The sequence below is a fragment of the Microbacterium trichothecenolyticum genome (genome assembly GCF_030818955.1).
GTDB classification, from domain to species: domain Bacteria; phylum Actinomycetota; class Actinomycetes; order Actinomycetales; family Microbacteriaceae; genus Microbacterium; species Microbacterium trichothecenolyticum_B.
On the sequence record NZ_JAUTBF010000001.1, the window covers coordinates 3,423,084 to 3,480,754 of the forward strand.

The 57,671-nt window shown below is 70.7% G+C and carries 44 protein-coding genes and 1 pseudogene (2 of these 45 cut by a window edge); 31 read left to right on the forward strand and 14 right to left on the reverse strand.

What is annotated here, in order from left to right; translation table 11 throughout:
- The 3 genes from QE412_RS16185 to QE412_RS16195 all read right to left on the reverse strand — a co-directional run.
- Positions 1-433 carry the 5' portion of a MarR family winged helix-turn-helix transcriptional regulator gene (locus QE412_RS16185; RefSeq protein ID WP_373426556.1) on the reverse strand. It extends 32 nt beyond the left edge of the window, so only the first 433 of its 465 coding nucleotides appear in the window; the start codon lies at positions 431-433; its stop codon lies beyond the left edge, outside the window.
- Between the two features lies 1 nt (position 434).
- Positions 435-2,120, reverse strand: a complete 1,686-nt coding sequence (locus tag QE412_RS16190; RefSeq protein ID WP_307486272.1) for an MDR family MFS transporter — start codon at positions 2,118-2,120, stop codon at positions 435-437.
- 98 nt (positions 2,121-2,218) lie between these two features.
- Positions 2,219-2,893, reverse strand: coding sequence for a YqaJ viral recombinase family protein (locus tag QE412_RS16195; protein WP_307486274.1), 675 nt, complete (start codon positions 2,891-2,893; stop codon positions 2,219-2,221).
- A gap of 102 nt (positions 2,894-2,995) precedes the next feature.
- On the opposite strand from QE412_RS16195, the gene QE412_RS16200 reads away from it, so the two are divergent.
- From QE412_RS16200 to QE412_RS16215, 4 genes are all read left to right on the forward strand, one after another.
- Entirely contained in the window at positions 2,996-3,400 is a 405-nt protein-coding gene (locus QE412_RS16200; protein WP_307486278.1) for an SIP domain-containing protein, read from the forward strand.
- 388 nt (positions 3,401-3,788) lie between these two features.
- Complete coding sequence (gene rplJ, locus QE412_RS16205) at positions 3,789-4,304, forward strand: 50S ribosomal protein L10 (protein WP_307486281.1); 516 nt, start codon at positions 3,789-3,791, stop codon at positions 4,302-4,304.
- Positions 4,305-4,367: 63 nt separating this feature from the next.
- Complete coding sequence (rplL, locus tag QE412_RS16210) at positions 4,368-4,730, forward strand: 50S ribosomal protein L7/L12 (protein ID WP_307487272.1); 363 nt, start codon at positions 4,368-4,370, stop codon at positions 4,728-4,730.
- A gap of 242 nt (positions 4,731-4,972) precedes the next feature.
- Entirely contained in the window at positions 4,973-9,145 is a 4,173-nt protein-coding gene (locus QE412_RS16215; protein WP_307486284.1) for an ExeM/NucH family extracellular endonuclease, read from the forward strand.
- A 50-nt stretch (positions 9,146-9,195) separates the two neighbouring features.
- On the opposite strand, the gene QE412_RS16220 is transcribed toward QE412_RS16215, so the two are convergent.
- Entirely contained in the window at positions 9,196-10,206 is a 1,011-nt protein-coding gene (locus QE412_RS16220; RefSeq protein ID WP_307486287.1) for a LacI family DNA-binding transcriptional regulator, read from the reverse strand.
- 236 nt (positions 10,207-10,442) lie between these two features.
- Here QE412_RS16220 and QE412_RS16225 point away from each other — a divergent pair, with 236 nt between their 5' ends.
- The 3 genes from QE412_RS16225 to QE412_RS16235 all read left to right on the forward strand — a co-directional run bounded on the left by QE412_RS16225 (position 10,443) and on the right by QE412_RS16235 (position 14,217).
- Positions 10,443-11,768, forward strand: coding sequence for an ABC transporter substrate-binding protein (locus QE412_RS16225; RefSeq protein WP_307486290.1), 1,326 nt, complete (start codon positions 10,443-10,445; stop codon positions 11,766-11,768).
- Positions 11,769-11,893: 125 nt separating this feature from the next.
- On the forward strand, positions 11,894-13,243 hold the full coding sequence (locus QE412_RS16230) for a carbohydrate ABC transporter permease (RefSeq protein WP_373426557.1): 1,350 nt from the start codon (positions 11,894-11,896) through the stop codon (positions 13,241-13,243).
- Positions 13,240-14,217 (forward strand): carbohydrate ABC transporter permease, encoded by a 978-nt coding sequence (locus tag QE412_RS16235; protein WP_307486292.1) that lies wholly within the window; start codon positions 13,240-13,242, stop codon positions 14,215-14,217. The genes QE412_RS16230 and QE412_RS16235 overlap by 4 nt, the downstream gene beginning before the upstream one ends.
- A gap of 250 nt (positions 14,218-14,467) precedes the next feature.
- On the opposite strand, the gene QE412_RS16240 is transcribed toward QE412_RS16235, so the two are convergent.
- Together QE412_RS16240 and QE412_RS16245 are read right to left on the reverse strand one after the other, a co-directional pair.
- On the reverse strand, positions 14,468-15,139 hold the full coding sequence (locus tag QE412_RS16240) for a DUF305 domain-containing protein (RefSeq protein WP_307486298.1): 672 nt from the start codon (positions 15,137-15,139) through the stop codon (positions 14,468-14,470).
- Between the two features lies 1 nt (position 15,140).
- Positions 15,141-15,848 carry a DUF3105 domain-containing protein gene (locus QE412_RS16245; RefSeq protein ID WP_307486300.1) on the reverse strand — a complete coding sequence of 236 codons (708 nt, stop codon included), beginning with the start codon at positions 15,846-15,848 and terminating at the stop codon, positions 15,141-15,143.
- Between the two features lie 233 nt (positions 15,849-16,081).
- Here QE412_RS16245 and QE412_RS16250 point away from each other — a divergent pair, with 233 nt between their 5' ends.
- From QE412_RS16250 to QE412_RS16260, 3 genes are all read left to right on the forward strand, one after another.
- Positions 16,082-17,419, forward strand: a complete 1,338-nt coding sequence (locus QE412_RS16250) for a multidrug effflux MFS transporter (protein WP_307486303.1) — start codon at positions 16,082-16,084, stop codon at positions 17,417-17,419.
- Between the two features lie 110 nt (positions 17,420-17,529).
- Positions 17,530-18,231: a phosphatase PAP2 family protein gene (locus QE412_RS16255; protein ID WP_307486305.1), complete on the forward strand. Its 702-nt coding sequence runs from the start codon at positions 17,530-17,532 to the stop codon at positions 18,229-18,231.
- 184 nt (positions 18,232-18,415) lie between these two features.
- Positions 18,416-20,467 carry a helicase HerA-like domain-containing protein gene (locus QE412_RS16260; protein ID WP_307486309.1) on the forward strand — a complete coding sequence of 684 codons (2,052 nt, stop codon included), beginning with the start codon at positions 18,416-18,418 and terminating at the stop codon, positions 20,465-20,467.
- A 199-nt stretch (positions 20,468-20,666) separates the two neighbouring features.
- On the opposite strand, the gene QE412_RS16265 is transcribed toward QE412_RS16260, so the two are convergent.
- The gene (locus QE412_RS16265) at positions 20,667-22,148 is read right to left on the reverse strand and encodes an MFS transporter (protein WP_307486316.1); all 1,482 of its coding nucleotides are present in this window, start codon (positions 22,146-22,148) and stop codon (positions 20,667-20,669) included.
- A 61-nt stretch (positions 22,149-22,209) separates the two neighbouring features.
- Positions 22,210-23,772 carry a carboxylesterase/lipase family protein gene (locus QE412_RS16270; RefSeq protein WP_307486319.1) on the reverse strand — a complete coding sequence of 521 codons (1,563 nt, stop codon included), beginning with the start codon at positions 23,770-23,772 and terminating at the stop codon, positions 22,210-22,212.
- A gap of 65 nt (positions 23,773-23,837) precedes the next feature.
- Between QE412_RS16270 and QE412_RS16275 the strand changes: the two genes are divergently transcribed.
- The 3 genes from QE412_RS16275 to QE412_RS16285 all read left to right on the forward strand — a co-directional run bounded on the left by QE412_RS16275 (position 23,838) and on the right by QE412_RS16285 (position 26,577).
- Positions 23,838-25,442 (forward strand): SDR family oxidoreductase, encoded by a 1,605-nt coding sequence (locus QE412_RS16275; RefSeq protein ID WP_307486324.1) that lies wholly within the window; start codon positions 23,838-23,840, stop codon positions 25,440-25,442.
- Between the two features lie 227 nt (positions 25,443-25,669).
- Entirely contained in the window at positions 25,670-26,152 is a 483-nt protein-coding gene (locus QE412_RS16280; protein WP_307486328.1) for a MogA/MoaB family molybdenum cofactor biosynthesis protein, read from the forward strand.
- Positions 26,149-26,577, forward strand: coding sequence for a molybdenum cofactor biosynthesis protein MoaE (locus QE412_RS16285; protein ID WP_307486331.1), 429 nt, complete (start codon positions 26,149-26,151; stop codon positions 26,575-26,577). The genes QE412_RS16280 and QE412_RS16285 overlap by 4 nt, the downstream gene beginning before the upstream one ends.
- Positions 26,578-26,607: 30 nt before the next feature.
- Here the strand turns inward: QE412_RS16285 and QE412_RS16290 are convergent, their stop codons facing one another.
- Genes QE412_RS16290 through moaA form a run of 5 tightly spaced genes read right to left on the reverse strand, consistent with a single transcriptional unit; the run spans position 26,608 to position 30,545 of the window.
- Positions 26,608-26,844 (reverse strand): MoaD/ThiS family protein, encoded by a 237-nt coding sequence (locus tag QE412_RS16290; protein ID WP_307486335.1) that lies wholly within the window; start codon positions 26,842-26,844, stop codon positions 26,608-26,610.
- The gene (gene moaC / locus QE412_RS16295; RefSeq protein WP_307486338.1) at positions 26,841-27,341 is read right to left on the reverse strand and encodes a cyclic pyranopterin monophosphate synthase MoaC; all 501 of its coding nucleotides are present in this window, start codon (positions 27,339-27,341) and stop codon (positions 26,841-26,843) included. Before moaC ends, QE412_RS16290 begins: the two co-directional genes overlap by 4 nt.
- Positions 27,338-28,561: a molybdopterin molybdotransferase MoeA gene (locus QE412_RS16300; protein ID WP_307486341.1), complete on the reverse strand. Its 1,224-nt coding sequence runs from the start codon at positions 28,559-28,561 to the stop codon at positions 27,338-27,340. Before QE412_RS16300 ends, moaC begins: the two co-directional genes overlap by 4 nt.
- Positions 28,558-29,328 carry a HesA/MoeB/ThiF family protein gene (locus tag QE412_RS16305; RefSeq protein WP_307486345.1) on the reverse strand — a complete coding sequence of 257 codons (771 nt, stop codon included), beginning with the start codon at positions 29,326-29,328 and terminating at the stop codon, positions 28,558-28,560. Before QE412_RS16305 ends, QE412_RS16300 begins: the two co-directional genes overlap by 4 nt.
- Entirely contained in the window at positions 29,325-30,545 is a 1,221-nt protein-coding gene (gene moaA, locus QE412_RS16310) for a GTP 3',8-cyclase MoaA (RefSeq protein WP_373426558.1), read from the reverse strand. The genes QE412_RS16305 and moaA overlap by 4 nt, the downstream gene beginning before the upstream one ends.
- A gap of 170 nt (positions 30,546-30,715) precedes the next feature.
- Here moaA and QE412_RS16315 point away from each other — a divergent pair, with 170 nt between their 5' ends.
- From QE412_RS16315 to QE412_RS16330, 4 genes are all read left to right on the forward strand, one after another.
- Positions 30,716-31,111: a TOBE domain-containing protein gene (locus QE412_RS16315; RefSeq protein WP_307486348.1), complete on the forward strand. Its 396-nt coding sequence runs from the start codon at positions 30,716-30,718 to the stop codon at positions 31,109-31,111.
- A 273-nt stretch (positions 31,112-31,384) separates the two neighbouring features.
- The gene (modA, locus tag QE412_RS16320; protein WP_307486351.1) at positions 31,385-32,137 is read left to right on the forward strand and encodes a molybdate ABC transporter substrate-binding protein; all 753 of its coding nucleotides are present in this window, start codon (positions 31,385-31,387) and stop codon (positions 32,135-32,137) included.
- Positions 32,134-32,913 carry a molybdate ABC transporter permease subunit gene (gene modB / locus QE412_RS16325; RefSeq protein ID WP_307486357.1) on the forward strand — a complete coding sequence of 260 codons (780 nt, stop codon included), beginning with the start codon at positions 32,134-32,136 and terminating at the stop codon, positions 32,911-32,913. Before modA ends, modB begins: the two co-directional genes overlap by 4 nt.
- Positions 32,910-33,986, forward strand: coding sequence for a sulfate/molybdate ABC transporter ATP-binding protein (locus QE412_RS16330; protein ID WP_307486360.1), 1,077 nt, complete (start codon positions 32,910-32,912; stop codon positions 33,984-33,986). Before modB ends, QE412_RS16330 begins: the two co-directional genes overlap by 4 nt.
- A gap of 2 nt (positions 33,987-33,988) precedes the next feature.
- Here QE412_RS16330 and QE412_RS16335 read toward each other — a convergent pair whose 3' ends face one another.
- Positions 33,989-34,798, reverse strand: a complete 810-nt coding sequence (locus QE412_RS16335) for a helix-turn-helix domain-containing protein (protein WP_307486362.1) — start codon at positions 34,796-34,798, stop codon at positions 33,989-33,991.
- A 1,192-nt stretch (positions 34,799-35,990) separates the two neighbouring features.
- On the opposite strand from QE412_RS16335, the pseudogene QE412_RS17795 reads away from it, so the two are divergent.
- The 14 genes and pseudogenes from QE412_RS17795 to QE412_RS16405 all read left to right on the forward strand — a co-directional run.
- Positions 35,991-37,832, forward strand: a pseudogene (locus QE412_RS17795) (Ig-like domain-containing protein); the annotation flags it as partial.
- Complete coding sequence (locus tag QE412_RS17800; RefSeq protein WP_373426559.1) at positions 37,768-41,070, forward strand: Ig-like domain-containing protein; 3,303 nt, start codon at positions 37,768-37,770, stop codon at positions 41,068-41,070. The pseudogene QE412_RS17795 and the gene QE412_RS17800, both read left to right, overlap by 65 nt.
- Positions 41,071-41,095: 25 nt before the next feature.
- Positions 41,096-42,070 carry an AAA family ATPase gene (locus QE412_RS16350; protein WP_307486369.1) on the forward strand — a complete coding sequence of 325 codons (975 nt, stop codon included), beginning with the start codon at positions 41,096-41,098 and terminating at the stop codon, positions 42,068-42,070.
- Positions 42,067-43,284 (forward strand): DUF58 domain-containing protein, encoded by a 1,218-nt coding sequence (locus tag QE412_RS16355; protein WP_307486372.1) that lies wholly within the window; start codon positions 42,067-42,069, stop codon positions 43,282-43,284. Before QE412_RS16350 ends, QE412_RS16355 begins: the two co-directional genes overlap by 4 nt.
- On the forward strand, positions 43,281-45,626 hold the full coding sequence (locus QE412_RS16360; RefSeq protein ID WP_307486375.1) for a transglutaminase-like domain-containing protein: 2,346 nt from the start codon (positions 43,281-43,283) through the stop codon (positions 45,624-45,626). The genes QE412_RS16355 and QE412_RS16360 overlap by 4 nt, the downstream gene beginning before the upstream one ends.
- Entirely contained in the window at positions 45,623-46,432 is an 810-nt protein-coding gene (locus QE412_RS16365) for a PP2C family protein-serine/threonine phosphatase (RefSeq protein ID WP_307486377.1), read from the forward strand. Before QE412_RS16360 ends, QE412_RS16365 begins: the two co-directional genes overlap by 4 nt.
- Positions 46,419-47,846, forward strand: coding sequence for an FHA domain-containing protein (locus tag QE412_RS16370; protein WP_307486380.1), 1,428 nt, complete (start codon positions 46,419-46,421; stop codon positions 47,844-47,846). The genes QE412_RS16365 and QE412_RS16370 overlap by 14 nt, the downstream gene beginning before the upstream one ends.
- On the forward strand, positions 47,843-49,414 hold the full coding sequence (locus QE412_RS16375) for a serine/threonine-protein kinase (protein ID WP_307486384.1): 1,572 nt from the start codon (positions 47,843-47,845) through the stop codon (positions 49,412-49,414). Before QE412_RS16370 ends, QE412_RS16375 begins: the two co-directional genes overlap by 4 nt.
- Positions 49,411-50,148, forward strand: a complete 738-nt coding sequence (locus tag QE412_RS16380; protein WP_307486389.1) for a hypothetical protein — start codon at positions 49,411-49,413, stop codon at positions 50,146-50,148. Before QE412_RS16375 ends, QE412_RS16380 begins: the two co-directional genes overlap by 4 nt.
- Positions 50,145-54,578 (forward strand): FtsK/SpoIIIE domain-containing protein, encoded by a 4,434-nt coding sequence (locus QE412_RS16385; RefSeq protein WP_307486392.1) that lies wholly within the window; start codon positions 50,145-50,147, stop codon positions 54,576-54,578. Before QE412_RS16380 ends, QE412_RS16385 begins: the two co-directional genes overlap by 4 nt.
- A gap of 127 nt (positions 54,579-54,705) precedes the next feature.
- A complete protein-coding gene (locus QE412_RS16390; RefSeq protein WP_307486395.1) occupies positions 54,706-54,972 on the forward strand; it encodes a WXG100 family type VII secretion target in 267 nt (88 codons plus the stop codon).
- Between the two features lie 61 nt (positions 54,973-55,033).
- A complete protein-coding gene (locus tag QE412_RS16395) occupies positions 55,034-56,020 on the forward strand; it encodes a WXG100 family type VII secretion target (RefSeq protein ID WP_307486398.1) in 987 nt (328 codons plus the stop codon).
- 23 nt (positions 56,021-56,043) lie between these two features.
- Positions 56,044-56,685, forward strand: coding sequence for a hypothetical protein (locus QE412_RS16400; protein WP_307486401.1), 642 nt, complete (start codon positions 56,044-56,046; stop codon positions 56,683-56,685).
- 63 nt (positions 56,686-56,748) lie between these two features.
- Positions 56,749-57,671, forward strand: the 5' portion of a protein-coding gene (locus QE412_RS16405; RefSeq protein WP_307486403.1) for a DUF805 domain-containing protein. Its footprint extends 259 nt past the window's final position; 923 of the gene's 1,182 nt are visible here — the first part of the coding sequence; the start codon lies at positions 56,749-56,751; the stop codon falls past the right edge of the window.

The following is a 57,671-nucleotide window of genomic DNA, read 5'->3' on the forward strand; positions in this document are numbered from 1 at the left end:
GGGCGTGCAGCAGCGTGGAGAGGTGGCGGATGTCGTCGACCGACCAGTCGGCCATCGCTTCGTACAGTCGGCTCTCGTGTGGAGCGCGGGCATCGGCGAGGCGGGCATGCCCCGTCTCGGTCACCGCGATCAGGCGCGAGCGGCGATCGTTCGGGTCGGGTGTGCGCGTGACGAGGCCCAGCTCCTCCAGCTCGCTGATCGCGCGGCTGAGGAAACCCTTGTCAGCGGCGAGACGCTCCGCCAACGCCGACAGTGTCAGAGGACCGAACCGGCTGACCACCGAGAGGGCCTTGAACGTGGCCGGCAGCATCCCGGGGCTCACGCGTTCCGCCGCCTCGGACACGAAGCGGCGGAACACGGTCATGAGCTCCGAGAACGACGACTCCAGGGCCTGCACGGCCTCGCGGCGGTCCTCGCTCAGTTCGCTCGTCACGTCAGCCATCTTCTCCCATGCGGGCGTCGCGATGCGAGGCAGCGGCATCCTGCGTCATGACCGTTCCGGTCGCGGACAGCGATGCCATCCCGGCGGGAACGGACACGGTGGCGAAGTCGGCTTCGCTCGCGGCGACCCGCTCCGTGGTCGTCATCCGGGTCAGCGGACGGTTCGGCAGGAACAGGATGGCGATGAGGCTCACCACGGCGACGGGCACCGCGATCAGGAACGAGTGCGCGATGGACTGTGCGTAGATGTCTTCGACGATGACACGGACGCTCTCGGGCAGGGTCGATACCTGGGGGATCGCGCCCGACTGCAGCGACTGCGCCACGGCCGCGCCGCTCTCACCGAGACCCATGATCGCTGACTTGAGGTCGTCGGCCCGGTCGGTGAACAGGCTCGTCGCCATGCTCGCCAGGGCCGCGCCCATGACCGAGACGCCGATCGTGCCGCCCAGGCTCCGGAAGAACGTCACGCCCGAGCTCGCCGCGCCCATCTGGGTGGGGTTGGCGGTGTTCTGCACGATGAGCACGAGGTTCTGCATCGTCATGCCGACGCCCGCGCCGAGCAAGAACATGTACAGCGAGACGAGCGCGAAGTTCGTGTCGTAGTGGATGGTCGACAGCAGGAACGACCCCGCGATCAGCAGCACGCCACCGGCGATGAGGAACGGCTTCCAGCGTCCGAAGCGTGAGATGAGGGCGCCGACGACGATGGATGCCACGAGCAGGCCGCCGATCATCGGAATGGTCATGACGCCGGCCTCGGTCGGGGTGGCCCCGCGGGCCATCTGCATGTACTGGCTGAGGAACACCGAGGTGCCGAACATCGCCAGGCCCGTTGCGATCGAGGCGATCGTGGCGAGGGTGAAGGTGGCATCTCGGAACAGCGTCAGTGGAACGAGGGGCTCGGCCGAGCGCAGCTCGACGACCACGAAGAGGATCGCGGCGAGCACAGCGCCGCCGACCATCAGCAGCGTCTCGGTGCTGGCCCACTCGAAGGTGCTGCCGGCGTTGGTCACCCAGATGAGCAGCAGCGACACGGCTGCCGACAGCAGGACGATGCCGACGTAGTCGATCTTGACCTTCCGCTTCGCGCGCGCCGGGAGGTGCAGCGTGCGCTGTTGGATCAGCAGGGCCGCGACGGCGAAGGGGAGGGCGACGAAGAAGTTGAAGCGCCAGCCGAACGCGTCGGTGATGACACCGCCGAGGAGCGGCCCGCCCACGGTGGCGACGGCCATGACGGCACCGAACAGGCCCATGTACCGCCCGCGCTCGCGAGGGCTGATGATGTCGGCCATGATCACTTGGCTGAGGGCGGCGAGACCGCCCGCGCCCAGGCCCTGCACCGCGCGGAAGGCGATGAGCATGTCGGTGTTCTGCGAGAAACCGGCGGCCGCGGTGGCGAGGACGAAGATCGCGATCGCGACCTGGATGAGCACCTTGCGGTTGAACAGGTCGGCGAGCTTGCCCCAGATGGGGGTCGAGATCGCGGTGGTGAGCAGGGTCGCGGTGACGACCCATGTGTAGGCGTTCTGGTCGCCCGACAGGTCGTGCACGATGACCGGCAGCGAGGTCGAGACGACGGTCGAGGCGAGCATCGACACGAAGGTGCCGAGCAGGAGGCCGATGAGGGCGGGGAGGACGCGGCGCTGTGCGGGCGCGTCGAGGGAAGCGGTTGCCATGCGGGAACTCCACGGAGGGGGACGGATGCCGCGACGACGATGGCGCGATTAGTTGACTGAAGTCAACGATACGCCTAATGCTTGACTTGCGTCAACTATTAATCGAGGAGCGCGAGGGCGCGGTACCCGTCCGTGGGTTCTTTCTGCACCGGCAGCGGCCGGCGCGCCGCCATGGTGCGGCGGTAGAGCTCGTCGATCAGCGAGGTCGCGAGGCCGACGAGCTTGGCGATCTCGCGGTCGTCGCGGTCGATCCACTGGCAGCGGGGCTCGTCGTGCATCGGCACGAAGCCGTCGTGCTGCTCCCAGGCCACGAGCGTGCGCTCCGCGCCGAGCACGTGCTGCTGCCACCAGATCTGGCGCATGTAGGTGCGGGGGATCGAACGCCATGCCTTGTTGGTGGTCTTGATCTCGGCGAGGACGATGCGGCCCTCGCCGTCGACCACCACGCCGTCGGGGGTGGCGAGGTGCCGCTTCTCGACGACGGCGTGATACAGCGCCGACGACGGGCGGATCCCGTGCGTCGCCGCCACCCAGGCGGCGATCTCGGGTTCGCGGCGGCGGCCGTGCGCCGTGAAGGCGTTGCCCGAGAAGCTCGAGCCCATGAGCTTGGCATCCGCTGCTCGCGAGATCGCGTTGGCGCTGGTCAGCGTCGCGACATCGGTCGCGGTGATGCCGCGCGAGCGCGCACGGATCCACGCGACGCGGTCACGCGAATCGGCGACGATCCGGGCGTCGAGGTCGGCGCTGCGGGAGGCGACGAGCTCGGGGGACATGCGTTCGACCCTAACCCCGCTCGCCCCGGGATCCGATCCGAACCCCGGCGCGTCGGCATCCGGGGTCTTGTGGTGGAAGTAAGGGTGCCCTAAGTTGAGGGCATGACTCCGGATGCCACCTCCCTGCGCCGCCCCGACGGCGGTCGCTGGTGCGACCTCGGGGGCGCCGTGCTCCTGGCCGGCGACGTGCGCAACGTGCCCGATATGCAGCGGATCGTCGCCGCTTTGTCGCCCGAGGCCCACGCCACCGTGCTGGTCGAGGTCGACGCATCGATGGGGGTGTGCGTGTTCGAGGCGCCCGATGCCGTGCGGGTGAGCTGGCTCGACCGCTCCATCGAGGGCGAGCTGCGCCCGCGAGGTGAGCGTCTTGCCGCGGCGATCCACGCCTGGTGCGCCGAGTGGGCGTGCGGTGAGGCCCCCGTGTGCACGGTGTGGCTCGGGGCTCGAACCCCCTCCCGTATCGTCCGCATGACGCGCGCCCTCCTGCCCGAGCCCCGCGTGTCCTGACGCCGCCGCGCCCGGCGGTGGGCGGTGAGGTGTCGTGCGGTGGTCCGTCGTGCGGAGTTTCGTGGCGGCGCGCCGTACGCGGGGGTGGCGTGCCGGCGTGTCTCGGCGTATCTCCGCACGACGGCCCGGGGGAGGTGGCACGAGCCGGCGGTTTGGCGGGAGCATCGGGAGTGCGGTACAGTTGTGTTCAAGCCAAAGACCGTCGGTCATCGTCGTGCTCACACGTCGATCGAAGCGTCTGCTGAGAAGCAGGGGACCTACGCAGGTAAACGAATCTCTTCTCGAGCTCCGTGCGCCTGCGCCGGAGCTCTTCTTTTTTGCCCAGACCCCGATGTCCACGGCCGGCGCCCCGCCATCGCGGAGCGCCTCGTACACACAAGGAGTGGCCATGGCGCAGAAGGATGCATCGGTCGCCGAGCTCACGAAGAACTTCGAGAACTCGACCGCCGTTCTGCTGACCGAGTACCGCGGTCTGACGGTTGCCCAGCTCAAGCAGCTGCGCAACGACATCCGTCAGGACGCGGATTACGCCGTGGTGAAGAACACGCTGACCAAGATCGCCGCGTCCAACGCGGGGGTCACGGGACTGGATGACGAGCTCAAGGGCCCGTCCGCCATCGCGTTCGTGCACGGTGACCCCGTCGCCGTCGCGAAGAGCCTGCGTGCCTTCGCCAAGGCTAACCCTCAGCTCGTGGTGAAGGGCGGCTACTTCGATGGCGCCCCCCTGACCGCTGCTGAGGTCAACAAGCTCGCCGATCTCGAGAGCCGTGAAGTCCTGCTGGCGAAGCTCGCCGGTGCGATGAAGGCCTCGCTGACCAAGGCGGCATACGTCTTCCAGGCGCTTCCGTCGAAGGCCGTTCGCACGGTCGACGCGTTGCGCGAGAAGCAGGACACCGCGGCCTGAACCGGCCCGGCTGATTAACCCGATCAAGGAGATACAACATGGCTAAGCTCAGCCACCGAAGAGCTGCTCGACGCGTTCAAGGAGCTCACGCTCATCGAGCTGTCCGAGTTCGTCAAGGCGTTCGAGGAGACCTTCGACGTCACCGCTGCCGCCCCCGTGGCCGTGGCCGGCCCCGCCGCCGGTGGCGCTGCCCCCGCCGAAGAGGTCGAGGAGAAGGACTCGTTCGACGTCGTCCTCGAGGCCGCCGGCGACAAGAAGATCCAGGTCATCAAGGTCGTCCGCGAGCTCACCTCGCTCGGCCTCGGCGAGGCCAAGGCCGTCGTCGATGGCGCTCCCAAGGCCGTGCTCGAGGGCGCGAACAAGGAGACCGCCGACAAGGCCAAGGAGGCCCTCGAGGCCGCCGGCGCTACGGTGACCCTGAAGTAATCACGCTTCACACGGTCGCGGCAACGCGAACCATCTGAAGGCCCGGATGCCATTGGCATCCGGGCCTTCATCGTTCCCGCCGAAGGGTCGGGATGCCGCCCCCGCACGCCCCCGATCGTTCACATGATGGCAACGAACGAACCCTGGGAATTCCTGATGAGGTCGTCTACGGTCGAAGAGACCCCCCCGTCGATCCCCCCACCCGACGATGTCCGTCGGACCGCAGGAGACCCATGTCCCCCATGCCTTCTCGGCGACCCTCGGGCCGCCCCTCGACCGCTCTGAGTGCGGCCGTCGCCGCCGCCCTGCTCGGCTCCGCCCTCGTCGCCCCGGCCGCGTCCGCGGCCACGATCGAGTCACCCGCACCCGTCGACACGGCGGCCCCCGAGACTGCGGCGACCGCCTCACCCGGCCCTGAGACCGACGACCCGGCTCCCGAAGACGCGTCGCGCGCCGAGGCGCCAGCGCCCGATGCGGCAGCGACCGAGAGCCCGGCCATCGAGCCCCCGACCTCCGAAGCGACGACCGAGACCCCGGAGGCCGTCGTCGCCGCGGCCGCCATCACCCCCATCCGTGACATCCAGGGCGAGGGCGACAGCACCCCGCTCGACGGTCAGACCGTCACCACGCGGGGCATCGTCACTGCCGCGTATCCCACGGGCGGCTACAACGGCTTCTTCCTGCAGACCGCGGGCACGGGGGCCGAGACGGGCACCGCGCACACGGCATCCGACGCGCTCTTCGTCTACGGTTCCCGCGCCGTCGCCGAGGTCTCGGTCGGCGACTACGTCGAGGTCAGCGGGACGGCGGGAGAGTACAACGGCCTCACCCAGATCGTCTCGGATGCCGACCTCGTCACCGTCTTGACCGACGAGGCCGCGGCCGTCACCCCGGCGCCGATCGGCTGGCCGCGCACCGACGCCGCGCGCGAGCGCTTCGAGGGCATGCTGCTCGCGCCGCAGGGTGACTTCACCGTCACCAACACCTACATCACAGGCCAGTACGCCGAGGTGGGTCTCGCTGCGGGGACGACTCCGCTCATCGCGCCCACCGAGGTCGCCCGCCCGGGCACGTCCGCCTTCGACGACGCCGTCGCCGACAACGCCGCGCGCGGGGTCGTCCTCGACGACGGGGCCTCGCTGAACTTCCAGCGGTCGGCCACCGGCGTCCCGCTGCCGTACCTGTCGCTCACCGACCCCGTCCGCGTCGGCGCTCCGGTGACCTTCACGCGACCGGTCGTGCTCGACTTCCGCAACGATGCCTGGAAGTTCCAGCCCACCTCCCAGCTCACCGTCGACAACGCCGCCGACGTGCAGCCCGCCACGTTCCAGAACACCCGCACGGAGGGCCCCGCCGACGTCGGCGGCACAGTGCAACTCGCGAGCTTCAACGTGCTCAACTACTTCACCACCACGGCGGAGGACGTGGGCTGCGACTCCGTCTACCGGGACCGCGAGGGCAACCCGACCACCGCGAACCGGTGCCCGGAGCCCGGGCCTCGCGGTGCCGCGAACGACGAGAACTTCCAGCGCCAGCAGGCGAAGATCGTCGCGGCGTTGAACGGCCTGGATGCCGAGGTCGTCTCGCTCGAGGAGATCGAGAACTCCGCAGCCCTCGGCGAGCCGCGTGACGAGGCGCTGTCGACGCTTGTCGACGCGCTCAACACCGCGGTGGGCGACGAGGTCTGGGCTTTCGTGCCCTCACCGTCCGCGCTTCCCGCGTCGGAAGACGTCATCCGCACCGCCTTCATCTACAAGAAGGCGACCGTGGCCCCCGTGGGCGAGAGCTTCATCCTCGACGACCCGGCATTCGCCAACGCACGCCAGCCGCTCGCACAGGGGTTTGCGCCCGCCGGCAGCGACGAGGCGGCGTTCATCGCCATCGTGAACCACTTCAAGTCCAAGAGTGACAGCGACCCGGAGGCCGAGGGCGACAACGCCGACGGCGACCAGGGTGCCTTCAACGGCGACCGCGTGCGCCAGGCCGAGGCGCTCGTCGCCTTCGCGAACGCGCGCAGCGACGCGCTGGGCGTCGACGAGGTGTTCCTCCTCGGCGACTTCAACGCCTATACCCAGGAGGACCCCCTCCAGGTGCTGCGTGATGCGGGGTACGTCGACCTCGCGGCGGGCACCGGGAAGTACACCTACTCGTTCAGCGGCGAGTCCGGCTCGCTCGACCACGTGTTCGCCTCCCCGGCGGCCCGGCAGCTCGTCAGCGGCACCGACATCTGGAACATCAATGCCGGTGAGGCCCTCGCGCTGGAATACAGCCGGTACAACGCCAACGTGCGGAACTTCTACGATGCCTCGCCCTATCGCTCGAGCGACCACGACCCCGTCGTCGTCGGCATCGACCTGTCGGGGACGACCGAGCTCAACCTGCTCAACATCAACGACTTCCACGGCCGCATCGACGCCAACACCGTGACCTTCGCGGGAACGGTCGAGCAGCTGCGCGCCGAGGAAGGCGACGACCGCTCGCTCTTCCTCTCCAACGGCGACAACATCGGTGCCTCGCTGTTCGCCTCGGCCAACGCGCAAGACACCCCCACGATCGACGTGCTCAACGCGCTCGAGCTCGCGGCATCCTCCGTCGGAAATCACGAGTTCGACAAGGGCATCGACGACCTCACGGGCCGCGTCACCGGCCGGGCGGACTTCCCGTACCTCGGCGCGAACGTGTACCGCGATGGGGAGCCCCTGCTGCCCGGGTACGAGATCGTCGAGGTGAACGGTCTGCGCGTCGGGGTGATCGGTGCCGTCACAGAGGAGACCGCGTCGCTCGTGAGTCCGGGCGGCATCGAGGGCATCGAGTTCCGCGAGCCGGTCGCCGAGGTGAACCGGGTGGTCGCCGAGATCCGTGATCAGGTCGACATCCTCGTGGCCGAGTACCACGAGGGCGCGGCCGAGGGAGAGTCCGCGGACGCCACTCTCGACGATGCACTCGCGGCGGGCGGTGCGTTCGCGCGCATCGTGACCGAGACGGATGCCGATGTCGACGCGATCTTCACCGGTCACACCCACGAGGAGTACGCGTGGGAGGCCCCCGTCCCGGGCGGCGAGGGCACTCGACCCGTGCTGCAGACCGGCAACTACGGCGAGAACATCGGCCAGGTCGTGCTCACCGTCGACCGTGAGAGCGGCGACGTCGTCGGACACGAAGCCCGCAACGTGCCGCGTCTGGCTGCCGAGGTCGTCGCGGACGACCCGGAGCAGACCGCCGCGAATAAGGCAGCCTTGAATGCCGAGCTGATTGCGACTTACCCGCGAGTGGCCGAGGTGGCCGACATCGTCGACCGTGCCCTCGAGGAAGCCGACCGCGTCGGTTCGCAGCCGGTGGGATCGGTCGCGGCCGACATCACCACCGCCTTCCTCGGCGGAGGATACGTGGACGGCGTCTACCAGGGCGGGAAGCGCGACGACCGGTCCCGGCAGTCCGCTCTCGGCAACCTCGTCGCCGACGCCCTGCTCGACGCCCTCGACGACCCCGCGCGCGGGGGCGCCGACGTCACCGTGGTCAACCCGGGCGGCCTGCGGGCCGAACTGCTGCGCGGCGACGACGGAGTGATCACGTTCGCCGAGGCCAACGCGGTGCTGCCGTTCGTGAACAACCTCGGCACGACGAGCTTGACCGGTGATCAGCTACGGCGCCTGCTCGAGCAGCAGTGGGGCGACGCGGCCGGGCGCGCGGCGACGCTCGCGCTCAGCGTCTCGGACAACCTGCGCTACACCTACGACGCGACGCGTCCCGCCGGGGAGCGCATCACGGGCGTCTGGATCGACGATGCCGCAGTCGACCCCGCGGCGTCGTACCGGGTCGGCTCGTTCAGCTTCCTGCTGCAGGGTGGCGACGCGTTCACGGTCTTCGGGGAGGGCAGCGAGTCGCGCGACTCGGGTCTCATCGATCGAGACGGGTGGATCTCGTACCTGTCGGCGAATCCCGGTCTCGTGCCCGACTTCGGCGCTCGCGGAGTTCAGGTCACCGGGGTTCCCGCCGAGGTCGTCCGCGGGGCGGAAGCGGCTTTCACGGTCTCCGGCCTCGACCTCACCTCGCTCGGTAGCCCTGCGGCGGCGACGGCGACCGTGACGCTCGGTGCGGGGGAGCCGCAGACGGTCGCCGTCCGCGACGGCATCGCCGAGGTCGTCGTCGCGGTCCCCACCGATGCGCCCGCTGCGCTCGACATCACCGTCTCGACCGTATCGGGCTCGACAGCCACGGTTCCCGTGCGCGTGATCGGTGCCGTCGAAGGTGAGCCGGAGGCACCCGGCGGGGGCGAGGCGGCTCCCGGTTCTCCGGGATCCCTCCCGCGCACGGGCATCGACGCCGGGTGGATGGGGGGCGGCGTGCTCGCCGCCCTCGCCCTGCTCACCCTCGGCGTCGCGGCCCGACGAGGTGGAGCACGCCGAGCGAACTGACGCGTGACACACAGGGGCCCCGGATGCCATGGCATCCGGGGCTCCGTGTGTCACACGGATCGCGGAGGAGCGGTGGAGGCGCGCACCACGAGGCGCGTGGCCGCCTCGGTGCGTCGGACGGGACCGGCCTCGCCCTCGATCATCGACAGCAGCAGTCTGGTGGCCTCGACACCCTGGTCGAGGGGGAACTGCTCGATCGTGGTGAGCGAGAACATCTCGGCGTAGTCGTGCCCGTCGATGCCGACCACGCTGAGCTCGGTGGGGACCGAGATGCCCATGCGGCGCGCGGCGATGATGACGCCGATCGCGACCTCGTCGCACGCGGCGACGACCCCGGTGGGCCGGGACGCCGCGTCGGCGAGGAACGATGCCGCGGCGCCATACGCGTCGGTGATCGTCAGCGTCGACGGGACATCGCGGATGCGCACGGCGAGACCGTGATCGTTCATCGCGTTGCGGTAGCCGATGGAGCGCTCGTCGACGTCTTTCGCGGGAGCGTCGGTGGGCGGGGTGCTACCGACGAAGGCGATGTCGGTGTGGCCGAGCGCGATCAGATGCTGCGTGATGATGCGGGTGATGCCCACGTTGTCCAAGCCCAGCGTGGGCACGCCGCTGAGCGCGTTGCCGATGCTGACGACGGGCTTGCCGATGTTCGCCAGACGCTCGAGATCGGCGTCGTCGGGCTCCAGCGCCACGGCGATGATGCCGTCGAAGCGCTTGCGGGCGAGGTAGGTGGAGTACAGGCTCTCGCGGTCGTGGGAACCGGGCTCGGCGACATAGAGGGTCACGTCGTACCCGCGCGGGATGAGCGTGCGCTCGACGCCCTCGACGATCGCGCCGAAATACCAGCGGTTGACCTTCGGGACGATGAGGGCGATCGTGCGGGTACGACCCGTGGCCAGGCTGACCGCGCTCGTCGACGGGACGTACCCGAGCGACGTCGCCGCGTCGGACACTCGACGACGGGTGTCGTCGGAGACGTAGCCGCCGCCCGTCAGCGCGCGACTCGCCGTCGATTTCGACACGCCTGCCAGGCGTGCCACATCGGCGATTCCGCTCATTGCGTGATCCTCGTTGTCGGGTCGACATCCGTGTCGACGTCGAAGAAGAGTATCCGACATTGCGCGAATGTGGAACCGGTTTCGTGTCAAGACCCTGGTCGCGAACACCGGAAAATCGCGAGTTACCCGTTCGTGATCTTTCGGCGTTGCGTGAACTCGGGTTGTCCCTTACGGTGATGTGGAATCGGTTCCTGACAGGATCCGAGGCACCATATGACTCGAAGAGGAGAAACCACATGGGTATGTCACAGCGGACACGCCTTCTGGCACCGGTCGGTCTGCTCGCGGTGGGCGCAATCGCTCTCGCAGGCTGCGCCGAGGGCGACAGCAGCGGCACCGCGACGGGCGGCGAGACCACCGTCCGCATCTCCGGCGGCATCACCGGCTCCGAGGCCGACCTGCTCAACCAGTCGTTCGAGCAGTTCACGGCCGACACCGGCATCAAGGTCGTCTACACCGGCGACAAGAGCTTCGAGGGCAACATCGTCACCAAGGTGACCGGTGGCGATGCCCCCGACATCGCGATCGTTCCGCAGCCGGGTCTGCTCAAGACCCTCATCGGCACGGGCGACGTCCAGAAGGCATCCGACACCGTCTCGTCGAACGTCGACGAGTACTGGGGCGAGGACTGGAAGTCCTACGGCAGCGAGGACGGCACCTTCTACGCCGCGCCCATGCTCGCCAACCTCAAGGGCTACGTCTGGTACTCGCCGGCGAAGTTCAAGGAGTGGGGCGTCGAGGTCCCCAAGACGCTCGACGAGCTCTTGACCCTCACCGCCACGATCCAGCAGAAGACGGGCGCCGCCCCGTGGTGCGCCGGCTTCGCCTCCGGCGACGCATCGGGCTGGCCCGGCACAGACTGGATCGAGGACATGGTCCTGCGCCAGTCCGGCCCCGACGTCTACGACCAGTGGGTCGCCAACGAGGTCAAGTTCACCGATGCCCCCATCAAGGAGGCGTTCGACACGACGGGCAAGTTCCTGCTCAACCCCGCCTACGTGAACGCCGGCTTCGGCGACGTCCGCAGCATCAACTCGGTCGCCTTCGCCGACGTGGCCGCCAAGGTCGCCGACGGCAGCTGCCCGATGACGCACCAGGCGTCGTTCCTGTCGGCGAACTTCCTCACCGTGACCAACGCCGCGGGCCAGACGCCCACGGTCGCCCCCGACGGCGACGTGTACGCCTTCCTGCTCCCGGGCGTCACCGAGGGTGAGCTCGCTGTCGAGGGTGGCGGCGAATTCGTCGCTGCGTTCTCCGACGACGAGAACGTGCAGAAGGTCGTCGAGTTCATGTCGACGCCGGACTTCGCCAACGCTCGCGTCAAGCTCGGCGGCGTCATCTCGGCCAACAAGGGTGCCGACCCGTCGCTGGCCTCCAGTGAGTTCCTCACCGAGGCGATGGAGACGCTGCAGGACCCGAAGACCACGCTGCGCTTCGACGCCTCCGACCTCATGCCGGCCACCGTCGGCGCGGGATCGTTCTGGAAGGGAATGGTGAGCTGGATCGACGGCACGCCGACCGACCAGGTGCTCAGCGACATCCAGGCCGGATACAACAACTGACCCGGATCTGACCACCGGATGGGTCGCCCGCAGGGCGGGCGGCCCATCCGGTCCCACACTTCTCATCTGCCCGGCCAACCGGGCACATCATCAATGAGCACGCAGCCGTGTTCGGGAGGGCCGTCATGACCGACATCACGAAAGTGGAGACGACGCCGTCGGCGTCACCTCCGGGCGACAGGGCTCCGGCCCGAACGCACGGCTCCGCGAAGACGCATCGCACCACGCTGCTGGTGGTGCTCGTGGGTGTCATCCTCGTGGTGGCGCTCTTCCTCTTCATGGTCACGCGTGCCCCCGCCGACACCAAGCCGACGACGCTGGGGTTCTCGCTCAACAGCTTCTTCATCTGGCTCGGCGGGCTCAGCCCCATCGTGCAGATCCCCCTCGTCCTGCTGGCGTTCGCCGCGGTCGTCGCCGTGCTCCTGCTCCTCATCGAATACGCCCCGCGTGCCGGGAAGGGCTACTTCTGGCTCCGACTCGTGGCATGCTTCGCGATCCCGGTGCTGGCGTTCATGCTGCTGCGCCCGTACCAGAACGCCGTCATCTACGTGCTCGGCATCGCCGTGCTGCTGGGCGCCATCCTCTTCTACGCCGACTACCGCTCGCGTCAGGGCGCCGGCTACCTGTTCCAGTTGATCCTGTTCGCCGCACCCGCGGCGATCCTGCTGCTGCTCGGGCTCGTCTACCCGGCGATCACCACGTTCTTCCAGTCGTTCCTCGACAAGACGGGCGAGAACTTCGTCGGTTTCGACAACTACGTGTGGACCTTCACCAACCCCGAGGGTTTCTGGTCGGTCATCAACACCCTCATCTGGGTGCTCCTCGCGCCCACCATCGCCACCGCGATCGGCCTCGCGTACGCCGTCTTCATCGACCGTGCCGCAGGGGAGAAGTATCTCAAGGTGCTCATCTTCATGCCCTTCGCGATCTCGTTCGTCGGCGCGGGCATCATCTGGAAGTTCGTCTACGACTTCCGTCAGGGCGACCAGATCGGCATCCTGAACGCCATCGTCACGGCCTTCGGCGGTCAGCCGGTCTCGTGGCTGGCGGCCACGCCGCTGATCAACACCCTGCTGCTTGTCGTGGTCTTCATCTGGAGCCAGACGGGACTGGCCATGGTCATCCTGTCCGCCGCCATCAAGGCCGTGCCGCCGGAGCAGAACGAAGCCGCCGAACTCGACGGAGCCAGCGCGTGGGAGCGGTTCATCAACGTCACCGTCCCCGGCATCCGCTCCTCTCTCATCGTGGTGCTCACCACCATCGCGATCGGTGCCCTCAAGATCTACGACATCGTGGCGGTCATGACCGGTGGTCGTAACGACTCGAGCGTGCTGGCGTTCGAGATGGTCAACCAACAGCAGCGGTTCCAGAGCTACGGGCACTCCGCGGCGCTGGCGGTCGTGCTGTTCCTCTTCGTGCTGCCGTTGATCATCTTCAACGTGCGCCAGATCCGGAAGCAGAGGGAAGTGCGATGACCACCTCCACCGTCGTTCTCGAGCCCACCAACGACACCCGCTCGGCCCGGCAGGTCGCTCGCGACACGCGCAAACACGAGGCCATGGCGCGCAAGCGCCTGACGTCGAAGGGCGCCACGATCGCGGCCGTCGTGATCGCGTTCTTCTGGACCATCCCGACGTTCGGTCTGTTCGTCACCTCGTTCCGCCCCGGCTCCGACACGCAGTCGACCGGATGGTGGACGGTGTTCACCGACCCGTCGTTCACGCTGGAGAACTACCGGCTCGCGTTCACCTCGGGCGGCACGGCGCTGACGCTGGCGCAGTCGTTCCTGAACTCGCTCGCGATCACGATCCCGGTCGTGCTGTTCGCGCTCGCCATCGCGTCGCTGATCGCCTACGCCTTCGCGTGGATCGACTTCAAGGGCCGCAACTTCTTCTTCATCTTCATCTTCGCGCTGCAGATCGTGCCGCTGCAGATGGCGCTCGTACCCCTGCTGAGCCTGTTCTCGCGCGGTCTCACGATCAACGAGGTCACGATCTTCCCCGGCTTCGACCTGCGCGGCGTGGAGCACAGCTTCGCGACCGTATGGATCGCGCATGTGATCTTCGCGATGCCGTTGGCCATCTTCCTGCTGCACAACTTCATCGCCGAGATCCCGCACGAGGTCATCGAGGCGGCGCGGGTGGACGGCGCGGGCCACGGGCAGATCTTCTTCCGCCTGATCCTGCCGCTCGCCGCCCCCGCGCTGGCCTCGTTCGCGGTGCTGGAGTTCATCTGGGTGTGGAACGACCTGCTGGTCGCGACGATCTTTGCGCCGTCGTCGTCACTGCCGTTGACGCAATCGCTCAACTCGCTCTCGGGCACGTGGGGCGACCAGTGGTTCCTGCAGTCGGCCGGAACGTTCATCTCGATCCTGGTGCCGTTGGTCGTGTTCTTCTTGTTGCAGCGCTTCTTCGTGCGAGGCCTGCTGGCCGGAGCCACGAAGGGCTGAGTCCGGCTCATACGAAGGGGGCACGGCATCCGGGATGCCGTGCCCCCTCGTCGTGTTCGTGTCGCTGGGGCCGGGCGTGACGGGGCGCCGTCGGCGCGCGCGGGAGCTGGCTGACGCCCCTCGCATAAACGCGATCCACGCGCGTAAACGCGGGGAGAGCGCGTTTATGTGCGCGGATCGCGTTTATGCGTCGGTGGGCGGCGGCGCTATGCGTCGGTGGGAGGCGGCGCGATCTGCGACCGACGCGTCGTCAGGCGCTGCAGCCCAGCCGTGACTGGATGTCGCGCATCGCGTCGATCTCGGCCGACTGGCCGCTCACGATCGTGCCGGCCACTTCCTTCACGCGCACGTCGTCGCCGAGCTCGATCACGGCCTGGGCCATCGGGATGGCGCCCTGGTGGTGGCGGATCATCAGGGTCAGGAAGAAGCAGTCGGCGGGCTTGCCCTCGAGCTCGCGCAGCTCGTCGAGCTCGGTGTCAGTGGCCATCCCCATCTCGGACAGCAGCTGCTCCTGCGTCAGCGCGGCGGTGTCGCCGTGGCTGTGCGCGCCCGATCTCTCCATCCACGTCATGAGGGGTTGGTTGGACGCCTGCGGAAGTCCCCATTCGACGAGCCAGCCGTACATCTCGCCGCGTTGCCCGGCCTGCGTGGTCGCGATGTCGTACGACAGGGTGCGTAGTTCGTCGTCGGTGGTCTTGCGGTAGATCTCCATGGCCATGAGCACCGCCTGCGTGTGGTGCACCTGCATGTCGCGGGCGAAGCCCGCCTCGGCCGAGCTGGTCGCGGGGTGGGCGGGCGCGGCGGTCGCGCCGAACGCGGTGAAGCGTCCGATCGCGAAGGCCACGGCCACCACCGCGACGGTCACGAGCGCGACGACGACCCACCGGACCGCGGGACGCGCGACCGGGGCGTCATCGCTCATGTCAGGCCTTTCCCGGGCCGTCGACGGCGCCGGAGCACGTGGCGTTCGGCTCGGGGACGTTCTGGCTGCGCCAGTACTCGGTGAAGAACTCACCGATGCGCGGGTCGGTGGGGTCGTCGACCTTGAGCTGGTGGTTCCAGCCGCTGACTGCCACGGCGGTGTCCATGTCGGGATACGGCGAGAGGATCGCGTAGCTGGAGGGCATGACGGCCTTCAGCGCGTCGATGCCGGCCTCGTCGACGCGCGCCGGGTCGTAGGTGATCCAGATGGCGCCGTGCTCCATCGAGTGCACGGCGTTCTCGTTGGGCTGCGGCTCGGTGTAGACGCCGCAGTTCAGCCAGTACGGGTTGTGCGGGCCGCCGGCCGGGGGATTCTGCTCGTAGTTCACGGTCCCCTGCACGTGGTCGGAGCGATTCTCGAACGTCTGCACGCCCTCGATCTCGCGGCCCGTGCTGTTGCCCGCCTGATAGGTCGTGGGGGGAGCGGGGGCGAACACGAAGGATGCCACGACCAGGCCGATCACAGCGACCGCCGCCGTCGAGCCGACCACCCACCACACGAGCTTGCCGCGCTTACGCCGGGCGACCTGCTTCTGGTATTCCGCAAGCTTCTCCTGGCGCTTCTGCTCGCGCTGCTGCTTGACGGTGAGGTCGATCTGGGCCTGCTTCGCGGGGTTGCCGCTCGCTCGCTTATCGGAGGGGGAGCTCATGCGTTGTGTGTTCGTCTCTCTTCGGGGCGGGACACATCGGCGTCGCCGACGGACCCAGCCTATTCGGGTGAATGGGCCGGTGGCCTGGGAGGAACCCGCGAGCCGGGATGGTGGCGCGCGGGGTGGGGCGCTAGTATGAACGGTGTCGAATCGATTCGAGGTTCGATGATCCCCCCCCCTCTTTTTCGGCCCGACTCGCTCGGGCCGTCCGTGTTGCGAAACGAAACTGACGCGTGCTCGATACTGCTTCCCACCCCGTGATCCCCCCGACGACCCCCGCCGCGCACACGAATACCGGCGCCATCCGTTCCCTGGGCAAGAACCCCGCCACCGCGCCCATCGTGCTGCACCCCGGTGATGCGATCTCGGCCTCGCGCCGTGTGCTGTACATCATCGTGCTGGGTGCGCTGACCGCTCTCGGTCCCTTCACCATCGACCTCTACCTGCCGGCGTTCCCCGTACTCGAGGCCGACTTCCAGACCACCGCGGCGGCCATCCAGCTGACGCTCACCGGCACCATGATCGGCTTCGCGCTCGGCCAGCTGATCGTCGGGCCGCTGAGCGACAAGGTCGGGCGTCGGATCCCCCTGCTCTCGGTCACCGCGCTGCACGTGGCGGCGAGCGTCTTCGCCGCTCTGGCACCCACCCTCGGCACTCTCTCGATCGCGCGCGTGCTCATGGGTGCGGGCGCGGCGGCCGGAGGCGTGGTCGCCGCGGCGATCATCCGCGACCTCTTCGGTGGCCGGCGCCTGGTCATCATGCTGTCGCGCATGGCGATGGTCTCGGGTGTCGCGCCCGTGCTCGCGCCGCTGGCCGGATCGGCGCTGCTGCTGGTGATGAACTGGCGCGGCATCTTCGTGGTGCTCGCCGTCTACGGCGCGATCATGCTCGTCTCCGCGGTTCTCTTCGTGCCCGAAACTCTGCCGCCGGCACGCCGTGGCGGCCCCGGCACCACGACCGTGTGGCAGCGATACGCCAGTGTCTTCCGCGACCGCGTGTTCATCGGGGTGCTCATCATCGGGGCGATGACGTTCAGCGGACTGTTCTCGTACCTCTCGGCATCCTCGTTCCTGTTCCAGGTGACCTACGGCTTCAACCCGCAGCAGTACGGCGTGCTGTTCGCGGTGAACTCCGTCGGCGTCGTGGTAGGCGTGCAGGTGGCGTCGCGGCTGGCCGCCCGCTTCGGTCCGCAGTGGGTGATGGCGGTCTCGACGGCCGTGCTCGTGCTCGCGGGTGGCGCGATCGTGCTGACCGATCAGCTGGGGCTGGGCCTGTGGGGCACGGTCGTTCCGCTGTTCTTCTTCATGACGGCGTGCGGCTTCACCTTCCCCTGCGCGCAGGTGCTCGCCCTCGACCGCCACGGCAAGGCCGCGGGCACGGCGCAGTCGATCATCGGCGCGGCGAACTTCGGTGTCGCCGGTGTCATCTCGCCCCTCGTGGGCCTGCTCGCCACCGGCTCCGGCATCACGGCCACGACGATGGCATCCGTCATGGTGGGCTGTGCGATCGTCGGCGTGATCGCGCTGTGGGCGTTGGTGCGACCGCGCACCGTCGAGCGTCTCGCCCCCTGAGCGTCGGCCGACACCGCGCAGTCGACACCGCGCCGAGCACGGCGATCGCGAACAGTAGCAGAGCGCGCAACGGTGTTCCCCAGCGGGGCGCGGCCCGGCATCATGGGGCGATGGATGCCGCTTCGACCGACGACCCCGTGCTCGATCCACGACCGCAGCGGTTTCGCGCCGTGGTGGGCGTCGTCTTCATCGCGGTGGCGTGCGGGCTGGGCGCCTGGGTCTTCTTCCGGGGAGCGAGCCCGTTCGCGATCGACGTGTGGTGGAACCAACTGTTCGCCGCGGCGCCCTCCGAGCCGCTCTTCGTCTTCGCGTTGGTGATGGACGAGGTGGGCGGACATCTGACGGCGGTGCTCATCGTGCCGCTGGGCGGGGCGCTGGTGCTGTTCCTGTTCCACAGACGGTGGTCGGCGCTGTACTTCATCGCGGCGTCGGCGGGCAGCGCCGCGCTGGTGCAGCTGCTCAAGCACACGTTCGGTCGGGCTCGTCCGGAGGACATCCTCATCCTCAGCGACTACGGCTCCTTCCCGTCGGGGCACACGGCCAATGCCGCCACGATCGCCGTCGTCGCGGCGGTGGTCTTTCCTCGGGTGTGGGTACGTTCCGTGGGCGTCGCCTGGGTCGTTCTCATGGCGTTCAGTCGCACCTATCTGCACGCGCACTGGCTCTCGGACACCGTCGGTGGCGCGCTCGTGGGCGCAGGCGCCGCATTGATTCTGGCGGCGGCGTTCTCGCGACTGCGATCCCGCGACGATGATCGGCTCGAGCTGAGGCGCTCGCGTCGAACGGATGCCACACTGCCGGCCGGATCGTAAGGCGCGAGGTTGTCGTCGGGCTCTGCCGCATCGCCGGGGGGCGAGCGCGACACGGCGCGGGCACCCGGGACGAGCGCGCCCCGGGACGACCAGTGAGACGGAGCGTCCTCCGTCGCGAGGTGGACAGGGACTGTTGGCCGCAAGGGCGCGGACGATGTCCGAACCCCGTCGTAGGCTGGCGCGCATGACCGCGTCAGGTGCCATGGCCTCCGATCCCTCCCCGGCCGAAGCGCAGACCGACGCCGAACTTGCTCGGCTGCGGGCCGAGGCCGAGGCGGCGGAGGCCGAGGTGCGCCTTGCCCGTGCCCGCGCCGATCTTGCTGCGGCCGAAGCCGCGGCGGCGCGGGCCCGCGCGGCCGGTGGTGCGGCGTCGTCCGGGGTGTCTCCGTCCGGTGGTGTGCTGTCCGGTGCAGCGGCGTCGTCGGCTGCGGCGGGCGCCCCCGTGATCCCCTCGGCGTCGGCGCCCGGCGCCCCCGTTCCCTCGAACGGCTCGTCCGCGCCGGAACCGCCTCGCGGTGGTCCGCCCGCCACCTCGTCGCCCTCCGACGTGCCCGTCACCGACGTATCCGTCGCCGGCGTACGCGTCACCGACGAGCCTCTCACCGACGCGCCTCTCACCGACGCCGAGGTCTCGGCCGTCGCGGCGGGCTACGCCTCCGACGGTGCCGCGCTCGAGCTCGGCGTGCTCGTCAACGGCGGGCCCGTGGCATCCGCTCCCATCCGCATTCCTCTTTCGATGACCAACCGCCACGGCCTCGTGGCCGGCGCGACCGGCACGGGCAAGACCCGCACGCTGCAGCTACTCGCGGAGCAGCTGTCAGAGAACGGGGTGCCGGTCTTCGCCGCCGACATCAAGGGCGATCTGTCGGGCCTGGCCGCGGCGGGGACGCCCAGCGAGAAGCTCGCCGCGCGCACGGCGGCCATCGGGCAGGACTGGGCACCGCGGGCATTTCCGACCGAGTTCTTCGCGCTCGGCGACGACACGGGCTCGGGCATCCCGGTGCGCGCGACCGTGTCGGGCTTCGGGCCCCTGCTGCTCAGTCGCGTACTCGGGCTCAACGCCACACAGGAGTCGAGCCTCGGCCTCGTCTTCCATTACGCCGACGAGAAGGGCCTGGCGCTGGTCGACCTGTCCGACCTGCGGGCGGTGCTGACCTTCCTCACCAGCGACGAGGGGAAGGTCGAACTGAAGGGCATCGGCGGGCTGTCGGCCGCGACGGCGGGCGTCATCCTGCGCGAGCTCGTCGCATTCGCCGCGCAGGGTGCCGAGACCTTCTTCGGCGAGCCCGAGCTTGACGTGCGGGTGTTCCTGCGAACGGATGCCACGGGCGCGGGCATCGTGAGCCTGCTCGAGGTGCCGAACGTCGCCGCCCGCCCCGAGCTGTATTCCACGTTCCTCATGTACCTGCTCGCGGAGCTCTACGAGGTGCTGCCCGAGGTTGGCGACGTCGACAAGCCCAAGCTGGTGTTCTTCTTCGACGAGGCGCACCTGCTCTTCCGCGACGCATCGAAGGCGTTCCTCGCCGCCATCACGCAGACCGTGCGGCTCATCCGCTCGAAGGGTGTGGGCGTGTTCTTCGTCACGCAGACGCCGAAAGACGTCCCCGGCGACGTGCTGGCCCAGCTCGGCTCGCGCGTGCAGCATGCGCTCCGCGCCTTCACGCCCGACGACGCGAAAGCGCTGCGCGCGTCGGTGCGCACGTACCCCGACTCGGGGTACGACCTCGAGCGGGTGCTGCAAGAGCTCGGCACCGGCGAGGCGATCGTCACCGTCATGAGCGAGCGCGGAGCGCCCACCCCGGTCGCGTGGACGCGGATGTTCGCGCCGCGCGCGTCGATGTCGCCGATCCCCGCGGAGGCGATGGCCTCGGCGGTGGCGGCATCCTCGCTCTTCGCCACCTACGCAACGCCGATCGACCCCGAGTCCGCACGGGAGATCCTCGGTGCGCGCATGCAGGCCGCGACGGATGCGCGCGAGGCCGCCGAGCGGGCCGAGAAGGCCGCAGCCGACGCCGCCGAATACGCCAAGCAGAAGGCCGCGATCGACAAAGCGAACGCCGCCGCACAGAAGAAGGCGCAGCAGGAGTACGAGCGGATCCTCCGGTCCACCTCCGCGCCGCGCTCTCGCGCGAGCGCCCCGGCTCCGGGGTTGGACGGCCTGCTCGGGCGCGGGGCGACGAAGAGCATCGTGACCGGCGTTATCCGCGGGATCTTCGGGACCGGCCGGCGGCGCTGAGGGTTACTCGCTCCCCGGCGGCTCCGCGCGGTGGAGCCGCGTCGTCCGCGCGGGCGCCGGGCGGGCGGCGGGGCGCTGCGGGTGTCCGAGGCGCCGCTGCACAAGCTCAGTGATCTGCGCGGTGTCAGTGCGTGGGGGCGGGTTCGGGCTGAGGCTGTGCGGATCGCGGAGGTTGTGCGAGTCAGCCGGGCGCTCGGTGTCAGGACCGGCGCAGCTCGAGCGGCATGGTCGAGGTGTCGATGAGCGGGTCTTCGTCCTGGCGCTCGACGAGTGCCTCGGCCTCGGCGGGCGTCTCGACAGTGGGCACCGAGCCGAGCAGCGGGCGCTGGGCGGTCTCGGGCATCGCGAGAAGTGCGACCAGGCCGAGAGCGGCGAAGAACATGATGTAGAACGCGGGCATCAGGGTGTTGCCGGTCGCATCGATGAGCGCCTGGCTGAACAGCGGAGTCGTTCCACCGAAGAGCGACACCGACACGTTGTAGGCGATCGCCATGGCGCCGAAGCGCGACGCGGTGGGGAACAGGGCGGGCAGGGTGGATGCCGCAATGCTGGCGTAGAACGCCACGGGAACGGCCGCGAGCACGAGCGCCACCATGACGGCCCAGATCTCGCCGATCTGCATGATGAGGAACGCGGGCACCAGCAGTACCAGCGCGGAGCCCGCGGCCATGACGTAGATGGGCTTGCGGCCGACCTTGTCGCTCAGCCGCCCGAAGATGGGGAGCATGGCCGACATCAACAGCAGCACCGGAACGGTCGCGACGGCCGACATGACGTTGGAGACGCCGACCTCCTTCTCGAGGTAGACCGGCATGTAGCTGGTCAGCGCGTAGCCGGCGGTGTTGGTGGCCGCGACCAGGGCGATCGCGATGAGCAGCGCTCGCCAGTGGTGACGGACGATACCGCCGAGGCCCTGACGAGCCATCGGGTCGTCCTTGTCGATCTCTTGCGCGGCCTCGGCGGCGTGGGTCTGCTCGAACGAGGGCGTCTCGGGGATTCTGAGGCGGAACCAGATGGCCACGATGCCGAGGGGGATCGCGAGCAGGAACGGGATGCGCCAGCCGTAGTCGGTCATGGCATCGGGACCCGACACGCTCGTCGCGATCGCGGTCGTGATCGCGACCACGCCGGCACCGGCGGCGAAGCCGACGTACGAGCCCACGTCGAGCCACGACGACCAGAAACCGCGGCGGCGGTCGGGGGAGAACTCCGACACATAGGTGGTCGCGCCGGCGTACTCACCGCCGGTCGAGAAGCCCTGCACCATCTTCAGCAGATAGAGCGGGACGATCGCCCACAGTCCGATCTGCGCGGAGGTGGGCAGGATGCCGATGAGCGCGGTGGCCGCGGCCATCATCGCCATCGTGAGGAAGAGCACCTTCTGCCGGCCGATGCGGTCGCCGAGGGGGCCGAGGACGAAACCGCCGAAGGGGCGGACGAGGAAGGAGATCGCGAAGCCGAGGAGCGTGACCAGCAGGCCCCAGGGAGCGGGGAGATCGGAGGCGAAGACGGCAGTGAGGGTGACGGCGAGGTAGCCGTAGATGCCGAAGTCGAACCACTCCATGAAATTGCCGACCACGGTGCCGCCGATGGCGGTGCGGACGCGCTTCTTGTCGACGACGATCACGTCATCGACTTCGAGCCGAGGGGCTTCGGATGTCGAGGGGGGTGTCTCGTTCATCATTCCAGCTTGACCCGAGTGGCTTTCGTTTCCAAACCACGGGATGCGTGACCCGGATGTGCTAGCGGAAGGTCAGCACCTCATCGCCCCACGCCCGACGGAGGTCGGCATCGAGGTCGTCGACCACGCGGTCGCGGCTGTCGATCACGAGCGTCGCGCGGACATCTGCGCGGTACGCCGGCCACCCGGGGCCGTCGGGGGCGTCGGGCTGGAGCCCGTGTGCGAATGCGCTCCAGCGGTGCTGCATGCGGCGCGACAGCGTCTCGGCCGTGCGACGCCCGCCGAGGCGAAAAGTGAGGTCTTTCGGTCCTGCGTGGAGATTTCCCCAGAGGTAGATCAGCTCGCTGCCGTGCGTCGCGCCCAGACGGACGAGCCGCAGAAAAGGGGTGCTGTGGTCGAAGCGGTACAGGTGCACGGGAGCGATCGCACGGTGCCCCTCAGCGACCCAGAGCGTGGGTAAGCGGAAGCCGATGTCGCCGGCGATCCCCAGGCCCAGCGCGCGCTGGTGCACGTTCTCGTACGCGGCGAGCACCTGCGCTCGCTCGGGCAGGACGACGTCGGGGTTCTCGGCCGCCATGTCGGCGAACATCCGCTGGAGGCGATCGCCGGTGATGGGGATCAGCGGTGACTTCATGTACGCGAAAAGCGACGCCTCGTCTTTGTTCGTGCCGATCATGAGGGGGACGGGCAGGCCGCGTCCCTCGCTCAGGACCGTGATCGGCGCTTCGGGTACCAGCTCGCCGTCGACGACGGGGGCGAAGGCGAGGGTGCCCGGCGCGTGGGCCGGTACTTCGGCGAACAGCCGCTGCGCCGCCGCGAGCAGCGTTTCGACGTCGGCGGCGCGCAACTGCTCGCCCGCCGTGGGCGATACCGGATCGACACCCGCTAGTTCGACGAAGCGCGCGGCCACTTCGGCCGCGCGCTCGCGTCCGTACACGCTCGAGGCGGGGGAGGATTGCGCGATCGCCCGGTGGAAGAGTCCGGATGCCGAGGGCGTGGCCATCAAGGTGGTGACGAGCCCACCGCCCGCGGATTCGCCGAACACCGTGACGTTCGCCGGGTCGCCGCCGAAAGCGGCGATGTTGCGCTGGACCCAGCGCAGGGCCAGCAGGACGTCGCGCAGAGCGAGATTGCCATCGACGTCGCCGTTGCCTTCCGCCCGGGTGAGGACGTCGCGCAGGTCGAGGAAGCCGAGGGCGCCGAGTCGGTAGTTCAGCGTGACCACCACGACGTCGCCGGTCGTCGCCAGCGACGCGCCCTCGTACGTGCGCTGGCTGGCGGCGCCGAACACGTAGGCGCCGCCGTGCAGCCACACCATCACCGGCCGCGGCGCCGAGGACGTGGCATCCGGAGACCACACGTTCACGGACAGGCAGTCCTCGTCCTGCATGACGCCGTCGCCGAGCGGGAGCGGGCTGGGAGGTTGCGGGCACGCCGCGCCGAAGGCGTCGGCGCCGACCTCGAGGCCGGCGTCGGGGGCGGGCAGCGGCGCGCGCCAGCGCAGGGGTCCGAGGGGCGGCTGGGCGTAGCGGATGCCGAGCCAGCGGCGTGCCCCGTTCACGACCCGGCCGCGGAACCGCCCGGCGGGAGCCTCGGCCAGCGGGCCGGATGAAGCGGTGTGCACGCGCTCACCCTAGCGCCGTCGTCAAGCCCCGGGCGATGTCGGAGGCCGCGCGTACCGTGTCGGTCATGAGCGCCCTGACCACGCCCACCGGCCGCGAGCCGGCTCTCGTCGCACAGCCCCGGCCCGATGGTTCGGCACCCCGCGCTCTCGTCCTGGGGGCGACGGGCTATCTCGGTGGTCGCCTCGTGCCCCGCCTGCTCGCCGCCGGCTACCGGGTGCGGGTGCTCGCGCGCGATGCGCGTCGCGCCGCCGCCTTTCCGTGGGGCGAGCAGGTCGAGATCGTCGCGGGCGACGCCACCGACGTGACGGCGGTGCGCGAAGCGGTCGACGAGGTCGACGTCGTCTACTACCTCATCCATTCGATGGGTGGCGGCCGCGACTTCGAGACCACCGATCGCCGCGCGGCGCAGACCGTCGCCGACGCGGCGGCTGAAGCGTCGGTGAGTCGCATCGTCTATCTCGGCGGTCTGCACCCCGACGACGCCCCGCTGTCGCCGCACCTGCGTTCACGCGTCGAGGTCGGCGACATCCTCCTGCGAAGCGGCGTTCCGACACTCGTGCTGCAGGCCGGCGTCGTCATCGGGTCGGGATCGGCGTCGTTCGAGATGGTGCGTCACCTGACCGACGTGCTGCCGTACATGCCCGCGCCGAAGTGGGTGCGAAATCACATCCAACCCATTGCCGTGCGCGACGTGCTGCACTACCTGCTGGGCGCGGCGAGGGTGGCGCCGAACGTCAATCGGGCGGTCGACATCGGCGGGCCCGACGTGCTGCGCTACGGCCAGATGATGAACGGCTACGCGCTCGAGGCGGGCTTGCACCAGCGGCCGATCGCATCGCTCCCGGTGCTGACGCCGCGACTCGCGTCGCACTGGGTCAACCTCGTCACACCCATCCCGAAGGCCATCGCGCGCCCGCTCGTGGAGTCGCTGCAGAACGACTGCGTCGTGAAGGACCGCGCGGTCGATGACCTCATCCCGCGCCCCGAGGCGGGTCTCATGCCGTATCGCGACGCCGTTCGGCTGGCACTGCGACGCGTGAACGACGACGACATCGAGACGAGCTGGCTGGATGCCGAGGTCTCGGGCGTTCCGAGCGACCCCCTGCCGAGCGACCCCGACTGGGCGGGTCGCCTGGTCTACACCGATGTGCGGACGATGATGACGACGGCCAACGCCAAGCAGCTGTGGTCGGTGATCGAGGGGATCGGTGGCGAGAACGGCTGGTACTCCTCGCCGCTGCTGTGGGCGATCCGCGGGTGGATGGACCGGCTCGTGGGTGGGGTGGGTCTCGCGCGCGGCCGGCGTAGCCGGTCCGTGGTCACCGTGGGTGACGCGCTCGACTTCTGGCGCGTCGAGGCGATCGAGCCCGGGCATCTGCTGCGCCTTCGGGCCGAGATGAAGGTTCCGGGCGGGGCGTGGCTCGAGCTGCGCGCGACGCCGGAGGGCGACGGCGCCCGCTTCGATCAGCGCGCCCTGTTCTTCCCCCACGGCCTGCCCGGCCGGCTGTACTGGCTGGCCGTGCTGCCCTTCCACGGACTCATCTTCAGCGGCATGGCGCGGCGCATCACCGCGGCCGCCGAGCACGTGCAGCGCGAAGACCCCGAGCCGCGGGCCGAGGCGGGGCGGATCGCCCCGGAGGTGCCTGAGGTCGAGACGCTCAGCCGGTGACGCGGGTCGCGCCCGCGCACGCGCGGCCCGCGCGGTGAGGCGTGGCCCGCGCCCGCGGACGCGCCCTGACGCCGCGTGGCGCGGTGCGGCGCGAGATGACCGGCGTTCGCCGAGATGACGGCCGTTCGCGGCGAATCTCGGGTCATCTCGCGAATGCCGAGTGATCCGAGTGATCTCGGCGCTGGCCGGGCGGGCCGCGTGCGCGGTGAGACACCTAGGCTGGATTCGTGCCGCATGTCGCCCGGGTGATCACCGTCTCCGACCGTTCCGCCGCCGGGTTGCGTGAGGACCGCGGCGGACCGCTCGCCGTCTCGCTTCTGCGCGACGCAGGATTCGACTGCGCGGATGCCGTGATCGTGCCCGACGGGGCCGACAGTGTCGAGGCCGCCCTGCGCGCGGCCGTCGCGGCCGGCCCGGGCCTGATCGTCACCACGGGTGGGACCGGTGTCGCGCCCCGGGACCGGACGCCCGAGGGCACCGCCCGTGTACTCGACCGCGAGTTGCCCGGTATCGCCGAGGAGCTGCGTCGTCGCGGCCTCACCGACACCCCCCTGTCCGTCATCTCACGGGGGCTCGCAGGCATCGCCGACCCCGGCACGCTGATCGTCAACCTTCCCGGATCCACGCGCGCCGTGGCATCCGGAATCGCCGTCATCGCGGAGATCGCGCCGCACGTGCTCGACCAGCTCGCCGGAGGAGACCACGCATGAGCGCCGTCCGCATCGCCCGCCTGTCGGAGGAGCCGCTCGACCTCGACGCGCACCTCGACGCGGTCGAGGACTCGTCGTCGGGTGCGGTGACGACTTTCGTCGGGCGCGTCCGTGACACCGATCCCGACGCCTCCGACGCTGTCGTCGCGCTCGAGTACAGCGCCCACCCGGATGCCGAGCAGACGCTGCACCGCATCGCTGAGACCGCCGCCGCCGGTACCGACGCCATCGTCGCGGTCAGCCATCGTGTGGGGCGGCTCGGCGTCGGTGAGGCCGCGGTCGTGATCGCCGTGGCATCCGGGCATCGTGCCGAGGCGTTCGAGGTATGCCGCCAGGTGATCGAGACGATCAAGACCGACCTGCCCGTGTGGAAGCGCCAGGTGGAGGCCGACGGCACGACGGAGTGGAAGGGCCTGGGAGGGTAGTCCGGGCTCGTCCGGGTGGGAGCCGTGGTTTCAGCCGCCCGCGAAGGGCGGCAGTACGTCGACGTGCGTCACACCATCGAGCGACAGGTCGTCGTCGTGGCGCGTGCCGTCGACGAGCACGGCGCAGCGATCCAGGATGCGCTCGAGCGCGGGGTGCGCGGCGACGACGGCGAGCCGCAGGGCGGCGAGTGTCGTCTCGGCGCGGTCCTCGGCGTCGGTACCGGCGGCCTCGGCGGCGGCGGCGAAGTAGCGCACGCGAACGCTCATGCGGTCCCTCCCGCTGCGGCATCGGGCTCGCCCGGACGCACCCAGTCGCCCGACTTGCCCCCGGTCTTCGACACGATGCGCACGTTCTCGATGAACGTGCCCTTGTCCATTCCCTTCACCATGTCGACGATCGCGAGTGCGGCGACCGAGACACTGGTGAGCGCCTCCATTTCGACGCCGGTGCGGTCGGCCGTGCCCACCGTCGCCTCGATCTCGACGCCGTCGTCGGTGATCGACAGGTCGACCGACGCCCGGTGCACGCCGATGACGTGCGCGAGGGGGAGGAGTGTCGGCGTCGACTTCGCGGCCTGGATGCCGGCGATCCGCGCCACGGCCAGCACATCGCCCTTGGGGGCGGTGCCATCGCGCAGCGCCGCGACGACCTCGGGCGCGCAGCGCACGAAGCCGCGCGCCGTGGCGGTGCGAACGGTGGGCTGCTTGAGGGTGACGTCGACCATGCGGGCGTGGCCCGCGGCATCCAGGTGGGGGAAGGTCATGGAATCAGCATGACATCGAGCGAGTCGCCGACCGACACGGTGGACACCTCGGCGGGCACGACGGCGAATGCCTCGGCACGGGCGAGGGATGCCGCGAGGTGCGACCCCGAACCGCCAGCGGTGGCCGGCCGAACCGTGCCCTCGACGAGATCGATCGCCGCGGGGAGGTATTGGCGGCGTCCGGGCGGAGTCGACCAGCTCTCGGATGCCGTGAGGCGGGCGAAGCGCCGATCGATAACGGTGCGACCCTGCAACGCCAGGAGGGCGGGCCGCACGAACACCTCGAACGACACCGCGACGCTCACCGGGTTGCCGGGCAGACCGAAGACGAGGCGTCCGTCGTCGAGCACGCCGAACGCCTGCGGCTTGCCGGGCTGCATCGCGACCTTCTCGAACGCGATGCGATCACTGAGCGCGAGGCGGACGGGCTCGTAAGCACCGGCGCTGACCCCGCCGGTGAAGATCACGACGTCGGCGCGCGTCGCCCGCGCGAGGACCGCGTCGATGCCTGCGGGGTCGTCGCCGACGCGGTCGACGAGTTCGATGTCGGCATCCGCTGCGCCGACGAGGGCGGCGAGCAAGGTGGCATTGGAGTCGGGTGTCTGGCCGCGGCCCGGTTCCGTGCCGGGGGCGACGAGCTCGCTGCCCGTGGAGACGACCGCGACCCGGGGGCGGCGGTGGACGCTGAGCGTGTCGACGCCCGCCGCCGCGGCGGCCGCCAGCGCGAGCGGGCCGAGCCGCTCTCCGGGCGAGAGCACGGTGGCGCCGGTGAGCGTGTCGCCGCCGCGGCGACGGATGAAGGCGCCCACGCCGATCGGGGCGCGGAGCACCTGGACCGTGCCAAGGGAATCGGCGAGACCGCCGGCGGTGTCTTCGAAGGGCACGATCGCATCCGCGTCGGCGGGGACGGCGGCACCCGTCATGATGCGTGCCGCCTCGCCCGGGGCGAGCGCGGGATCGTCGGCGGTGCCGGCTGGCAGGTCGGCGACGACGCGCAGGGTCGCCGGGGTCTCGGCATCCGCCCCGTGCACGTCGGCGAAGCGGACCGCGAAGCCGTCCATCGAGGAGTTGTCGAAGCCGGGGAGGTCGTGCGCGGCCAGCACGGGTTCGGCGAGGGTACGACCGGTCGCGCCGGCGAGCGAGACGCTCTCGGCGGGCAGGAGTGCGACCTCGGCGAGTATGCGCTCGCGGTGCTGTTCGACGGTGAGCAGGTCGGTCACGCGGGGGTCCTTCCGGTGAGGGGAATCACGTCCTGACGGGCACGCAGCGCATCGACGACGATGAGGCGACCGAGCAGCGGCTCACCCGCGCCGGTGACGAGCTTGACGGCCTCGGTGGCGAGCAGCCCTCCGACCTGCACGCACAGCGAGCCGAGGACGCCGACCTGGGCGCACGTGGGCGGCTCGCCGGCGGACCCGGCGGGGAAGAGGTCGCCGAGCACCACGGGGGAGTACCCCTCGGGAGGGGCGGACCAGAACACCGTCACCTGCGCCGCCCACTCCTGCACGGCTCCCCAGACGAGGGGGATGCCGAGGTCCTCCGCTGCGGCGGCGACGGCCTCGCGCGTGTCGAAGGTGTCGCTGCCGTCGATGACGAGGTCGGCGCCCTGGAGCAGGCCGACAGCATTGTCGGAGGTCAGCCGTACGGTTCGTTCATGAACGACGGTGACGGGCGAGAGGTCGCGCACGGCGCGGGCGGCGGATGCCGTCTTGGCGACGCCGATGTCGTCGACCCGGTGCAGCAGCTGGCGTTGCAGGTTCGTGCGCTCCACGACGTCGTCGTCGATGATGACGATCTCGCCGACCCCGGCCGCGGCGAGCGACAGGAGCACGGGGGAGCCGAGACCGCCCGCACCCACGACGGCGATGCGCGCGGCCGCGAGCCGCCGCTGGCCCTCCTCGCCGATGCCGGCGAGCACGGCGTGGCGGGCGGTGCGGATCAGTTCTTCGGGGGCGAGGGATGCCACCGGCTCGACGAGCGGCCTCATCCGCCGATCGCGCTCATCGTGCGCTCCGGCTGGACGAAGTCGGCGCGCGCCAGTCCGACGCGGTCGGAGCCATGGGCGCGGGGCTTGGCCCACATGGCATCCCGCCAGATCTGGGCGAGACCTTCGTCGTCGGCGCCGTCGCGGAGGGCGGTGAGCAGGTCGGTCTCTTCGTGCGAGAAGAGGCACGAGCGGATGCGGCCGTCGGCGGTGACGCGCGTGCGCGAGCAGGCGGAGCAGAACGGCTCGGTGACGGAAGAGATGATGCCGATATGCCCGGCGAGGGCGGTGTCGCCGTGGCGGCGAACCTCCCAGCGCTCGGCGGGGGCGGCTCCGCGCCCGCGCGGGTCGGGGCTGAGGGTGAAGGCCTCTTCGATCGCGGCGCGGATGTCGCGGGCGGGGATGACGTTCGTCGCCGTCCACGAGCGGTCGCCGTCGAGCGGCATGTCTTCGATGAATCGCATCTCGAAGCCGTTCGACACCGCCCAGTCGACCAGCGGGACGACCTCGGTGTCGTTGATGCCCCGCATCAGCACGGCGTTGATCTTGATGGGCCCGAGCCCCGCGGCCCGGGCGGCCTGGAGTCCCGCGAGCACCTTGTCGAGGTGCGGGCGACGGGTGAGCTCGGCGAAGGTTTCGGGATGCAGCGTGTCGAGCGAGACGTTGATGCGGTTGAGGCCCGCGTCTTTCAGGGCCTGGGCGCGGCGGTCGAGACCCACGGCATTCGTCGTGAGCGAGATCGGCAGGTCGGGATTGTCGGCCCGGATGCCGGCGATGACGAACTCGAGATCCTTGCGCACGAGCGGCTCGCCGCCGGTGATCCGCAGCTCCTCGGCGCCGAGCGCCTGCACGGCCACGCGGACGATACGCCGGATCTCGTCGGTCGACATCAGCTGCGACTGCGGGAGCCACGGCATCCCGTCGGCCGGCATGCAGTACGTGCAGCGCAGGTTGCACTTGTCGATGACCGAGACGCGCAGGTCGGTCGCGACGCGCCCGAAGCGGTCGAGCATGCCGCCCTCGCGGGGGGCGCCGGTCGCTCGAACGGCACCGGGGTCGTGCTGCGGGTGCGGCGGCTGCCGAGGTTCGTCGAGGTGCGGCTGCCCGGATCCGGTGGCACGGACGGCACCGAGCGTGCTCGGGCGTGCGCTCACGGTCACCGTCGCGCCCAGCGGCACGACGACGGGGCCGGGCGTCCCGGTCTCGTGCGCGGCATCCATGGGTCGAGCCTAGGCGAGCGGGGAGAGGAGAGGGCCGAGAACGACGGGGCGTGACGGCGTCGTGGTGAGGGGCCGCCGGTGGCGTCGGGGTATGCCGGGACCGCGAGACCGCTGCCGTGTGGGGCGCTGCGCAACAGGACGTCCGGCGCGGGGGCGAGTACCGTCGTCGCATGCCGAACACCTTCCGCATCGCCACGGCCGCCCGCCTGCTCGGGGTCAGCGACGACACCGTGCGGCGTTGGATCGACCAGGGGGTGCTGCCGACGACCGGGGTATCGCCGGCGGAGATCCCCGGCGCCGCCTTGGCGGAACGCGCGGTGGCGCTTGCCGACGAGCCCGATGACCCCACCGGGATCGCCTCCAGTGCGCGCAACCGCTTCGTCGGGATCGTCACGCGCGTGCGAGTCGACGGGGTGATGGCGCAGGTCGATCTGCAGTGCGGCCCGCACCGGGTCGTGTCGCTCATGTCGGCCGAGGCGGCGGAAGAGCTCGCGCTCGCGCCCGGGTCGCTCGCGGTGGCATCGGTCAAGGCGACGGTCGTCACCGTCGAGGTGCCGCGCGACTGACGCGTCTGGAGCGCCGCGCGGCGGCGTGCCGGGGAGGTGTGCCGGGCTCCGGAGGTTTCGGCGTTTCCGCCGCGGGAGGGGCGGAACGGATGCCGTTGCGGCCAGTTCTTCCGGAGTCTGGCACGCCGCCGGGCGGGGCCGGGCGCCGGGCGGGGCCGGCGACCCGACCCGCCGGTGAGTCGGACGGCGGACCGATCCTGTGCCCCGATTCGCGGATAAGATCGGTTTTGAAATCCGCGTTCGCGGATTTTGGACGCGACCGGAGGAAGACCCATGCGCCGCCCGCTCCGTCTTGCCGGTGTTCTCGCCGCCGCGGCACTGCTCGCCGCCTGCGCCAGCCCCGAGCCCGCGGCACCCGGGGATCAGCTGAGCGGCACGCTCGAGGTCTACGCCGCCGCGTCGCTGCAGCGGTCGTTCGACGAGATCTCTCGCGCGTTCATGGCCGCTCATCCCGACGTCACCGTGCAGTCGGTGTACGACGGATCGAGCACGCTCGCGACCCAGATCGGCGAGGGCGCCCCCGCTGACGTGTTCGCCTCGGCCGACGAGAAGAACATGGCGAAGGTCGCCGCTCAGGCACCCGACCCGCAGCTGTTCGCCGGCAACACCCTCGTGATCGCCGTCCCCGCCGGCAATCCCGGCGGGGTGAAGACGCTCGACGACCTCGCGCGCGTGACGACCGTGCTGTGCGCGGCCGAGGTGCCCTGCGGGGCGGCGTCGGCGACGCTGCTGTCGAACGCCGGGGTCGCGGTGACGCCCGCGAGCGAAGAGCAGAACGTCACCGCCGTGCTGACGAAGATCGCCGCTCGGGAAGCCGACGCGGGTCTGGTGTACGCCACCGACGTGGTCGGCCGCGACGACATCGAAGCGATCGTGCCCGCGGGTGCCGACGCCGTGGTCAATCACTACCCGATCGCCGTGCTGACCGACGCGCCCCACCCCACCGCGGCCGCCGCGTTCGTCGCGTTCGTGCTGTCGGCCGACGGGCAGGGCATCCTCGCCGCCACGGGGTTCCGCGCCCCGTGACCTCGACCGGCTACGTCCCGCGCTGGCTCGTCGTGCCGGCGGCGGTCGGACTGCTCTTCTTACTCGTGCCCTTGACCGCGCTCATCGGGCGCGTGGAGTGGGCGACGCTGTGGAGCGACGTCACCTCGCCGACCGCGCGGGCAGCCCTCGGACTGTCGCTGGGCACGGGGGCCGTGGCCACCGTCGTCTGCGCGGTCGTCGGCATCCCGCTCGCGCTGCTCATCGCCCGCAGTCCCGCGCGCATCGCCGCCGTGCTGCGCGCGCTCGTGACCGTGCCGCTCGTGCTGCCCCCGATGGTCGGCGGAGTCGCCCTGCTGTACCTCTTCGGCCGCAGCGGGCCCCTGGGCGCCCTGGGGCTGTCGTTCACGACGACCGCCGTGGTGCTGGCCCAGGTGTTCGTGGCGCTGCCCTTTCTCGTGCTCGCCGTCGAAGGCGCGCTGCGCAGCACGGGCGTGGAGTTCGAGCGGACCGCCGCGTCGCTCGGGGCCTCGCGCGCCACGATTCTGCGTCGCATCACCCTCCCGCTCGCGGCCCCCGGAATCGTCGCGGGCGTCGTGCTGTGCTTTGCGCGCGCGATCGGCGAGTTCGGTGCGACGGCGCTGTTCGCCGGCAACCGCCCGGGCGTGACGCAGACCATGCCGCTCGCGATCTACACGGCGTTCAACGGAGCGGGCGTCTCGCAGGGCACGGCGGTGGCCCTGTCGTTGCTGCTGCTCGTCACGGCCGTCGCGGTGCTGCTGCTCGTGCGCGGCTGGCGACCGGGGGCGGGACGATGAGCGCGGATGCCGCTGCCCTGCGCGCTCGGGTGCGCGTGCGCCGCCGTGACTTCGACGTCGACATCGCGATCGAGGCTGCACCGGGAGAGACCGTGGCGGTCATGGGCCGTAGCGGCGCGGGCAAGTCCACGCTGCTCGGCGCGCTCGCAGGGCTCACACCGCTCGACGCGGGCGAGATCAGCGTCGGCGGACGCGTGCTCGATCGGGCCCCCGGGGTGCGCACCGACCCGATGCACCGCGGTGTCGTGCTGCTCGGACAGGACGCTCGGCTGTTCCCCCACCTCACCGCGCGCGAGAACGTCGCCTTCGGCCCCCGTGCGGCCGGCGTCGCGGCATCACTCGCCCGTTCATCGGCCGACGAGTGGCTGACGCGCGTGGGGCTGCCGGGGGCGGGCGATCGGCTGCCGGCGCACCTGTCGGGCGGCGAGCAGCAGCGGGTCGCCGTCGCCCGGGCGCTCGCCGCCGAGCCACGGGTCGTGCTGCTCGACGAGCCGCTGGTGGCGCTCGACGCGGTCACGGCATCGGAGATCCGGGCCATGCTGCGCGAAAGGCTGGCGGGGATGACGACCGTCGCGGTGACCCACGACGCGGTCGACGCCGCGGCACTCGCCGACCGGCTCGTCATCGTCGAACGGGGCAGGGTGACGCAGGAGGGGCCGGTGTGCGAGGTGTTGACGGCTCCGGCGACCGAGGTCGCTGCGCGCATCGCCGGGCTGGAGCGCGTGCTCGGCGAAGCGCGGGGCGGTGCATTCGTGAGCGACGGGGTGCGTCTGGAGTCGACGGATGCCGCTTCGCTCGCGCGCGCCGGGACCGACGGGGCCCCGCTGGCCGCCGTCTTCCGCGCGGCCGATGTGCGTCTGGGCGAGGGAGCGCCGGCCGTCGTGTCGCACCTCCAGCCCACGCCGACGGGCGTGCGCATCGTCTTCGCCGGGGGAGCCGCCGACGTGGCGCCCCGAGAGGCGGTCGGGCTGCGCCCCGGCGACACCGTGCGGTGGAGTGTGGCTCCCGAGCACGTGCGGTTCGTGGCGGCACCCCGCGGTGGGTCGATGCGGGGCTCGTCGATGCAGGGCTAGATCTAGATGCAGAGCGGATCGCCGAGGTCGATGCGCGTGCCGTCGACCGTGAAACTGCCGTCCGCACAGATGAGGGTATCGGGCGAGGGGCGCACCAGCAGGGTCGTGAAGGCACCCTGTACGTCGTGCTCCGTCGCCTCTTGGCGCAACGGGCCGTCGGGGTCGGTCTGCGGATAGATCGCGATCGTGACCGAGTTGCCCAGGTAGGTGGCGTCGTAGCGGGTGATGCGCCCCCAGCCGGCCTGGCACTTGTCGGACCACACGATCTGCAGCAGTGAATCGTCGGCGCGCGTGTCGCTGGTGGCGACGACGGCATCGTCGAGGCATCTCGTGTTCGCGGGGTTCTCGCCGCTGTGCACCACGATCGACGGCGCACCGTCGTCGCGAGCGGTCAGCTGGCCCACGAGCGCGACCACGGCCAGCGTGGCGACGACGCCCGCCACGAACGAGCCTCCCGCGAGCAGAGCGCCTGTGCGGCGCCGCATCCCCCGGGGCGAGGAACGGGGAGTGCGGTTCGTCTCGGCCGTGCCATCGGCGTGCTGGCGGACGAGCTCGGCACGGCGCTCCAACAGCGGTGCGGGGTCGGCACCGAGCGTCCGCGCCAGGGCGTCGATCGTGCGGTCGCTCGGGAGCGACCTGCCGCGCAAGGCGTCGGAGATCACAGTGCGGGAGATGCCCGTCGCGTGCTGAAGGTGCGTCAGCGTCGGACTGCCGGCGGCCAGGCGCAGGCGTCGTAGTTCGGCGGCGATGTCGGAAGCGGGCCCGCCGACGTGGGTCGACGCGGGTCGATCGTCGATCGGGTCGTCTTTCATGAGCACCCCTTCGGATATGTGAGCAGACGGATTGTCCGAAATCGTCCGGAATCGATCTTCCCGGCCCTCATCGAGCGCCTACATGGTGAATTCTCCCCATGTAGGTGCTCGGAGCGTCTGCGCTCTACTTAGCACCGGACGATCTGTCAACGGGATTGCGCGGGAGGTGATCATGCGCTCGTTCATCGAGCTGCTGCGGCGAAAGCGCGCGGCGATGGCATCCGGTGCCACCCTCACCGTCGCGGCCGTCGCCATCTCGACTCTCGCGGTGCTGCACCCCGGCGTCCCGACGGCCGACCTCGAACTCGACGACGGCGGCGTCTGGGTGACCAAGACGTCGGATCTGCTCGTCGGTCACCTCAACTACCCCTCGCGTCTGCTCGACGGGGCGCTGCGCACCCGTGCCCCGCAATACGACGTGCTGCAAGACGGTGACCGCGTCGCCGTGTTCGACAGCGCCAACTCGACGCTCACCACGGTCGACCCCGCCGCCGTCGCGCTCGGACAAGACCTCGCGCTGCCGCCCGGCACCCGGGTGGGAATGGGCGCGGCGACCATCGGCGTCCTCGCCGACGGCCGGGTCTTCACGTTCGCTCCCGACGCGGCCGCTCCCGTCTTCGACGCCGACTCCGCTCGTGCCGACGTCGGTGACGGCGGTGCGATCGCCGTCTCCCGTTCGGGTGCGCACGTGGTGGCCGTGTCACCGCGAGACAAGCGCATGAGCGTCCTGGCCTCCGACAGCGAGGAGTCGGCATCCGTCGATCTCGCCGACCTCTCACCGGATGCCGAGCTCTCGGCGACCGCGGTGGGCGAGAGCGGCGTCGCCCTCGATGCGCACGACGGTGTCGTCTACCTGCCGTCGGGTTCGGCCGTGACGGTTCCCGACGGTGCGGGGGCACTGCTTCAGCAAGCGGGGGACGGCGCCGACGCCGTGTACATCGCCACCCCGACGTCGTTGCTGCGCCAACCCCTGGGCGGGGGCGAGCCCGAACAGGTCGCCTCGGTGCCGCGCGGTCGGCCCTCGCCACCGGTCTGGCTCGACGGGTGCGTGTACGCCGTGTGGAGCGGAACGGGAGCATACGTGCGCGACTGCCCGGGCGACGGCGACGACGTCGACCGGACGATCGAGACCACGGCGGACGCGTCGTTGGTGCTGCGCACCAACCGTCATGTCGTGGTGGTCAACGACACCATGGCGGGCACGGTGTGGGTCGTCGATCAGAACGTCCAGCGCATCGAGAACTGGGACGAGGTCGTTCCGCCCGCCGACGACAACGCGCAGGAAGAGCAGAGCCAAGACGACAAGCCCCAGTTCGACATCCCCCAGCGCACCGCGCAGAACACCCCGCCGACGGCCGTCGACGACCAGTACGGCGTGCGAGCCGGCCGCACCACGATCCTGCGCGTCACCGAGAACGACTCCGATCCCGACGGCGATCTGCTCGCGGCGTCGCTCGTGAGCGAGCCGCCGACGGGGTGGGATGTGCAGTCGGTGCTCGGCGGCGCGGCCCTGCAGGCGGCGGTTCCCGCCAACGCCACCGGGACGTTCTCACTGCGCTATCGCGACGACGACGGGCGTGGCGGCACCGCCGAGGCGACCGCCACCGTGACCGTGCGGCCCCCCGACGTCAATGCCGCACCCGTGCAGAAGCGCGTCGACACCGTCCTCGTCGAGGCGGGGGCCTCGATCACCTACGGCGTGCTCGACGCGTGGAGCGACCCCGACGGCGACGACGTGTTCCTGCAGCACGCCTCGGTGGAGGGCGGCGATCTCGTCACGTTCCGCAGCAACGGCGTCGTGGAGTACACCGCGGCGACCGCTCAGACGGGCATCCACGAGGTGAAGCTCGTCGTGTCCGACGGGCGCGAGAGCACCGAGGGCGTGTTGCGCGTCGACGTCCGCCCGACCGACACCCTCAACCCGGTCGCGAACGCCGACCGCGTCACGGCAGTCGCGGGCGTGCCGGTCACCGTCGCCCCGCTCGACAACGACATCAGCCCGACGGGTCGCCCGCTGCGCCTGTCGAAGTACGACGCCGTGCCGGGAACGACGATCACTCCCGACTTCGCCGGGGGAACGTTCGACTTCACCGCGGAACAGCCGGGGACCTACTACGTGCAGTACCTGGTCACCGACGGGCCGCATTCGGCCGTGGGCATCGTGCGCATCGACGTCGTGACGGCCGACTCCTCGCCGCTCCCGCCCGTGGCCGTGCGCGATCTGGCGCTGCTGCCGGTCGGACGCCAGACCCTCGTCGACGTCCTCGCGAACGACGTCGATCCCGCCGGCGGCATCCTCGTCGTCCAGAGCGCCCGGGTCGCGCCCAACGCGGGCGTCTCGGTCGAGGTGCTCGAGCACCGCATCCTGCGCATCACCGATCTGTCGGGCCTGTCTGCCCCCGTGACCTTGACCTACAACGTCTCGAACGGCTCGCAGAGCGCCACCGGCGAGGTCTTGGTCATGCCCGTCCCGCTGCCGGCGCAGGTACGCCCGCCGGTGACGGTCGACGACACCGCCATCGTGCGGGTGGGCGACGTCGTCTCGGTGCCCGTGCTCGCCAACGACTACAGCCCCGACAACGACATCCTGACCCTCGAGCCCGCACTCGTCGAGACCGACGCCGCCGACAAGAGCGCGATCTTCGTCGACGGCGACCGCATCCGCTTCCAGGCCGGCGCCGAGCCGGGCACCGTCCACGCCACCTACGAGGTGTCGGACAGTCAGCAGAACCGCACCGCCGGCTACCTGACGATCCAGGTGCTCCCGGCCGACCAGGGCAGCAACTCGGCACCGCGCCCCAAGCCGGTGACGGCGCGGGTCGTGGCGGGCAACACCGTGCGCATCCCCGTTCCGCTGGACGGCATCGACCCCGACGGCGACTCGGTCGAGCTCGTCGGCGTCGCCTCGAACCCGAGCAAGGGAACCGTCACCACCGGTGACAGCTGGTTCGTCTACGAGGCATATCCGGATGCCACGGGCCGCGACACCTTCACGTACACCGTCCGCGACCGCCTGGGGGCACAGGCGCAGAGCACCGTGGTCGTGGGGGTCGCCGCCCCCGGGCTTCGACAACCAGCCCCCGTACGCCGTCAAGGACAGCGTCACCGTCAAACCCGGACGCCGGGTGGCCGTGGCCGTGACCGCCAACGACTCCGACCCGGACGGCGACCCGATCGCGATCGACCCCGACGGCCTCACCGTGCCCGACGGGATCACCGCCGAGGTGCTCGGCGGACGCGCGGTGCTCACCGCGCCGTCCACGCCGGGCCAGTACCCGATCACGTACACGATCACCGACTCGTACGGCGCGAAGGCGGTCGGCTCGCTCATGGTCACCGTCGACCCCGATGCACCCCCGGTCGCCCCCATCGCGCGCGACGATCGGGTGACGCCTGGACAGATCACCGCCGCGCCGACCGTCGATGTCGCCGTGCTCGAGAACGACGAAGACCCCGACGGCACCGTCGACGACCTCACCGTCAGCACGAGCGACGCGAACACGACCGTCGGTGCCAGCGGCATCCTGACGATCACTCTGCAGCCGGCGCCGCAGATCGTGCGCTACCGCGTCGACGACCCCGACGGCAAGAGCGCGCAGGCGTTCGTGTTCGTGCCGGGCCTGGCGACCCTCGTGCCCACGCTCGCCACGGCCGATCCGATCACGGTCACCAGCGGGGAGAGCGTGCAGATCGCGCTCGCCGATCACGTGCACGTGCGGCCCGACCACGAGCCGCGCGTGGCGACCGCCGACTCCGTGCGCGCCGGCCACGCCGACGGCTCCCCGCTGCTCGTCGACGAGCACACCCTCGAATACCGCTCGGCCGCGGGCTTCTTCGGGCGGGACTCGCTCGGTGTGCTGGTGACCGACGGCACCGGGCCCGACGACCCGCAGGGGCTGTCGGGGTACGTCTCGATCCCCATCAAGGTGCTGCCGGCCGAGAACCAGTCGCCGATCGTGCGCAACGCCACCGTGAACGTCGCCCCGGGCGAAGGCTCCGAGACGCTCGATCTGGCACGCCTGACCCGTGACCCCGACGACGGCGACGAGCAGAAGCTCACGTTCTCGATCGACGGCGACGTCCCCACGGGCTTCCGCGCGTCGATCTCGGGCACGAGCCTCGACGTGTCGGCCGACGCCGACGTCGCCGCCGGGACCACCGCGAGCCTGCGCGTGCTGGCCTCGGACGGCACCTCGGCCCCCGGCGCCGGCACGATCACCCTGGCGGCGGTGGTGTCGCAACGCCCGTTCCCCGTCGCCAACGACGATGTCGTGCCGCGCGCCGACCAGGGCCGCACGACCCCCGTCGACGTGCTGGCCAACGACATCAACCCCTTCGCCGACAGGGGGCCGCTCGAGCTCATCTCGACCCGCGTCGACAGCGGACAGGGCACCGCGGCGGTCGACGGCGACCGCGTGAACGTCACCCCCGCCGGCGACTTCACCGGCACGATGACCGTCAGCTACCGCATCGGGGATGCCACGAAGTCGGCCGACCGTCAGGTCGAAGGCCGCATCCTGCTCACCGTGCAGGGCCGCCCCGGCGCCCCCGGGACACCCACCGTCACCTCGATCCAGGACCGCACCGTCGTGCTGTCGTGGTCCACCCCCGTCAACAACGGCTCGCCGATCACCGGCTACACCGTGACGTCTCCGCAGGGCTACACCCGCGACTGCGCGTCGACGACCTGCACCCTCGACGGGCTCACCAACGACGTCGAGTACACCTTCACCGTCGTCGCCAAAAACGCCGTCGGCACCTCCGACCCGTCGCCCTCATCGGCCCCCGCGCGCCCGGACGCGCGCCCCGACACCCCGGCCGCACCCACGCTGGTGTTCGGCGACCGCAGCCTCGCGGTGTCGTGGACCCCTCCGCGCTCGACCGGATCGCCCGTGACCTCGTACAACCTCGAGATCTCGCCCGCGCCCGCGACCGGCCCGATCCAGCGCACCGGCGTGACCGCCACGAGCCTGGTCTGGGACGGGCTGCAGAACGGCGTCGCCTACCAGGTGCGCGTGCAGGCCGTGAACCGTGCGCCCGAGCCGAGCGAGTGGAGCCCGTACTCGGCGTCGGTGGTGCCGGCGGGGGTGCCCAGTGCCCCTGGCACACCGAAGGCATCGTTCGCCCCGTCAGTGGGATCGCAGGCGCAGATCACCGTGACGTGGGCTGCTCCCGCCGACAACAACGGCGACAACGTCGCCGATTACACGGTGACCAGCAGTGGTGGCGACGGTCAGGCGCGCTCGCAGACCGTCTCGGGTACATCAGCGAACTTCTCTGTGGGTACCAGTGCCAATGAATATGCCTTCACGGTCACGGCGCGCAACAAGGCGGGATCGTCAGCACCCAGTAGCGCTTCGAGCCCCGTTCGGGCAGCGAACGCTCCCGATGCTCCCTCGGGGGTCTCGATCGAAGCGACCGGCGTGGCCGGGCAGCTCCGCGTGCGCATCACCCCGGGCGGCTGGAACGGCAACACGCCCGGCGATGTCGAGTGGTATTGGTCGGGTACGGGCGGCGGCGCAGTGTCCGTCGAGAGCTCCAGCACCACCAGCGTCGTGGGCGTCATCGGCGGTGCATCGAACGGTGAGCTGCAGTCGGTATCGATCCGGGGCCGTTCGAAGATCACCGGCGGCGACGGCGGGTCGACGACGAGCGGCAACCAGGCCAAACCGTGGGGCCCATTGCGCGACGCGAGCGTGTCCACCCGTGTCACTGGAGACCGCGTCTGCTTCGACTGGGACGTGTCAGGCGCTCTGAACGGTCAGGAGCTTCGATCGCTCTCGTACAACGCGGACGGCGGGGACTCGGGTACGGGCGGTGCCACCGGCTCGGCGTGCTCGGGCAGCGGTTACTACACGCAACGTTCCTTCTCGCTCACGTTCAACACCGCGGAGGGCAATTCCGGTTCGAAGTCGGCGTCCGGCCAGACAGGGTCGAACCCCAGTCGGTCGATCACGATCTGGTTCTCCGACGAGACGGTCAACGCCGGGGCATGTAATGGCCCTCTCTGCCGGGGCATCAACGTCAAGGCGGCAGGCTTCCGACCCAACACGACCTACACCCTCGCTTACTACACCGATTGCGCTGGCCAGTACAGCGCGCAGTGCTGGGGCAGCGATACCAGCCACAACCAGCATTACGACGACCAGTACTTCACCACCAACGGTGACGGCTACTTCGAAGGCAATCCCGGACCGCGCGCATTCGGATTCCCGGGCGCGAGCGTCTGGGTCAAGACCGACGGCATCCAGTCCAACACCATCACCCGATGACGGCCCCTCACCTCAGGAGCTCACGATGACCATCACACAAGAACAGACCACCTGGTTCGCCGACACGTTCCAGAAGCTCAGCGACAACGTCGGGCTCGCCGTCCTCGGCAAGCCCGGGGTCGTCCGGCTCGTGCTCACGGCGTTCCTCGCCGAGGGGCACGTGCTGCTCGAAGATGCACCGGGAACGGGCAAGACCCAGCTCGCCAAGGCCATCGCGGCGACCGTGCAGGGCACGAACAGCCGCATCCAGTTCACCCCCGATCTGCTGCCCTCCGACGTCACGGGCACGGTCATCTACGCGCAGAAGACCGGCGAGTTCCAGTTCCGCCAGGGGCCGATCTTCGCCTCGATCGTGCTGGCCGACGAGATCAACCGCGCATCGCCCAAGACCCAGTCGGCGCTGCTCGAGGTCATGGAAGAGGGGCGCGTCACCGTCGATGGAACCGCGTACCCGGTGGGGCGGCCGTTCCTGGTGATCGCGACGCAGAACCCCATCGAGCAGGCGGGCACGTACAAGCTGCCCGAGGCGCAGCTCGACCGCTTCCTCGTCAAGACGAGCATCGGCTATCCCGATCTCGAGGCCGCCGAGCGCATCCTCTCGGGCGCCGCCGTCAAGGATCGCTCGGCGAGCCTCACCTCGATCATCACGACGCAGATGGTGGCCGAGATCTCCGAGATGCTCACCGGGGTGCACGTCGATCCGGCGGTGCTGCGCTACACCGCGCAGTTGGCCGAAGAGACCCGCAACGACCCGAGCACGCGTCTGGGCGTCTCGGTGCGCGGAACCCTCGCGATGGTGCGGGCGGCGAAGGTGTGGGCGGCCTCCGACGGCCGCGCGTACGTCATCCCCGACGACATCAAGGCCCTCGCCGCACCCGTGTGGGAGCACCGCATCGTGCTCGACCCGGAGGCCGAGTTCGCCGGCGCCACGGCGGCCGGCGTCGTCGGTCGTGCCCTGGCCGAGGTCGCCGCTCCCCAGTCGAGGTCGTCGGCGGCATGAACCTGCGCCGTCCGCTCTCGCACGTCGGCGAGCTGTCCTCGAAGGTCGGACGCGTCGTCGTGCCCCGCGCGCGCATCGCGTCGGCTCTGGGATGGACGCTGGTGGCGGTTGCGGCGGCGGCCGGCACCATCGGCTTCGCCCTGGGCTGGGCAGAGCTGGTGGCGCTCGCCTTGGGCGCGACGGCCATCCTGCTCGTCGCGGTTCCGTTCGTGATCGTGCGGCCCGTCTACGACGTGCGCATCGAGCTCGCCGCGCACCGCGTGCGCGTGGGCGAGCGGGCGGTGGGACGGCTCGTGGTCACGGGCGCCGGCAGACGCACCTCGCCGGCCACGCGCGTCGAGCTGCCGGTCGGTGTGGCCAGGGCGGAGTTCCGGATGCCGCGCCTGGCGCCCGGCATCGAGCACGACGAACTGTTCTCGGTGCCGACCCACCGTCGTGCGGTGCTGACGCTGGGCCCGGTGACATCGGTGCGCAGCGACCCCCTGGGAGCGCTTCGCCGAGAGGTGGCGTGGACCGAGCCGGAACTGCTGTACGTGCACCCCCGTGTGATCGCCCTCGACAGCGAGACCACCGGCATCCTGCGCGATCTCGAGGGTCTGCCCACCAGCGACCTCGCCGATGACGACATGTCGTTCCACGCGTTGCGCGAGTACGCCTCCGGCGACGACCTGCGCCACGTGCACTGGATGTCGACGGCGCGTACGCAGCGGCTCATGATCCGTCAGTTCGAGCAGACCCGTCGTTCACACCTGCTTCTCGTGCTCTCGAGCGATCTCGACGACTACGCGAACGACGACGAGTTCGAGCTCGCAGTCTCGACGGTGGGATCGATCGGGCTGGCGGCTCTGCGCGGCGGCAAGGACATGACCGTGATCACCCATGACGGCACTCTCGCCTCGCGGGGAGCGCGCGGGTTCCTCGACGCCCTCTCGGGTCTGGAGGCGCGTTCGCGGGCGGCGGGACTGACCGCTCCGGCCCGGGCGATCGCGGCGGCGGCGCCGGGGGCGTCGGTGGTCGTGTTCGTCACCGGAGGGGCCGGCCCGCTGGCCGACCTGCGCGCGGCGTCGCTGCGCGCGCCGATCACGGCTCGTACGGTCGCGGTGCGCGCAGCGGGGAGCGAGCCCGCGGCTCGTCGCGCGATCGGCGACCTCGCGTTCGTCGACGTGCCCGAGCTCGAGGCGTTGCCGCAGGCGATGCGGGCGGTGTCCGAATGACGCGGCGATGGGCGGTGGATGCCGCGGTCATGCTGGCGCTGTGCGCCGTGGCCCTCGTGCCGCTGTCGTCGGCCTACGGCGATGTCGCCTTCTGGGTGGCAGGTGGCGGTGGGTTGCTCGTGGGCGCGGCCATCGCCGTGGTGGCGGCGGTGCGGCGATGGGCCGTGATCCTGGTCGCGGCGGCTCTGGTCGTGGCGTACTTCCTCGTCGGGGGAGCACTGGTGTTCCCCTCCCGCTCGCTGCTCGGGTTCGTTCCCACCGTCGATGTGCTCGTCTCGCTGGCCACCGGCACGGTGCGGGTGTGGAAGGAGTCGGTGACGCTGCCGACCCCCTTCGCCGGCGTCGAGACGATGTCGGTCCTGCCGCTGATCCTGGGGCTTCTGGCCGGCAGCATCGCCGTCTCGTTCGCGGTGCGGCTGCGTCGTTTCGCGCTGGCGCTGATCGTCCCGGGCGCCCTGCTGCTGGCATCCGTGGCCCTGTCGACGTTCGACAGCGCCTTTCCGGTCGCCGTCGGCGCGCTGTTCGGCGCGATCGCCCTCGGATGGGCGGTGTGGAGATCGCGTCTGGCGGCGGCGGAGCGGCACGCGGCGACCGCCGACGTTCCTTCTTCGTCAGGCACCCTGGGGATCGTCGCCGCCCTGACGGTCGTCGCCGTCGTCGGCGGTGCCGCGACGGTCGGCGCGGCCGCATCGTCGCTCACGCCCCTCGCAGACCGGCAGGTCGTGCGCGATCGCGTCGTGCCGCCGTTGGAGCTGCATGACTACGCCTCACCGCTCACGGCGTTCCGCAAGTACGTGAAAGACGACGGCGAGGAGCCGCTGTTCTCGGTGACCGGGCTCCCCGAGGGGGCGCGCGTGCGCCTGGCGGCCCTCGACCTGTACGACGGCATGGTCTATTCGGTGTCGGGCTCGGGCTCGGGAGCGGGCACGTTCGCCCGCGTCGGGCGCCGCATCGCCGCCCCGGTCCAAGGATCGGCGGCGCACGTCACCGTGAAGGTGGGAACGCTGTCGGGCGTCTGGTTGCCGACGGTCGGCTCGCTCACCGCGATCGGCTTCAACGGAACGGATGCCGTCGACCACGACGCCGCCGTGCACTACAACGTCGCGTCGTCGACCGCCGTGGTGACGACCGGCGTCGCCGAGGGCGACACGTACGAGTTCGACGCGGTACTGCCCGCGACGCCCAGCGACGAGCAGCTGGCGTCGGCGTCGATCTCGAACGTGACGACACCGGCACCGGAGCGCGTGCCTGACGACCTGCTGGCGGCCATGGACGCCGCCGTCTCGGGCGCGGCGACTCCCCTCGAGCAGATCCGCGCGGTGCAGGCGTACCTGCAGACCGAGGGGTTCTTCTCGCACGGTCTCGAGGGCGAGGTGGCGTCTCGGTCGGGACACGGCCTGGCGCGCGAGGGCGAACTGTTCTCGCAGCCGCAGATGATCGGCGACGACGAGCAGTACGCCGTGGCGATGGCGCTGATGGTGTCGCAGCTCGGACTTCCGGTGCGCGTGGTCATGGGCTTCTCGGGCGAGAACACGGGCCTGTCCGGTGGCACCGTCGATGTCACCGGGAAGCAGTTGCACGCCTGGGTCGAGGTCCCCTTCGACGGCTACGGCTGGGTGCCGTTCTGGGCCACCCCCGCCGAAGACAAGGTTCCCCAGCAGCAGACGCCCGAGAAGCGCCAGAAGCCGCGCGTGCAGGTGGCGCAGCCGCCCGACCAGCCGCAGGAACCGGCGGAGTTGCCGCCGGCACCGCCCGTCGAAGACGCCCATAGCAGCGACCGGCCGGCCGATCTCGGCTGGCTGTGGGGCCTGCTGCAGGTCACGGGGTGGTCGCTGGCGGCGGTGGCGCTGCTGTTCGGACCCTCGATCGTCCTCGGCGCCCTGCGTGCCCGTCGCCGGCGCGGTCGCGCCCGCGCCGCCGACGCCGTCGAGCGGGTCGGTGGCGGATGGGCCGAGCTGATCGACACGGCCCGCGACGCGGGCGCCCCGATCCGCCGGGGCGCGACGCGGCGCGAGCAGGGTGCCGCCCTCGACGAGCGGTTCCCCGAGACGGGTGCCGGAGCGCTGGCGGTGCGAGCGGATGCCGCCGTCTTCGGCGCGGGAACGATCGGCCCCGACGAGGTCGAGGCCTATTGGGCCGATGTCGCCTCGGCGTCGCGCGGGCTCGGCCGGAGTCTGTCGTGGCGTCGCCGCGTGCGCGCGCGCCTGTTCCCGACGTCGGTCTGGGTGGAGGTGCGGGCGCGTCTCGCCCTCGGCCGTCTCGTACGTGGCGGTCTCGCGCGCGGGCGTTCCCTGCTCGGCCGTGTTCTGCGCGCACCTCGGAAGAAAGAGGCCGGCTCATGACGGTGGCCATGGAGGTGAGCTGGGGCGCGTGCTCCGACACGGGCGTGCGCCGCGCGGCGAACGAAGACGCCTACCTCGCCGGAACCCCCGTGTTCCTCGTCGCCGACGGTATGGGCGGGCACGTCGGGGGAGCCGAGGCCAGCGCCCGCGCTCTCGACGGCTTCCGCGAGCTCGTCGGCGCGCACGCCACCGACGTCGACACCGTGCGTGCGGCGTTCGCGCGCGCCGTGGCCCGCGTCGACGAGATCCCGCGGGGGACGACGGCGCCCGGCACGACGCTGTCGGGGGTGATCGTGTGCGAGGAGCGGGGCGTTCCCCATTGGCTCGTGCTCAACATCGGTGACTCCCGCACCTACCGCTTCGCCGCCGGCGCGCTCGAGCAGGTCAGCATCGACCACTCGGCCGTGCAGTCGCTGGTCGACGACGGCGTTCTCTCGATCGCCGAGGCTGAACGGCATCCCCACCGCCACGTCATCACGCGCGCGGTCGGAGCCGGCTCGTCGGGCCAACCCGACTACTGGCTCTTCCCCGTCGGGCATCACGACCGCATCCTGGTCTGCTCCGACGGGCTGTCGAAAGAGGTCCCGGCCGAGGTCATCAGCGCGATCCTCGCCGTCGAAGACACGGCATCCGCAGCCGCAGCGCGTCTGGTGCGCGAGGCCCTGGAGCGCGGAGGACGCGACAACGTCACGGTCGTGGTCGTCGATGCCCGGCTCGACACGCGCGCGGGCGACGTCGACGACATCGATGAAGACACCGTTCCCCGATCGAATCCTGCCGAGGAGGCCCACCGTGTCGAGCTATGAGTCCGGTGCGGCATGGGCGGGTGTCTCTCCGGGAGGAGCCGTGCTCATCGACCAAGAGGCGTCGCTCGACGTGGTCGAGCGCGTGTGGCGAGCCCTGGGCGGTGTGAGCGGTGACCCCCTCGGGGCCGCTCTGGGCGTGCTCGTCGAGACGTTCGGCGTGACGGCGCTGCCGTCGTTCGCCCTGGCGACGATGGCTCAGAACGGTGCCCGCGCGGTCGTGCGCGGCCGTTTCGATGCCCGGATCGTCGGGGGTGCGCATGCCGACGAGGTGGTGCAGGCCGAGGGTGCCAGCTTCTGGGCCGAGCGCCACGTCGACGAGGCGACCGGGATCGTCTTGCGCGCTGCCGGTACGACGGGTGCGGCAGTGCTTCCGCTCGTGGACGGGGTCGTCCGCGCGGCTGCCGTGGTGATCGGCGAGGCGGCGGAGCGGCCGGAAGCGCCCGTGCGTCCGGCGCCGACGAAAGAGCTCCCGGCTGCCGAGGCGGTTCCGTCCACGCCGGCGCCGATGTCGTCGGCATCCGTCCCGCCCGTCGATGCGGCTGACGCGCCCGGCGCCGATGGGGGTCACGCGCCCGTCGCGTTCGAGCCCGACACCGAGCCCGCCGTCGAGCCGTCGGTGCCCCCGACGCAGGAGCAGTCGATCCCGGTCGTCGACGACGCGCCCGTCGCGTTCGAGCCCGCGTCGCCGTCCGCGGCACTCGGGGTCGCGAGCGGGGGCGAGACCCTGCCGCCGAACGAGTCGACCTTCTCGTTCACCGCCGGTCCCGTCCCCGCCGACCCGGTGACCGCCTCGCCGCTGCCGGTCGAAGAGGGCACCACCGCGTACGACGATCTGATCTTCGGCCTCACCCGCGCCGCGACCGTCGAAGACGCGGCCGTCCGCGCACCCGAAGACACGCCCGCGTCGCCGTCGCCCATCGGCGCGATGCCACCCGCCGGGGCGATTGCTGCGGCCCCGGTGGATGCCGTGAGCCTCGGCGACCACGACGGATTGACCGTCTCGGCCGAGCAGCTGCAGGCGCTGCGCGCGCAACGTGCTGGCACGCCTGCCGTTTCCCTGCCCGGTGCGTCGACGTCGGAGGTCGTGCTCGTCGCATCCACCGGCGCCCGCGCCGTGCTCGACCGGGGAGCTGTCGTGGGGGTGCGCCCGAGCGCGGTGCGCGCGACCGGGGTCATCCCGCACCTCATCGCGGTTCCGAGCCCGTCGGGGGAGATCTCTCGCCGGCACCTCGAGATCCGCGTCGAGGCCTCTCACATCCTCGCCGTCGATCTCGACTCGACCAACGGCACGCGCCTGCTGCGCGTCGGCGCCGAGCCCGTTCGCCTGCACCCGGGCGCGGCGACGCTGCTGGTCGACGGCGACCGGCTCGACCTGGGCGACGGCGTCGAGCTGTCGTTCGAGGGACTCCGATGAGCCGCCCACCCTCGACACCGCCCCAGCTCGCGGGGTTCGAGCCGATCCGCCTGCTCGGATCCGGCGGCTTCGCCGACGTCTTCCTCTACCGCCAGCAGCACCCCGAGCGCGAGGTGGCGGTCAAGGCCATGCACGCGCACCGACTCGACGAGGCGGCCGTGCGCGGCTTCACCGACGAGGCCAACCTCATGGCCAAGCTCGCCGCTCACCCGCACATCGTCTCGGTCTACGGCGCGGGTGTGTCCGAGGGCGGGCGTCCGTACCTCGTGATGGAGTACTGCTCCAAGCCCAACCTCCAAGTGCGCCACCGCCGCGAACGCTTCTCCGAGGCCGAGACGCTGCGCATCGGCGTGCAGATCGCCGGAGCCATCGAGACGGCCCACCGTGCCGGCATCCTGCACCGCGACATCAAGCCCGCGAACATCCTCGTCACCTCTTTCGGACGCCCCAAGCTCACCGACTTCGGCATCGCGGGGGCGGCCACCTCGGCCGTCACGGCGATGAGCGTGCCGTGGTCGCCGCCGGAGTCCTTCGCCGGCGGGGGGTCGAGCGGCCCGGCATCGGATGTGTACTCCCTCGCGGCGACGCTCTACACGCTGCTGACCAACCGCGGTCCTTTCGAGATCCCGGGTGCGTCCAACGGCGAGATCGACGTGGTCACTCGCATCGAGTCCATGCCGCTGCCGCCGACGGGCCGCCCCGACGTCTCGCCGGCGCTCGAGGCCGTGCTCGCCCGGGCCATGAGCAAGGATCCGCGCGCGCGGTACGCCAGCGCGCTCGAGTTCGGGCATGCCCTGCAGCACGTGCAGATCCAGCACGGGATGCAAGAGACGACGATCGACGTCGAAGAGGAAGACCTGCTTCCCATCGACGACGACGGCGAGGAGCTGGTCACCCGGTTCCGGGGGATCACCAGCATCGACGCCCAGCCGGTCGCCCCGGCATCCGTCGACGTGCGCACATCCACCGCGCGCCCCACGACTCCCGTCGCCGCGGTCGTCCCCGACACCACCGCACCCGTCCGACCCCCGATCGTCTCGGCGCCCGCCGCCGCACCGTCGTGGTCGGTGCCCTCGGCACCGGCGCCGCTCGACACCGTTCGACGTCAGGTCGAAGAGGTCGAGCAGCCGGTGGCCGCCCCGGCTCCCGCACCGCGACGGCGCCGGAGCCTCGTGATCGGCGGCGTCGCGGCGGCGGTCATCGTGCTCGCCGTGGGCGGGGCGATCGCCGCGGCCACGTTGACTCCTTCCCCGCCGGCGGTCACGGCCTCGACGGCTCCGCGGCCCGTGGATGCCGTGCCCGCGGCGCACCCGGTGAGCGTCACCGCCCTGACCGGCAGCGCGACCGATGCGGGTGTGCGTTTCGCCTGGACCAACCCCGACCCGCTCGAGGGGGACCGGTACCTGTGGCGAACGGTCGTTCCCGGGACCGAGACCACCTTCCAGGAGACGGCCGACACCGCCGTCGTGGTGCCGGCCGACCCGAGCGGACGCACCTGCATCGAGGTGCTGCTGCGCCGCTCCGACGGGACGTCGGCGGCCTCGGGCGTCGAGGGGTGCGTACCGTGACCGGCCCGGTGCCCGTGGTGGGCGACCTCGGAACCGAGGCGGGCGTGCACGTGGAGTACTGCGGGGAATGGTTCGTCGTGCACCCCGGCGAGACCTTCACCGTCGGGCGCGACGCCGACCTCGCCATCGACGACAACCCGTTCCTGCACCGCCGCCTGCTCGAGATCTCGAGCTTCGAAGGCCTCTGGCTGCTCGCGAACGTCGGCAGTCGTCTGTCGGTGACCGTGACCGACGGCGCCGGCCGTCTGCAGTCCTGGCTCGCGCCGGGCGCCCGGCTGCCGCTGGTCTTCGGGCGCACGACGGCGGTGTTCACCGCGGGCCCCACGACGTACGAGATCTCGGTGTACGTCGCCGAGCCGGTGTTCAGCGAGACCCATCCGGCATCCATCGAGGGCACGACCACCATCGGCGACGACGTCACCTTCACCCTGTCGCAGCGGCAGCTCATGGTGGCGCTTGCCGAGCCGCTGCTCAAACGCGACGGGACGGGCCTGGGCGAGATCCCCACGAGCGTCAAGGCGGCCGCGCGGCTCGGATGGACCACCACGAGGTTCAACCGCAAGCTCGACAACGTCTGCGACAAGCTCGACCGTCTCGGCGTGCAAGGGCTGCGCGGAGGCCTGCGCTCCTACGCCACCAACCGGCGCATCCGTCTCGTCGAATACGCCATCTCCGCACGGCTGGTGTCGCGTGCCGACCTTTCCCTTCTCGATCTGAGGGCGCCCGAAGAATGAAACTCAAGCTCACCCTGCGTCGATCCGACCGCACCACCGATTTGAGTGTGACGGCGGATGCCACGGCCACCGTCGGCGACATCGCCCGGACGCTCGCTCTGGCCGACCCGCGTGGCAGCGGCCCGGTGCCCGACCTGGTGACGCTGCACATCGCCGACACCGTCGGAGGGGGCCGCACGCTCGAACCCGCCACCACGATCGTGGACTCGGGGCTGCTTTCGGGCGCCCACATCGACATCGTCGACGCGCGAGGACGCTTCGCGCCCGTGTCGGCAGCGGATGCCGTGGCGATGGTGCGGGTGCTCAGCGGGCCCGACGCCGGTCGGGAGTTCCCCGTCGCGGCCGGCGCAAGCCTGATCGGGCGCGACCACACGGTCGATGTGCGTCTCACCGACCCCATGGTCTCGAAGCGCCACGCACGGCTCAACGTCGGCGAGCACGTCGAGGTGATCGATCAGAACTCCGCCAACGGCGTGCTGGTCGGCGGAGCCGCGGTCGAGCGCAGCGTCCTCGGTCCCGCCGACGTGGTGACCCTCGGCGACACGACGTTGTCGGTCGTGGTGATCCGCCGCGTCGAGTCGGCCGGTTTGACGACGCAGATCGACCACGTCCGCGCTCCGAGGGTCGTGCCGCCCCGCCGCGAGACGGTGATCCCCGGTCCGAAACCACCGACACCGCCGCAGCCGCAGCGTCTGCCGTGGCTCGCGCTGGCGGCACCGCTTCTCATGGGCACGGTGGTGTGGTTCCTCACGCAGCAGCTGCTGGGGGTCATCATGATGGGGCTGAGCCCCGTGCTCCTCATCGGCGGGGTGATCGACCAACGGCTCACCGCACGCCGCCAGTTCGCGGCCGAGAACAAGGTCTTCGCCGACGGTCTCGTCCGCACGCGCGAGCAGATCGCGCACGCGCACGACGCCGAACGGGCCCAGCGACGTCGCGAGCTGCCGTCGTGTGCCGAGCTCGTCGCCGATGCCCAGCGCCTCGGCCCCCTGCTGTGGGTGGAGCGTCCGGAGTCGCCGACCTACTTGGTGCTCTCGGTCGGGGCCGGGCGGGTGCGTTCGCGCGCACGTGTCGAGACGCCCCCGCTGCATGAGGCCCCTGCGGCAGCGGCGGAACAGCTCGCCGCCGTCGTCGAGCTCTGCGCCGTGATCGACGACGTCCCCGTGCCGGTGCAGCTCCGTCACGCCGGATCCCTGGGGTACGCCGGTCACGGCGACGTCGCCGCCGTGGCACGCGCCGGCGTGCTGCAGCTGCTGCTGAAGCACTCGCCGGCCGAGGTGGTCCTCGCCGCGATCGTGTCTCCGCCGGCGCGCGCCGAGTGGGAGTGGATCAAATGGATGCCGCACACCAGCTCGTCGCACAGCCCCCTCTCGGTGCCGCACCTTGCGGACGCCCGGGCTGCGGCATCCGATCTGCTCTCGGCGATCGAAGGCCTCATCGACGAGCGTCTCGACGGCGACGCGCCGGTACCCCGCGGCCGGACGACCGATGAGGGCGAAGCGGCGACCAGCACGGGTGAATCCGCGCCGATCGCGCCGGCCGTGGTGCTGCTGATCGACAACTCGGCCCCCGTCGATCGAGCCCGCCTCACCCGCGTCGCCGAGCGCGGGCCCGACGCCGGCGTGCACGTCATCTGGTGCGCCCCGCGGGTGGAGGATCTGCCCGCGGCGTGCCGCAGCTTCGTCGAGATCGGCCAAGAGCGCGGCGTCGGTGCCGTCGCGCAGGTGCGGGCGGGGGAACAGATCGCCCCCGTCGCCCTCGAGACGTGCACGGTCGCCGTGGCCGACCACGTCGCCCGCCTGCTCGCGCCCGTCATCGACGTCGGCGTTCCCGAAGCCGACGACTCCGACCTTCCGCGAGCCGTGCCCTATCCGGCGCTCGTCGGGCCCGAGATCCTCGACGACCCCGACGTCGTGGTCGAACGGTGGCGCCAGAACGACTCGCTCGCGGTGCGCGACGGGTCGCCGCCGAAGCGCCGTTCCAAGCCGGGGACGCTCCGCGCCGTCGTCGGTCACGCCGGAACCCAGCCCTTCGTGCTCGACCTGCGCAGCGACGGCCCGCACGCGCTCGTGGGCGGAACCACCGGAGCGGGCAAGAGCGAGTTCTTGCAGTCGTGGGTCCTGGGCATGGCCACGGCGCACAGCCCCGACCGGCTGACGTTCCTGTTCGTCGACTACAAGGGCGGGTCGGCGTTCGCCGACTGCCTCGACCTGCCACACCAAGTCGGGCTCGTCACCGACCTGTCTCCGCACCTCGTGCGTCGCGCCCTCACGTCGCTCAAGGCAGAACTGCGCTACCGCGAGCACGTCCTGGTGGCCAAGAAGGCGAAGGACCTCGCTACCCTCGAGCGCTCGGGCGATCCCGATTGCCCGCCCAGCCTGGTGATCGTCGTCGACGAGTTCGCCGCTCTCGTGCAAGAGGTCCCCGACTTCGTCGACGGCGTGGTCGACGTCGCCCAGCGTGGGCGCTCGCTCGGTCTGCACCTCGTGCTGGCCACCCAACGCCCGGCCGGTGTCATCACCGACAACCTGCGGGCCAACACCAACCTGCGTATCGCCTTGCGCATGGCCGATACTGAGGACTCCCTCGACATCCTGGGCGACCGGATGGCCGCCTACTTCGACCCGTCCGTCCCCGGACGCGGTGCCGCCAAACGCGGACCCGGGCGGCTCTCGACCTTTCAGACCGGCTACGCCGGCGGCCGGACGACCGGTGCGGTGCCGCCGCCGCGCATCGACCTCGCCGAACTCGACTTCGGTGTGCACACGCCGTGGGAGCCGCCGCGCGTCGACGACGTCGAGATCGCCGACGAAGGGCCGACCGATATCGCACGGATTGTCTCGTCGGTTCGCCGCGCGGCGCAGTCGCTGTCGCTGCCCGCTCCCCGGCGGCCCTGGCTCGACGAACTGGCTCCGATCTACAGCTTCAGCCGGTTGCCCAATCCGCGTACCGACGAGCAGCTGCCGCTGGGAGTAGGCGACGACCCCGAGACGCAGACGCAGCCGCCGGTGTTCTACGAACCCGACCAGGACGGCAACCTGGCGATCTTCGGCACCGGCGGCTCGGGCAAGAGCACGACCCTGCGCACCATCGCCGTCGCCGCTGCGGCCACACGGCGCAACGGAGGCCCCACGCACGTCTACGGGCTCGACTTCGGCGCCCGTGGTCTGTCGATGCTGGAGGGACTCGGCCACGTCGGTGCGATCGTGGCGGGCGACGACGAAGAGCGCGTGGTGCGAACGATCCGCCTTCTGCGCGACATCGTCGACGAACGCGCGGTGCGCTATGCCGCGGTTCGCGCGGGGTCCATCTCGGAGTACCGGCGCCTCGCCGAACGCCCCGAAGAGGCTCGCATCCTCCTCCTCGTCGACGGCATCGGGGCCTTCAAGGAGCAGTACGAGTTCGGCCCCGTGCACCTGTCGATGTGGTTCACCGCGTTCGCCCAGATCGCCGCCGATGGGCGCGCCGTCGGCGTGCACGTCATCGTCGCCGGTGATCGACCCACCTCGCTGCCGGCATCCATCGCTTCCACGGTGCAGCGCCGCATCGTGCTGCGCATGGCCAACGACGAGGAGTATCTGCTTCTCAACGTGCCGCGAGATGTGCTGTCGCCCGCGTCTCCACCGGGACGGGCGATCCTCGACGGCCGAGAGATGCAGGTCGCGGTGCTCGGGGAGTCGAGCAACGTCGCCGTGCAGGCGCGGGAGATCGACCGACTGGCATCCAGCATCCGCCGATCCGGTCTCGAACCCCCGGCCGGGATTGCGCGCCTGTCGGATGACGTCGACCTCGCGTCGCTGCCGGCGGGCGAGAGCGGTCGCGCCGTGGTGGGACTCGACGATCTCTCGCTGGCACCCGTCGCCATCGCCACGACGGGGGCGTTCCTGCTCAGCGGGTCGCCGGCGGCGGGGCGCACCACCGCCCTGGCGACCATCGCCGCGGCGGTGAGACGCGCCGAGCCCGGGCGACCGCGCGTGCTGCTGTCACCGCGGCGCACGTCGCTGCCCACGACGGGATGGACCGATTCGGCGCATACGCCCGCCGATGTTGCGACCTGCGCCGCGCGCTGGACCGAGCGACTCGAAGCGGGGGTGTCGACTCCCGTCGCGATCTTCGTCGAGGCGTTGCCGGAGTTCACCGGCACCGAAGCGGAGTTCGAGCTCGACCGCCTGCTGCGACTCGCGGCCCGGGAGGAGCACTTCGTCGTCGGCGAGGGCGAGTCGTCGTCGTGGGGGCAGGCGTACACCCTCTCGGGCCCCTTCAAAGCCGCTCGTCGCGGCCTTGCACTCGCACCAGGAGACATGGACGGCGACGTGCTGTTCGGAACGCCCCTGGGCCGTATCCGTCGCGCCGATTTCCCTCCCGGTCGGGGATTCCTCATCGAGAGCGGTCGTGCGAGCAAAGTGCAGATCGCCCGGGAGTCCCGGTGACGACGGTGGAGATTCCTCCCCATCGACGCCTGTTCGGGGCCGCCCATAGCCTCGCCTCATCGCCCGATGGCGGCGAAGAACCGGAACCCGGGAAGCGGGTCCGAACGACACAGAGAAGGAGAAGATCATGGCCGTTTGGGGTCTCGACGTTCAGCAGGTCCGCGCGCTCAGCTCGCAGCTGAGCAACAAGGCGCAGGACATCGACAACATCCTCAGCCAGCTCACCAACGCGCTCTCGCAGACGCAGTGGGAGGGGCCGGACGCGACGCAGTTCCGCAGCGACTGGTCGGGCCAGCACACCTCGGCGCTGCGCCAGGTCGCGCAGGCCCTGCGGGATGCCTCGCAGAAGGCCTCGCAGAACGCTGCGGCGCAGGAGCAGACGTCCAACAGCTGACGCGTTCGCGGGGGAGGCACTGGCCTCCCCCGCATCACGCAGAACACGGAAGGAGGATGACGTGAGCGGAATGTACGGCGCAGACGTCGAGCAGCTGCGCGCTCTCGCGCGGTCGTTCGACGCCGCAGCCAACAAGCTGGACCACGACCGGATGACGGTGGGCAACGCGATCCGCATCAACGCGTGGGTGGGGCCGGTCGCCGTGCGCTTCCGCGCCGAGTGGGACTCCGCTCACAGCGCCAAGGTGGCCGGTGCCGCGCGACGCTTGCATGCAGCAGCCCAGTCGTTGCGCAAGAACGCCGACGACCAAGAGCGCACGAGCCAGGCGAACGGGGCGAATCCGGGCGGCGGGACGAAGCTGCCTCCGGGAGCGCTGAACCCCGCTGAGATGTTCCGGCCTCTCCTCGCTGGGATCAGGATGGGCGCTCTGGAACCATCGCCCACTCTCGGTTCGCTCTTGGTGTCAGGAGTCGTCGGAACCGTCACTGCCTTTTCCGAGGGCGTGCACGACACGCTCGACAACATGGTCAAGGTCGTCGAGCTGCCCCACGCCGTCGCGGAGTACGGCAATCGGGTGGCGGTCATCTTGGCCTCCGGCAAGGGCGCGGAAGCTGCCGGACACCTCGATGAGGTCATGGCGGCCTCGAGATTCGGGGGCCTCCTGGATGTCGCGGGCAAGACCATCGGGGGAGTCTCGGTCGTCCTCAGCGCCGTGGACACCCTTTCCAAGGCCTCCGCGGGCGACACGGGAGGCGCGATCATCTCGGGCATCAAGACGGGGCTCGGTATCGCCGCGTTCGCACCGCCCCCGGTCGGCCCCATGGCCGCGGCCGCCGGGATCGGCATCACCGTCGGCGAGATGCTGTCGAAGAATCCCGTCGTGACGAAGGCCGTCACCGACGTCGTCGTCGGCGCCGGTGAAGCCATCGGCCGAGGCGTCGGCAACGCCGTCCAAGCGATCAACCGCATCGGCGAAGGCGTCGGAAAAGCCACCGGGAACTTCCTCGAGGGCCTTGGACAAGCGGCGAAGAAATGGTTGCCGTGGTGAACGGCGGAGAAGAGAGCATGAGTATGAGCGAACAGGTTTGGCAAGGATTCGGCTTCGGCGAGATCGGTTACCTGCTGATTCAGGACGACGTGCCTGTCGTCGCGAAAGCACGGGAGATGTTCGACCTGATCGACCAGGCGTACGCCGAAGACGTCGCGATCGCCGCGGTCTCATCCCTGGTGGCTCACCAGCTTCTGGAGATTGGAGAGGACGGACTGCCGCGTCCGCTGGGCGCCGCGGCCGTCCTGGCATACGCCATCGCGGAGGCGACCCGTTGGACGCGGATCGGGTTCTTCTCCGAGGGAGACGAAGCGATCGACGGTGCGGTCCTGCTGCACGCCCCCGAGGTGACGGCGATTCTGCAGCCCCGGCAGGGCGGGGCGTGGCTGATGGTGGTGAAGGCTCCCGAGGTGTCGGATGCGGAGGCGATCTGGGCACTGATCTCCGGCTTCCGCGACGCGCACGAGAAGGCCTCCGTGTTCGTCGAGGTCAGTGATCTGGCCGCTGGAGCCACGCTGTTCGCCGATCATCGGGGGGACGATTCGTGGAACATCGCGCTCGGCGAGTGCGCCCTCTGGCCGGAGCAGCGACGCGACGACGTCGACGGCCCCGTACTGGAGACGCTGCTGCGGACGGCGGTCGAGGACGATCTTTCCGTCGGTTGAGTCTGCGAGATACCCGTTTCGACGACATCCATCCGTAGGCCTGCCCACCCGATAGGAGCATTCATGACCATTTCTCCCCCTGAGCCCGCGCTCGATCAGCCGTACGAGGGCGCACCCTGGGGCGTTGCGCACCGGCGGCTCTGGAAGAAGGGCTTCACCTTCACGGGCCGCGCCAGCCGCTCTGAGTTCTGGCGTGCGTGGGCGCTCACCACGGGTGTCGTCCTGGCGCTGTACCTCGGGTCCATCCTCGTCAGCGTCGCGGGAACGTCCGCCGCCATGAGCGCGGGCAACTACTCGGCCTTCACGACCGTGACGGTGATCGCGGGACTACTCCTGCTGGTGGCCGCGCTGTATGCGCTTGCGATCGTCATCCCCGTGATCGCCCTCACGATTCGCCGTCTCCACGACATCGACAAGTCCGGTGCGTACTACCTGGTCACCTTCATCCCGTTCATCGGTGGGCTCCTCCTGCTCGGCATGCTCGCGCAGCCCGCGCGACCGGAGGGAGCGCGCTTCGACCTGCCGTCTTCCACGCCCACCTCGGGCGCTCCGGCTGCGCCGACGGTCTCGACGTACGGCGAGATCGCGGCGCCGCCCGCATCGACCGCCTCGGCCTCGGCTGTCCCGGTTCCTCCTCCCGCCCCTGCGGCCGGGCCCCTCGCGGTCCCGGTCCCGCCGCCGGCTCCCGTCACGGTGCTCCCCGCCGTCGCGGTGCCGCCGCCGGCATTCGCGCCGGTCGTACCGAGCACGCCCCCTGCCCCGACCTCGCCTGCCGCCGCCGCGGGCACCATGCCCAGCGCGCCGTCGCCGATCTCCGGCATCCCGATCTCCGGCATCCCGGGAATGCCCTCGTCCCTCGCGAGCCCGCCCGCGGCGGTCGAGGGCGACCTCGACTCCACGCGGATCGTCGCTCCGCGTGACACCAGCGGGTGGACGCTCGAGCTTCCCGACGGGCGCCGCCTCGCCGTCGACGGAGCCGTGTCGCT

What these genes read in the sequence shown, in the direction of transcription:
- QE412_RS16190 (WP_307486272.1), bottom strand. Translation starts at nt 2,120, where the DNA reads ATGGCAACCGCTTCCCTCGACGCGCCCGCACAGCGCCGCGTCCTCCCC.
- QE412_RS16195 (WP_307486274.1), bottom strand. Translation starts at nt 2,893, where the DNA reads ATGTCCCCCGAGCTCGTCGCCTCCCGCAGCGCCGACCTCGACGCCCGG.
- QE412_RS16200 (WP_307486278.1), top strand. Translation starts at nt 2,996, where the DNA reads ATGACTCCGGATGCCACCTCCCTGCGCCGCCCCGACGGCGGTCGCTGG.
- rplJ (WP_307486281.1), top strand. Translation starts at nt 3,789, where the DNA reads ATGGCGCAGAAGGATGCATCGGTCGCCGAGCTCACGAAGAACTTCGAG.
- QE412_RS16215 (WP_307486284.1), top strand. Translation starts at nt 4,973, where the DNA reads ATGCCTTCTCGGCGACCCTCGGGCCGCCCCTCGACCGCTCTGAGTGCG.
- QE412_RS16220 (WP_307486287.1), bottom strand. Translation starts at nt 10,206, where the DNA reads ATGAGCGGAATCGCCGATGTGGCACGCCTGGCAGGCGTGTCGAAATCG.
- QE412_RS16225 (WP_307486290.1), top strand. Translation starts at nt 10,443, where the DNA reads ATGGGTATGTCACAGCGGACACGCCTTCTGGCACCGGTCGGTCTGCTC.
- QE412_RS16230 (WP_373426557.1), top strand. Translation starts at nt 11,894, where the DNA reads ATGACCGACATCACGAAAGTGGAGACGACGCCGTCGGCGTCACCTCCG.
- QE412_RS16235 (WP_307486292.1), top strand. Translation starts at nt 13,240, where the DNA reads ATGACCACCTCCACCGTCGTTCTCGAGCCCACCAACGACACCCGCTCG.
- QE412_RS16240 (WP_307486298.1), bottom strand. Translation starts at nt 15,139, where the DNA reads ATGAGCGATGACGCCCCGGTCGCGCGTCCCGCGGTCCGGTGGGTCGTC.
- QE412_RS16245 (WP_307486300.1), bottom strand. Translation starts at nt 15,848, where the DNA reads ATGAGCTCCCCCTCCGATAAGCGAGCGAGCGGCAACCCCGCGAAGCAG.
- QE412_RS16255 (WP_307486305.1), top strand. Translation starts at nt 17,530, where the DNA reads ATGGATGCCGCTTCGACCGACGACCCCGTGCTCGATCCACGACCGCAG.
- QE412_RS16260 (WP_307486309.1), top strand. Translation starts at nt 18,416, where the DNA reads ATGACCGCGTCAGGTGCCATGGCCTCCGATCCCTCCCCGGCCGAAGCG.
- QE412_RS16265 (WP_307486316.1), bottom strand. Translation starts at nt 22,148, where the DNA reads ATGAACGAGACACCCCCCTCGACATCCGAAGCCCCTCGGCTCGAAGTC.
- QE412_RS16275 (WP_307486324.1), top strand. Translation starts at nt 23,838, where the DNA reads ATGAGCGCCCTGACCACGCCCACCGGCCGCGAGCCGGCTCTCGTCGCA.
- QE412_RS16285 (WP_307486331.1), top strand. Translation starts at nt 26,149, where the DNA reads ATGAGCGCCGTCCGCATCGCCCGCCTGTCGGAGGAGCCGCTCGACCTC.
- QE412_RS16290 (WP_307486335.1), bottom strand. Translation starts at nt 26,844, where the DNA reads ATGAGCGTTCGCGTGCGCTACTTCGCCGCCGCCGCCGAGGCCGCCGGT.
- moaC (WP_307486338.1), bottom strand. Translation starts at nt 27,341, where the DNA reads ATGACCTTCCCCCACCTGGATGCCGCGGGCCACGCCCGCATGGTCGAC.
- QE412_RS16305 (WP_307486345.1), bottom strand. Translation starts at nt 29,328, where the DNA reads ATGAGGCCGCTCGTCGAGCCGGTGGCATCCCTCGCCCCCGAAGAACTG.
- moaA (WP_373426558.1), bottom strand. Translation starts at nt 30,545, where the DNA reads ATGGATGCCGCGCACGAGACCGGGACGCCCGGCCCCGTCGTCGTGCCG.
- QE412_RS16315 (WP_307486348.1), top strand. Translation starts at nt 30,716, where the DNA reads ATGCCGAACACCTTCCGCATCGCCACGGCCGCCCGCCTGCTCGGGGTC.
- modA (WP_307486351.1), top strand. Translation starts at nt 31,385, where the DNA reads ATGCGCCGCCCGCTCCGTCTTGCCGGTGTTCTCGCCGCCGCGGCACTG.
- QE412_RS16330 (WP_307486360.1), top strand. Translation starts at nt 32,910, where the DNA reads ATGAGCGCGGATGCCGCTGCCCTGCGCGCTCGGGTGCGCGTGCGCCGC.
- QE412_RS16335 (WP_307486362.1), bottom strand. Translation starts at nt 34,798, where the DNA reads ATGAAAGACGACCCGATCGACGATCGACCCGCGTCGACCCACGTCGGC.
- QE412_RS17800 (WP_373426559.1), top strand. Translation starts at nt 37,768, where the DNA reads ATGCCACGGGCCGCGACACCTTCACGTACACCGTCCGCGACCGCCTGG.
- QE412_RS16350 (WP_307486369.1), top strand. Translation starts at nt 41,096, where the DNA reads ATGACCATCACACAAGAACAGACCACCTGGTTCGCCGACACGTTCCAG.
- QE412_RS16355 (WP_307486372.1), top strand. Translation starts at nt 42,067, where the DNA reads ATGAACCTGCGCCGTCCGCTCTCGCACGTCGGCGAGCTGTCCTCGAAG.
- QE412_RS16360 (WP_307486375.1), top strand. Translation starts at nt 43,281, where the DNA reads ATGACGCGGCGATGGGCGGTGGATGCCGCGGTCATGCTGGCGCTGTGC.
- QE412_RS16365 (WP_307486377.1), top strand. Translation starts at nt 45,623, where the DNA reads ATGACGGTGGCCATGGAGGTGAGCTGGGGCGCGTGCTCCGACACGGGC.
- QE412_RS16375 (WP_307486384.1), top strand. Translation starts at nt 47,843, where the DNA reads ATGAGCCGCCCACCCTCGACACCGCCCCAGCTCGCGGGGTTCGAGCCG.
- QE412_RS16385 (WP_307486392.1), top strand. Translation starts at nt 50,145, where the DNA reads ATGAAACTCAAGCTCACCCTGCGTCGATCCGACCGCACCACCGATTTG.
- QE412_RS16390 (WP_307486395.1), top strand. Translation starts at nt 54,706, where the DNA reads ATGGCCGTTTGGGGTCTCGACGTTCAGCAGGTCCGCGCGCTCAGCTCG.
- QE412_RS16400 (WP_307486401.1), top strand. Translation starts at nt 56,044, where the DNA reads ATGAGCGAACAGGTTTGGCAAGGATTCGGCTTCGGCGAGATCGGTTAC.